Origin of the sequence: Nocardiopsis sp. CNR-923 (genome assembly GCF_001942255.1) — a bacterium.
In the GTDB taxonomy this organism is placed as follows: domain Bacteria; phylum Actinomycetota; class Actinomycetes; order Streptosporangiales; family Streptosporangiaceae; genus Nocardiopsis.
In genome coordinates this window covers 1-50,206 of record NZ_MKKC01000085.1, presented here as the reverse complement: position 1 = coordinate 50,206, position 50,206 = coordinate 1, and the positions used below count along the sequence as shown (strand labels likewise).

Annotated in this window: 40 protein-coding genes and 4 pseudogenes; 34 read left to right on the top strand and 10 right to left on the bottom strand. The window is 71.1% G+C overall.

The genetic code is table 11. The annotated features are described in order from the left end of the window. A partial coding sequence (locus BJF83_RS13695) for a GNAT family N-acetyltransferase (protein WP_262391534.1) occupies positions 1 to 319 on the top strand: 319 nt, incomplete at its 5' end. A gap of 122 nt (positions 320 to 441) precedes the next feature. Here the strand turns inward: BJF83_RS13695 and BJF83_RS26775 are convergent. Then, entirely contained in the window at positions 442 to 672 is a 231-nt protein-coding gene (locus tag BJF83_RS26775; protein ID WP_158070369.1) for a hypothetical protein, read from the bottom strand. Positions 673 to 771: 99 nt separating this feature from the next. Further along, positions 772 to 1,567, bottom strand: a protein-coding gene (locus BJF83_RS13690) for an IS5 family transposase (RefSeq protein ID WP_143831884.1) whose coding sequence is annotated in 2 segments (ribosomal slippage) — positions 772 to 1,237 and positions 1,236 to 1,567 — 798 coding nt in all. Because the reading frame shifts where the segments join, the coding sequence is not laid out codon by codon here. A 75-nt stretch (positions 1,568 to 1,642) separates the two neighbouring features. On the opposite strand from BJF83_RS13690, the pseudogene BJF83_RS29145 reads away from it, so the two are divergent. The 5 genes and pseudogenes from BJF83_RS29145 to BJF83_RS13665 all read left to right on the top strand — a co-directional run. Continuing rightward, positions 1,643 to 4,216 (top strand): annotated as a pseudogene (locus tag BJF83_RS29145) (type I polyketide synthase); the annotation flags it as partial. A gap of 731 nt (positions 4,217 to 4,947) precedes the next feature. After that, on the top strand, positions 4,948 to 7,599 hold the full coding sequence (locus BJF83_RS29140) for an SDR family oxidoreductase (protein ID WP_262391533.1): 2,652 nt from the start codon (positions 4,948 to 4,950) through the stop codon (positions 7,597 to 7,599). Next, positions 7,599 to 8,075, top strand: coding sequence for a thioesterase family protein (locus BJF83_RS13675; RefSeq protein ID WP_075926605.1), 477 nt, complete (start codon positions 7,599 to 7,601; stop codon positions 8,073 to 8,075). The genes BJF83_RS29140 and BJF83_RS13675 overlap by 1 nt, the downstream gene beginning before the upstream one ends. A gap of 1 nt (position 8,076) precedes the next feature. After that, on the top strand, positions 8,077 to 8,595 hold the full coding sequence (locus BJF83_RS13670; RefSeq protein ID WP_075926604.1) for a flavin reductase family protein: 519 nt from the start codon (positions 8,077 to 8,079) through the stop codon (positions 8,593 to 8,595). A 20-nt stretch (positions 8,596 to 8,615) separates the two neighbouring features. After that, on the top strand, positions 8,616 to 10,214 hold the full coding sequence (locus tag BJF83_RS13665; protein WP_394329338.1) for an acyl-CoA carboxylase subunit beta: 1,599 nt from the start codon (positions 8,616 to 8,618) through the stop codon (positions 10,212 to 10,214). Here BJF83_RS13665 and BJF83_RS13660 read toward each other — a convergent pair. Then, complete coding sequence (locus tag BJF83_RS13660) at positions 10,211 to 10,825, bottom strand: TetR/AcrR family transcriptional regulator (RefSeq protein WP_262391535.1); 615 nt, start codon at positions 10,823 to 10,825, stop codon at positions 10,211 to 10,213. The genes BJF83_RS13665 and BJF83_RS13660 overlap by 4 nt on opposite strands. 809 nt (positions 10,826 to 11,634) lie before the next feature. Between BJF83_RS13660 and BJF83_RS13655 the strand changes: the two genes are divergently transcribed. The 11 genes and pseudogenes from BJF83_RS13655 to BJF83_RS13615 all read left to right on the top strand — a co-directional run bounded on the left by BJF83_RS13655 (position 11,635) and on the right by BJF83_RS13615 (position 21,408). Continuing rightward, complete coding sequence (locus BJF83_RS13655) at positions 11,635 to 12,459, top strand: helix-turn-helix transcriptional regulator (RefSeq protein ID WP_187347144.1); 825 nt, start codon at positions 11,635 to 11,637, stop codon at positions 12,457 to 12,459. Between the two features lie 3 nt (positions 12,460 to 12,462). Further along, the gene (locus BJF83_RS13650) at positions 12,463 to 13,434 is read left to right on the top strand and encodes a DUF1702 family protein (protein ID WP_262391532.1); all 972 of its coding nucleotides are present in this window, start codon (positions 12,463 to 12,465) and stop codon (positions 13,432 to 13,434) included. 57 nt (positions 13,435 to 13,491) lie between these two features. Continuing rightward, positions 13,492 to 13,830: pseudogene (locus BJF83_RS29135) on the top strand (DUF1702 family protein); the annotation flags it as partial. A gap of 65 nt (positions 13,831 to 13,895) precedes the next feature. After that, the gene (locus BJF83_RS29130; RefSeq protein WP_262391531.1) at positions 13,896 to 14,525 is read left to right on the top strand and encodes a DUF1702 family protein; all 630 of its coding nucleotides are present in this window, start codon (positions 13,896 to 13,898) and stop codon (positions 14,523 to 14,525) included. Beyond that, a complete protein-coding gene (locus tag BJF83_RS13640) occupies positions 14,512 to 15,867 on the top strand; it encodes a cytochrome P450 (RefSeq protein WP_075926601.1) in 1,356 nt (451 codons plus the stop codon). The genes BJF83_RS29130 and BJF83_RS13640 overlap by 14 nt, the downstream gene beginning before the upstream one ends. Positions 15,868 to 15,918: 51 nt before the next feature. After that, complete coding sequence (locus tag BJF83_RS13635; RefSeq protein WP_075926600.1) at positions 15,919 to 16,488, top strand: DUF5987 family protein; 570 nt, start codon at positions 15,919 to 15,921, stop codon at positions 16,486 to 16,488. Next, positions 16,485 to 18,137, top strand: a complete 1,653-nt coding sequence (locus tag BJF83_RS13630; RefSeq protein WP_075926599.1) for an FAD-dependent oxidoreductase — start codon at positions 16,485 to 16,487, stop codon at positions 18,135 to 18,137. The genes BJF83_RS13635 and BJF83_RS13630 overlap by 4 nt, the downstream gene beginning before the upstream one ends. 52 nt (positions 18,138 to 18,189) lie before the next feature. Beyond that, positions 18,190 to 19,218: a carboxymuconolactone decarboxylase family protein gene (locus BJF83_RS13625; RefSeq protein ID WP_075926598.1), complete on the top strand. Its 1,029-nt coding sequence runs from the start codon at positions 18,190 to 18,192 to the stop codon at positions 19,216 to 19,218. Continuing rightward, the gene (locus BJF83_RS31100) at positions 19,215 to 19,487 is read left to right on the top strand and encodes a maleylpyruvate isomerase N-terminal domain-containing protein (protein ID WP_394329336.1); all 273 of its coding nucleotides are present in this window, start codon (positions 19,215 to 19,217) and stop codon (positions 19,485 to 19,487) included. Before BJF83_RS13625 ends, BJF83_RS31100 begins: the two co-directional genes overlap by 4 nt. Further along, the gene (locus BJF83_RS13620) at positions 19,484 to 20,026 is read left to right on the top strand and encodes a maleylpyruvate isomerase family mycothiol-dependent enzyme (RefSeq protein ID WP_394329337.1); all 543 of its coding nucleotides are present in this window, start codon (positions 19,484 to 19,486) and stop codon (positions 20,024 to 20,026) included. Before BJF83_RS31100 ends, BJF83_RS13620 begins: the two co-directional genes overlap by 4 nt. 272 nt (positions 20,027 to 20,298) lie before the next feature. Continuing rightward, positions 20,299 to 21,408, top strand: a complete 1,110-nt coding sequence (locus BJF83_RS13615) for an IS630 family transposase (RefSeq protein ID WP_143831886.1) — start codon at positions 20,299 to 20,301, stop codon at positions 21,406 to 21,408. A 315-nt stretch (positions 21,409 to 21,723) separates the two neighbouring features. Here the strand turns inward: BJF83_RS13615 and BJF83_RS29125 are convergent, their stop codons facing one another. Then, positions 21,724 to 22,827: an AMP-binding protein gene (locus BJF83_RS29125; RefSeq protein ID WP_262391530.1), complete on the bottom strand. Its 1,104-nt coding sequence runs from the start codon at positions 22,825 to 22,827 to the stop codon at positions 21,724 to 21,726. Then, positions 22,752 to 23,441, bottom strand: a complete 690-nt coding sequence (locus tag BJF83_RS29120; RefSeq protein ID WP_262391529.1) for an AMP-binding protein — start codon at positions 23,439 to 23,441, stop codon at positions 22,752 to 22,754. Before BJF83_RS29120 ends, BJF83_RS29125 begins: the two co-directional genes overlap by 76 nt. Before the next feature lie 309 nt (positions 23,442 to 23,750). Here BJF83_RS29120 and BJF83_RS29115 point away from each other — a divergent pair, with 309 nt between their 5' ends. The 3 genes from BJF83_RS29115 to BJF83_RS13600 are packed head-to-tail and all read left to right on the top strand — an operon-like array spanning position 23,751 to position 30,294. Beyond that, entirely contained in the window at positions 23,751 to 26,435 is a 2,685-nt protein-coding gene (locus BJF83_RS29115; RefSeq protein ID WP_394329335.1) for a type I polyketide synthase, read from the top strand. Then, positions 26,318 to 29,035 carry a KR domain-containing protein gene (locus tag BJF83_RS29110; RefSeq protein ID WP_262391527.1) on the top strand — a complete coding sequence of 906 codons (2,718 nt, stop codon included), beginning with the start codon at positions 26,318 to 26,320 and terminating at the stop codon, positions 29,033 to 29,035. The genes BJF83_RS29115 and BJF83_RS29110 overlap by 118 nt, the downstream gene beginning before the upstream one ends. Continuing rightward, on the top strand, positions 29,032 to 30,294 hold the full coding sequence (locus tag BJF83_RS13600; RefSeq protein WP_075926597.1) for an FAD-binding protein: 1,263 nt from the start codon (positions 29,032 to 29,034) through the stop codon (positions 30,292 to 30,294). Before BJF83_RS29110 ends, BJF83_RS13600 begins: the two co-directional genes overlap by 4 nt. 291 nt (positions 30,295 to 30,585) lie before the next feature. Here BJF83_RS13600 and BJF83_RS13595 read toward each other — a convergent pair whose 3' ends face one another. After that, positions 30,586 to 31,209: a TetR/AcrR family transcriptional regulator gene (locus BJF83_RS13595; protein ID WP_075926596.1), complete on the bottom strand. Its 624-nt coding sequence runs from the start codon at positions 31,207 to 31,209 to the stop codon at positions 30,586 to 30,588. Between the two features lie 201 nt (positions 31,210 to 31,410). Between BJF83_RS13595 and BJF83_RS13590 the strand changes: the two genes are divergently transcribed. The 6 genes from BJF83_RS13590 (at position 31,411) to BJF83_RS13565 (ending at position 37,441) form a co-directional block, all read left to right on the top strand. Continuing rightward, positions 31,411 to 32,358 carry a PDR/VanB family oxidoreductase gene (locus tag BJF83_RS13590; RefSeq protein WP_075926595.1) on the top strand — a complete coding sequence of 316 codons (948 nt, stop codon included), beginning with the start codon at positions 31,411 to 31,413 and terminating at the stop codon, positions 32,356 to 32,358. Between the two features lie 52 nt (positions 32,359 to 32,410). Continuing rightward, complete coding sequence (locus BJF83_RS13585) at positions 32,411 to 33,631, top strand: cytochrome P450 (protein WP_075926594.1); 1,221 nt, start codon at positions 32,411 to 32,413, stop codon at positions 33,629 to 33,631. Positions 33,632 to 33,717: 86 nt separating this feature from the next. After that, positions 33,718 to 35,358 carry an MFS transporter gene (locus BJF83_RS13580; RefSeq protein ID WP_394329334.1) on the top strand — a complete coding sequence of 547 codons (1,641 nt, stop codon included), beginning with the start codon at positions 33,718 to 33,720 and terminating at the stop codon, positions 35,356 to 35,358. 79 nt (positions 35,359 to 35,437) lie between these two features. Then, a complete protein-coding gene (locus BJF83_RS13575; RefSeq protein ID WP_262391526.1) occupies positions 35,438 to 36,652 on the top strand; it encodes an aspartate aminotransferase family protein in 1,215 nt (404 codons plus the stop codon). Between the two features lie 82 nt (positions 36,653 to 36,734). After that, positions 36,735 to 37,028: a DUF1905 domain-containing protein gene (locus BJF83_RS13570; RefSeq protein WP_075926592.1), complete on the top strand. Its 294-nt coding sequence runs from the start codon at positions 36,735 to 36,737 to the stop codon at positions 37,026 to 37,028. Positions 37,029 to 37,057: 29 nt separating this feature from the next. Beyond that, positions 37,058 to 37,441, top strand: a complete 384-nt coding sequence (locus BJF83_RS13565; RefSeq protein WP_075926591.1) for a VOC family protein — start codon at positions 37,058 to 37,060, stop codon at positions 37,439 to 37,441. A 175-nt stretch (positions 37,442 to 37,616) separates the two neighbouring features. Here the strand turns inward: BJF83_RS13565 and BJF83_RS13560 are convergent, their stop codons facing one another. Further along, positions 37,617 to 39,719: a cytochrome P450 gene (locus tag BJF83_RS13560; RefSeq protein WP_075926590.1), complete on the bottom strand. Its 2,103-nt coding sequence runs from the start codon at positions 39,717 to 39,719 to the stop codon at positions 37,617 to 37,619. Between the two features lie 283 nt (positions 39,720 to 40,002). On the opposite strand from BJF83_RS13560, the gene BJF83_RS13555 reads away from it, so the two are divergent. Both BJF83_RS13555 and BJF83_RS13550 read left to right on the top strand, forming a co-directional pair. Continuing rightward, positions 40,003 to 40,452, top strand: a complete 450-nt coding sequence (locus BJF83_RS13555; protein WP_075926589.1) for a VOC family protein — start codon at positions 40,003 to 40,005, stop codon at positions 40,450 to 40,452. A 55-nt stretch (positions 40,453 to 40,507) separates the two neighbouring features. After that, positions 40,508 to 41,269: an SDR family oxidoreductase gene (locus BJF83_RS13550; RefSeq protein WP_075926608.1), complete on the top strand. Its 762-nt coding sequence runs from the start codon at positions 40,508 to 40,510 to the stop codon at positions 41,267 to 41,269. Positions 41,270 to 41,379: 110 nt separating this feature from the next. Here BJF83_RS13550 and BJF83_RS30525 read toward each other — a convergent pair whose 3' ends face one another. Then, a complete protein-coding gene (locus BJF83_RS30525) occupies positions 41,380 to 41,955 on the bottom strand; it encodes a hypothetical protein (protein WP_316042271.1) in 576 nt (191 codons plus the stop codon). Beyond that, the gene (locus tag BJF83_RS30520; protein ID WP_316042270.1) at positions 41,952 to 42,542 is read right to left on the bottom strand and encodes an epoxide hydrolase; all 591 of its coding nucleotides are present in this window, start codon (positions 42,540 to 42,542) and stop codon (positions 41,952 to 41,954) included. The genes BJF83_RS30525 and BJF83_RS30520 overlap by 4 nt, the downstream gene beginning before the upstream one ends. Before the next feature lie 245 nt (positions 42,543 to 42,787). Here BJF83_RS30520 and BJF83_RS13540 point away from each other — a divergent pair, with 245 nt between their 5' ends. The 3 genes from BJF83_RS13540 (at position 42,788) to BJF83_RS29105 (ending at position 45,221) form a co-directional block, all read left to right on the top strand. Further along, the gene (locus BJF83_RS13540; RefSeq protein WP_262391525.1) at positions 42,788 to 44,137 is read left to right on the top strand and encodes an NAD(P)/FAD-dependent oxidoreductase; all 1,350 of its coding nucleotides are present in this window, start codon (positions 42,788 to 42,790) and stop codon (positions 44,135 to 44,137) included. 74 nt (positions 44,138 to 44,211) lie between these two features. After that, complete coding sequence (locus tag BJF83_RS13535) at positions 44,212 to 44,985, top strand: methyltransferase (protein ID WP_262391524.1); 774 nt, start codon at positions 44,212 to 44,214, stop codon at positions 44,983 to 44,985. After that, positions 44,883 to 45,221: a methyltransferase gene (locus BJF83_RS29105; protein WP_262391523.1), complete on the top strand. Its 339-nt coding sequence runs from the start codon at positions 44,883 to 44,885 to the stop codon at positions 45,219 to 45,221. The genes BJF83_RS13535 and BJF83_RS29105 overlap by 103 nt, the downstream gene beginning before the upstream one ends. Positions 45,222 to 45,299: 78 nt before the next feature. Here BJF83_RS29105 and BJF83_RS13530 read toward each other — a convergent pair. Next, a pseudogene (locus tag BJF83_RS13530) lies at positions 45,300 to 45,709 on the bottom strand (SgcJ/EcaC family oxidoreductase). 224 nt (positions 45,710 to 45,933) lie between these two features. Between BJF83_RS13530 and BJF83_RS13525 the strand changes: the two are divergent. The 3 genes and pseudogenes from BJF83_RS13525 (at position 45,934) to BJF83_RS13515 (ending at position 50,062) form a co-directional block, all read left to right on the top strand. Continuing rightward, positions 45,934 to 47,835, top strand: a complete 1,902-nt coding sequence (locus tag BJF83_RS13525) for a VCBS repeat-containing protein (protein ID WP_075926588.1) — start codon at positions 45,934 to 45,936, stop codon at positions 47,833 to 47,835. A 92-nt stretch (positions 47,836 to 47,927) separates the two neighbouring features. After that, a complete protein-coding gene (locus BJF83_RS13520) occupies positions 47,928 to 48,830 on the top strand; it encodes an enediyne biosynthesis protein UnbU (RefSeq protein WP_262391522.1) in 903 nt (300 codons plus the stop codon). 141 nt (positions 48,831 to 48,971) lie between these two features. Beyond that, positions 48,972 to 50,062, top strand: a pseudogene (locus BJF83_RS13515) (IS630 family transposase). Positions 50,063 to 50,206 lie beyond the last annotated feature (144 nt).

The window sequence follows — 50,206 nt, the reverse complement described above, 5'->3', positions numbered from 1 at the left end:
CGGCCGCGATCTGGCGCAACTTCCAGACCGGCCAGGCGGTCAGCCGTTCACTGACCGCCTACGACCACTGAACGTGTTCGGAAAGACTCGTCTAGGGTTCAAACGGATCTGGGGTGCGCGATCGCCGGACAACCGGGCCTCCGAGCGCGTCATGCTCAGGGCCGGGATGGTGGAGGAAGGACGGATCCGTCGGCACCTGTGGACCCGGGACGCCTGGCGCGACTCCATCGTCCACTCGATCCTGGACGATGAGTGGTCTCCGAGCGCACCGACACGCAAGGTAGAGGTCGCCCCGGAGCCACTGCCCCGGACCGAGTGACGGGAGGCGCGATCCAGGCACACACGACAGCCTCCACCACACCCGGCACCTGGTGCGGAATTCCCTGAAGAGTGATCAGTATGGGGCTTTCGGCCAAGAGCCTGGCGGAACACGTCACGATGTCACTGAGGCGTGTCTCTGTCCACCAAGGGCGGGATGAACTCTGCATGTTTGCTCTGAAGGTAGTCTCGGCTGGTCTGCTCGGTCGAAACCAATTCGAGCGCAGAACGGAAAGCCTGCACACGACGTTCAGCCTGATCGAGCAGTTGCCCCCAGGTCACCACCCAGATCCGGTAACGCGCGCTGTTAGTGGTCAATCCAGGGCGGGCGGGATCGCTGTACAGATTGCGCACAGCGTCATTGATATCGGTACCCACGAGCCAGAAGTCCCAGTCATGTGGTGTGCCCACAACCTCGGAATGCCCAGTGATCGCGGACGCATAGAGCTCATCTCAAAAGCCATCAGCGTGCTTGGCCAGGTGCTTGTAGCAGATGAGGATGCAGGCGATACCGAGCATGGCCAGGAAGTTGGAGGCCTTGCGCTCCCAACGCACGTTCAACCTGCGGTAGGAGCCCAGCCAGGCGATGGAGCGCTCGATCTTGTACCGGTGTCGGCCCAGGCGTCGGGAGGACTCGATGCCAGGGCGGGCCAGGCGCACTCCGATGCCGCGTTCGCGCAGCCAGCGACGCTGTTCCCGGGAGTGGTAGGCCTTGTCGCCGTGGAGCTTGGCCGGACGCCGCCGCCGGGGACCTCGCCGCGATCGCACCGCGGGGATACCTCGGACCAGGGGCTTGAGTGCTTCGATGTCGTTGACGTTGGCCGCGGAGATCGCGCAGGTCAGCGGCAGGCCCTGGTTGTCGCACAGCAGGTGGAGCTTGGAGCCGGACTTGCCCCTATCGGTGGGGTTTGGCCCCGTGTTCTCCCCCTCTCTTGGCGCGGATCGACTGGGAGTCGACGGTGGCGCGGGACCAGTCCAGCAGGGCGCGTCTGCCCAGCTCATCCAGGACTGCTTGGTGGATGCGGGGCCACAGGCCGGTCTCGGTCCAGGTCTGGAACCAGCGGTGGGCGGTGGCTCGGGTGACGCCGAACAGGCCGTCGGCCTTCTCCCAGGAGCACCCTGATGCCTGGACGAACAGCACTGTGGTCAACACGGCTCTTTGGTCCACACGGGGGCGGCCGGTCCTCGGCGCGGGAGGCAGTAGCGGCTGGACGATCTCCCAGAACCCCTCGGGCAACACATCGCTCACAACAGGTGATCATGCCAGGTTCAGGAGCACCTCGCAGGGCTTTTGAGATGATCTCATAGCAATAATCACGCTGTTATGGAATACCCGTTCTCCCGGGGCGCACAAAGGGAGAAGACATACCACCCCGTCCAACGCATGATTGGTCTGTGTTCCCTGGCGTGTGGGTCATCTTCTGAAAGCGTCTGCGGGTGGGTTATGGAAAGCACCAGAGTTGCTGTTGTAGGAATCGGTCTCTGTTATCCCGATGCGAATTCTCCAGCGGATCTGTGGGACAACGTACTGGCGGGGCGAAGGGCTTTTCGGCGCCTGCCCAGCGAACGGATGAACCTGGATGACTACTGGTCAAGGGATCCGTCCGCAGAGGACCGGTTCTACTCTGAAAAAGCCGCTGTTCTTCGCGGGTTCACGTTCGACAGGGCGCGGTATCGGGTATCCGGAAGTTCCTTCCGGGCCACGGACATGACGCACTGGCTCGCCCTCGAAACGATGTCCCGCGCCCTGGAGGACGCCGGATTCCCGGAGGGTGAGGGGCTTCCCCGAAGGTCCACGGGCGTGGTCATCGGAAACAGTCTGACCGGTGAGTTCTCGCGTGCGAACACGATGCGGCTGCGCTGGCCCTATGTGCGTCGGACGGTGGCCTCCGCCCTGCTCGACCGCGGATGGGCGGAGGAGGAGGCGGACGCCTTCCTCACCGACCTCGAGAAGTCCTACAAGTCCCCGTTCCCGCGTATCGACGAGGACACGCTCGCCGGAGGGCTGTCCAACACCATCGCGGGCCGGGTCTGCAACCACTTCGACCTCGGCGGCGGCGGGTACACGGTCGACGGAGCCTGCTCGTCGTCCCTGCTGTCGGTCTCCACGGCGGCGAACGCTCTGGCCTCGGGAGACCTGGACGCGGCCCTCGCGGGCGGAGTGGACCTGTCCATCGACCCCTTCGAGGTGATCGGGTTCGCCAAGACCGGAGCACTCGCCACCGGCGAGATGAAGGTCTATGACAAGGACTCCAACGGCTTCTGGCCCGGGGAGGGCTCCGGGGCGCTCGTGCTGATGCGCGAGGAGGACGCGATCGCCCAGGGCAAGCGTGTCTACGCCGTCATCACGGGCTGGGCGGTCTCCTCCGACGGCAGCGGCGGCATCACCCGGCCGGAGGAGAGCGGACACCGCCGGGCCCTGGAACGCGCCTACGACCGCGCCGGATACGGGATCGAGACGGTCGGCTACTTCGAGGGGCACGGTACCGGGACCGCTCTGGGCGACGCGACCGAGCTGGCCGCGCTCGGCGGGAGCAGGGCGGCGGCCGCTCCCGCCGGACCTTCGGCGGCGCTCGGCTCGATCAAGGCCAACATCGGCCACACCAAGGCCGCGGCGGGCGTCGCGGGCCTGATCAAGGCGATTCTCGCCGTGTACCACCGGGTCATCCCGCCCGCCACCGGTCACCACGACCCCCACCCGAGCCTGGAGGAGGAGTCGGCGCCCCTGCGGGTACCCGACCGGGCACTGCCCTGGCCGGAGGACCGCCCCGTACGCGCCGGTGTCTCGGCGATGGGCTTTGGCGGGGTCAACACGCACATCACCGTCGAGTCGTCTCCCGGCCGTTCGAGCGCGGGCGTGACGGCCCGTGTCCGCGAGTTGGTGTCCGGGAGGCAGGACGCCGAGCTGTTGGTCGTGGACGCCGGTGACCTCTCCGGAGTACGTCGACGCCTGGCGGAGCTCGCCGACGTCCTGCCCAGACTCTCCTACGCCGAACTCACCGACCTGGCGGCCGCGCTCGCCGCCGAGAGCGCCGGGGGCCTCGCCCGCGCCGCCGTGGTCGCGTCCTCGCCCGAGGCGGCCGCACACGCGGTGACCGCCCTCATCGAACGGATCGACGCAGGAGACGAGGAGGTCGTCGCCCCGGCCAAGGGGATGTTCCTCGCCCACCGCGGCACGCCGCCCAGCATCCGCTACCTCTTTCCCGGCCAGGGGTCGGGAAGCGGCCGTACCGGAGCGTTCCGGCGCCGCTTCGCCCGGGCCGAGGAGGTCCTGGCCTCGGCCGGGCTCCCGGAGGGCGGGGACCAGGTGGCCACCGAGGTCGCCCAGCCGCGCATCGTGGCCGGTTCCCTGGCCGCTCTCGCCGTCCTGGACGATATCGGGGTCGGGGCCGACGGAGCGGTCGGGCACAGCCTCGGCGAGCTGACCGCGCTGCACTGGGCGGGCGCCCTCGACGCCCCCGCCCTTCTCGACCTGGCCGCCGTCCGGGGACGCGCGATGGCGCGGACGGGGCGCGACGACGGTGCCATGGCCGGGCTGTCGGCCCCGCCGGAGCGGGTGGCGGCCCTGATCGACGGCGAGGCCGACGTGGTCGTCGCAGGGTACAACGGCCCCGAGCAGACGGTGGTCTCCGGCACGTCCGAGGCCGTGGAGAGGATCCGCGAGCGGGCGCTCGCCGAGGGGATCACCGCTACCCGAGTGAACGTCTCGCACGCCTTCCACTCCCCGTTCGTCGCGCCCGCGGCCGAGGTGCTGGACCGCAGGCTCGCCGAGACCGACTTCGGGCGCCTGTCCCCGGGCGTGGTCTCCACGGTGACCGGCACGGACCTGTCCACCGACACCGATCCGCGCACGCTCCTGCGGGACCAGGTCGTGCGCCCAGTGCGCTTTCACGAGGCGGTCACCCGGCTGGCGCGCGGGGCGGACCTGCTCATCGAGGCGGGGCCGGGACACATCCTCACCAGCCTGGCGGGCGCGGCCGTCCCGGACGTTCCCGCCGTCTCGGTGGACACCGACTCCGCGTCGCTGAGGCCCTTCCTCAACGCGGTGGCCGCGGCCTACGCGCTCGGTGCCCCCGTCGACGTCCGCGCGCTCTTCTCCGGGCGGCTGGTCCGCGAGTTCCCTGAGGAGTTCGAGTTCCTGGCCAGCCCGTGCGAGACCGCACCCGGCACCGGCGTCGGACGCACCGAGGGCACAACGCCCGTGGGAACCGAGACGGCCGACGCGGCCCCCTCGGGCGTCGAGACCCCCGAGGGGGCCGACACACTGGGGCTCCTGCGCGCACTCGTGGCCGAGCGGGTCGAACTCCCCGAGTCCATGGTGGGCGACGACACGCGCCCGCTGGACGACCTCCACCTGAGCTCCATCACGGTCGGACAGATCGTCAACGAGGTCACCCAGCGTCTGGGTATGCCCCCGATGGGGGCGACCTCGGGGTACGCCACGTCGAGTCTGCGTGAGCTGGCCGACACCGTCGACGCGCTGTCCCGGACCGACGACGGCAGGGCGGCGACGGGTCAGGCGCCGGGCGTGGCCCCCTGGGTCCGCGCCTTCGAGGTCGCCCACGTCGCGCCGCCGTTCCCACGGGCGCGACACCCGCCGAGCCCGACCCGGACGGCGCGGGATGGAGTGTGTACGCCTCCGCGGACCACCCCCTGGCCGAGCCGCTGCGCGAGGCGCTCTCCGGGTTCGGCGGCGGTGTCCTGCTGTGCCTGCCCTCCGACGGCGGCGCCCACCTTGCCGGGACGTTCCTCGACGCCGCCCGTGCGGTGCTGGCGGCCGGGGAGCGGACGAGGTTCGTCGTCGTCCAGGGCCGACGCGGCGCGTCGGGGGTGGCCAGGACACTGCACCAGGAGCTGCCGGGGGTGACCACCACCGTGGTCACCCTCCACGACCCCGCCCCCGACTCCCCGGAGGCGCGCGAGGAGGCGGTACGCCGGGTGGTCGCCGAGACCGCCGCCACCCCCACCTCGGCGTACGCGGAGTCCCGCCACGACACCGAGGGCCGACGCACCGTGCCGGTCCTGCGCGCCACGCTCCCCGCGGAGGCCTCCGCAGAGGAGGGCGCCGCCCCGCTCGGCCCGGACGACGTGCTGCTGGTCACCGGAGGGGGCAAGGGCATCACCGCCGAGTGCGCTCTCTCCCTGGCCACCGAGTACGGGGTCCGACTCGCTCTCCTGGGGCGCGCGGACCCGGACCAGGACGCCGAACTGGCCGCGAACCTGGAGCGCATGGTGGCAGCCGGTGTCCGCCACCGCTACGCCCGGGCCGACGTCACCCGGCAGGAGGAGGTCCAGAGCGCGGTGCGGTCCCTCCAGGAGGACCTGGGGACCGTGAGCGCGGTGCTGCACGGGGCGGGGCGCAACGAGCCCACCGCCGTGGGCGGCCTCACCGAACCGGCCTTCCTGCGCACGCTCGCGCCCAAGATCGACGGCCTCGCCGCCGTCCTCGACGCCCTCGACCCGGAGCGCCTGCGGCTGCTCGTCACGTTCGGCAGCATCATCGGCCGGGCCGGACTGCGCGGTGAGGCGCACTATTCCACCGCCAACGACTGGCTCAGCGAGATGACGGTCGAGTACGGGCGGGCGCACCCGCACACGCGGGTTCTGGCCCTGGAGTGGTCGGTGTGGTCCGGCGCGGGGATGGGGGAGCGCCTCGGCGTGGTCGAGGCCCTGATGCGGGACGGCATCACGCCCGTGTCCGCGGAGGAGGGGATCTCCGTCCTTCACCGGGTGCTGGCCGACCCCTCCGCGGGCCCCGTCCTGGTCGTCAGCGGCCGTACCGGTGGACTGCCGACACTGGCCACGGAGGAGCGCGAACTGCCCCTCGGCCGCTTCGTGGAACGGGTCCTGGTGCACTACCCGGGAGTCGAACTGGTCACCGAGGCCGAACTGTCCTCGACCGACGACCCCTACCTGGACGACCACCTGCTCGACGGCGACATGCTCTTCCCCGCCGTAATCGGCATGGAGGCGATGACCCAGGTGGCCACCGCCGTCAGCGGGCACGAGGGCCCGCCCGTGATGGAGGGGGCGCGGTTCCTGCGGCCGGCGGCCGTCCGCCCCGGGGGCAGGACCACGCTGAGGGTGGCCGCCCTGGTGCGCGACGCCCACACGGTGGAGGTCGTCATCCGCAGTGAGGAGACCGGCTACGACGCCGACCACTTCCGCGCGCTCCTGCGCTGGCCGCGCCCGGAACCGGGAGACGGTGAGGCCCGGACGGGGGAGACGGCGGCTCCGCTGCCCGCGGTACCGATCGACCCCGCCGAAATGTACGGGGACGTGCTCTTCCAGGGCAAGAGGTTCCAGCGGCTGCTCTCCTACCGCAGGGTGAGCGCCCGGCACGTGGTCGCGGAACTGTCCACGGCCACGCAGGGCGACTGGTTCGGTTCGTTCCTGCCCCAGGAACGGCTCCTGGCCGACCCGGGTGTGCGCGACGCCGCCATGCACGTCCTCCAGGCGTGCGTGCCCGACGGCACCCTCCTGCCCGAGGGCGTGGACCGGATCCTCCTGGCGCGGCCGAAGGACCAGGAGTCCGAACGCGTTCTCCTGGAGGCCCGCGAACGGTTCCAGGAGGGGGACTCCTACGTCTACGACGTGGACGTGCGGGACCCCTCAGGACGTGTGGTCGAACGCTGGGAGGGCCTGCGGCTGCGCGCCGTGCGCAGGAGCGGCGGCCCCGGTCCGTGGGTGCCCTCCCTGCTCGGGTCCCACCTGGAGAGGGAGCTGGAGGGGGCGCTCGGCGGCACCAGGGCCGTGGTCGTCGATCCCGACCCCGACTTCCGTCCAGGAGGTGGGAGCGAGGAGCGCGGGGGCAGGACCGAACTGGCGGTCGGCCGTGCGCTGAACCGTCCTGTGCGGGTGCGCCGCAGGCCGGACGGCCGACCGGAGATCCCCGGAGCGCGGGTCTCCGCCTCCCACGGTGCCGGGGTCACCCTGGCCGTCGTGGGCCAGGGGCGCCTGGCCTGCGACGTGGAGACCGTCGTCGAACGCCCCGACCAGGACTGGGAAGGGCTGCTCGGCCGGGACTCCGCGTCGGTACGGGACCTGGTCGCCAAGGAGGCGGAGGAGTCGGTCCACGTCTCGGCGACCCGGGTGTGGAGCGCCCTGGAGTGCCTGCGCAAGACGGACGACACCGGACGGGCGCTGACGTTGGAGGCGGTCCTGGAGCACGGATGGGTGGTCCTGGCGTCCGGCGGCCTGCGCGTCGCCACCTGGGTGACCACCCTCAACGGCGAACCCGACCCGGTGGTCTTCGCCGTCCTGGCCGGAGAGGAGAGCTGATGTCCGACTACTACGAGATCCGCCACACCGTCGGCTTCGAGGAGACCAACCTGGTGGGCAACGTCTACTACGTCAACTACCTGCGGTGGCAGGGGCGCTGCCGGGAGATGTTCCTCAAGGAGCGGGCCCCCGGAGTCCTGGCCGATCTGCGTGACGACCTGAAGCTGTTCACGCTGCGGGTGGACTGCGAGTTCTTCGCGGAGATCACCGCCTTCGACGAGTTGTCCGTTCGGATGAGGCTGGGGGAGCTGACCCAGACCCAGGTGGGCTTCTCCTTCGACTACATGCGGTTGGCCCCGGAGGGGGAGACGCTGGTGGCCCGCGGATCCCAGCGGATCGCCTGTATGAGGGGACCGAACACGGCCACCGTTCCCACCCGCGTCCCCGAGGAGCTGCGCACGGCCCTCGCGCCGTACGCCTCGGCCGGGGCCGGAGCGGCGGTCGGCCGGGTGCCCGAGCGAGGGGCGGTGGCCTGACGTGGTGGACCTGCGCCGGGTGATGTCCACGTTCGCGACCGGGGTCACGGTGATCACGGTCGGCGGGGACACCCCCCACGGCATGACGGCCAACGCCTTCTGCTCGGTCTCCCTCGACCCCCCGCTGGTCCTGTGCTGTGTCTCGGGGACCGCACGGCTGCACAAGGCGGTCGTCTCGCAGGGGCACTTCGCGGTGTCGGTGCTGTGCGCCGAACAGGAGGACACGGCCCGGTACTTCGCGAGCCGCACCCGGCCGGAGGGCCTGGAGCAGTTCACCTGCGTGGAGTGGTTCCCCGGGCCGAGCACGAGGGCGCCCCTGATCGCAGAGGCCCTGGGATGGATGGAGTGCGAGGTGGCGGAGGAGGTCGAGGCGGGCGACCACTCGGTGTTCGTCGGCCGCGTTCTGCACACCGCTGTGGGGACCGACCGGTCGGCGCTGCTCTTCCACGGGGGCGCCTTCCAGGGGCTGGGGCGCGGGCTGCCGACCGGTGGCCTGAACGGTCGGGTGGGATCGCGATGAGTACCTCCGAGGCCGACCTCATGCCCGTGAGCGTGCCCCGGCCCGTGCGGCCGGGGCCACCCCCGGCGCGGACGATGGCGCAGTTGCGCGCCGAACGCGACGCCCTGCGCGGGCTGACGGAGGCGGGCGATCCGACCGGGGTCGAACGTCAGCACGCCCTCGGCAAACGTACGGCGCGGGAGCGGTTGGACCTGCTCCTGGACGAGGGGTCCTTCGTGGAGCTGGGGGTGTTCCGCCGTCGCCGCGACGAGGGATCCGCCACGGAGGGCAGACGGCCGCGCACCGACGGCGTCGTCACGGGTTCGGGGACCATCGGCGGGCGGCGTGTGTTCGTCTACGCCCAGGACTTCACGATCCTGGGCGGGTCCCTGGGCGCCGAGCACGCCAGGAAGATCCACCGGGTGATGGACCTGGCCCTGGACAACGGAGCGCCGCTCATCGGGCTCAACGACAGCGGCGGGGCCCGCATCCAGGAGGGCGTGGCCTCGCTGGACGGATACGGGGGGATCTTCCGCAGGCATGTGGCCGCCTCGGGGATCATCCCCCAGATCAGTGTGATCCTTGGCCCCTGCGCCGGCGGGGCGGCCTACTCGCCCGCCTTAGCGGACTTCACCTTCATGGTCCGCGGCACGGCCAGGATGTTCCTGACCGGACCGGACGTGATCGCCGCGGTGAGCGGTGAGCGGGTGGGACCCGAGGATCTGGGCGGCGCCGACGTCCACGGACTGCGCACCGGTGTGGCGGCCGTCGTCCACGACGACGAGGAGGAGTGCCTGGAGGACGTGCGCCACCTCGTCTCCCTCCTGCCCGACAACAACCTCTCCTCCCCGCCCGACGAACCCCGTCAGGGGGACCCGGAGGAGGACCGGCGGCCCCGCCTGGCCGAGATCGTCCCGGCCGAGCCGAACCGCCCCTACGACATGCGCGAGGTCGTCGCCGAGATCGTGGACGATGGCGACCTCTTCGAGATCCACGAGGGGTGGGCACCCAACGTGCTGTGCGCCCTGGCTCGGATGGACGGAGCCGTGGTCGGGGTCGTCGGCAACCAGCCGATGGTCCTGGCGGGGGTCCTCGACAGCGACGCCGCGCAGAAGGCCGCACGCTTCGTCCGCTTCTGCGACGCCTTCAACATCCCCCTCGTGACGCTGGTGGACGTCCCCGGCTTCCTGCCGGGAACCGACCAGGAGCACGCGGGGGTGATCAGGCACGGGGCGAAGCTGCTCTACGCCTACTGCGAGGCGACGGTGCCGCGCGTCCAGGTGATCGTGCGCAAGGCCTACGGGGGCGCCTACATCGTGATGGACTCGCGGTCCATCGGCACGGACCTGTCGCTGGCCTGGCCCGGTAACGAGATCGCGGTGATGGGGGCCGAGGGCGCGGTGAACGTGGTCCACCGCAGGGAATTGCGGGCGGCGGTCGACCCGGACGCGCTTCGGACGGAGCTGGTCGCCGACTACAAGGAGCGCCTGATGCACCCCTACCGGGCCCCGGAGGAGGGTTTCGTCGACGACGTGATCGACCCCGCCGACACCCGGGTGGCGGTGCTGCGGGGGCTCGCCGTGCTGAGGGACAAGAGAAGGGAGCAGCCCAGGCGCAAACACGGCAACGTGCCGCTCTAGGTGTCGGATAGGGACGGAAGGAACCCGGAGGACGCGGTGACCGACGTGCGCGCGGCCTCCGGGCTGTCACCGCATCCCACCATCAGGGAGACGAGTTGGTCCTCGAAACAGCGGTCGGCGTCGTAGGGCGGGATGAGGTAGGAGCCGAGGTGCAGGGCGGTGAGTCCGTGCATCGCGATCCAGAGCCGGTGCGCGACCAGCTCCGGATCGGCGGGGCCGAACCGCCCGGATCCGATGCAGCGGTCCACGCACGCGGTCACGTGACGGAGCGTGTACCGGCCGTGCTGACGGTCCTCCTCCGAGAGGCTGAAGCCGGCGATCGAGCAGCCGCCGAACATGACCGGGTACAGGTGCTGGTTCCTGGACGCGTTGTCGAGGAAGGACCGGCCCATGAGGGCCAGGTCGCGGACGGGGTCGTCAGTGGCGTGGACGCTGGAGAGGCTCTCCTCCAGGCGGGCGAAGCCCTCGCGAACCATCGCGTGCACCAGTCCGCCGATGCCCGAGAAGTGGGTGTAGACGGTCATGGTGGAGCTGCCGGACTCGCGGGCGATCCTTCGGGTGGACAAGGCCTGGGGGCCCTCCGCGGAGAGGAGCCGGGCGGCCGTGTCGATCAGGGAGGTACGTAGCCGCGGATCTGCTTTGCGTGGCTCATGGAACCAATATCGGACTTCGGGAGGCCTCCAGCTACTCGTGATCAGCTTTCCTCGTCCGTACCTGGATCACGTCGCCGTGCCGGATCAGGCGCGAGAGGCACCGACGAACCGGTCATCCCGGTGTGGGATGACCGCTCCGGGCCGCGGGTGGACCCGGCGGCCACCTTTCTTGCCCTCGATTTTATCTGACTGAGAAACCAATAGTCAAACCTCGATGGGGAAGGTTGATCTTTCCCGTTTTCCTGGTGGTCTAATCTTCCTTGCCCCATGCTAGGCGAGGTTTGCCGGGATGGCTTATGTCATTTCTGTGGGGGGTGTATCGCTATCCTGCGCGTCTCACGGATCGTGGGTGGGGCGTGACTTTGTGTGTCGGATTCTTTCTCTCGCGCGGTGTCCCGGTCGAGGATACTTTTGTGTGGATTCAGTGTGTGCGTCGCAATTTTGGAGATGAGGTGCGGCGGTCATGGTGTGACGATGGGTCGGTGCCTGTTTCGAAGGGTGAGGGTGTGGTGGCGATGCGGAAACGATGGCGTGTTCGCCTGATTCCTGGGGGAGTGCGGTCCGTGACTTCCCGCACCCTTGCAGTGAATGAGGTTTTCGTGTGTTCGCCGCCACTCCCTGTTCGCCTTTTCCGGAAGTCGGATTCCGGGTTCGGTGGTGCAGAGTATTGAGATCTGATACCGCCGTGCCCTCTGGCTTGTCCCGCCACGCTGTGAGGGCTTCTGGTTGCCGATGCCCGAAGGCTGACCTCGAGTTGGGAGATAGCAGTGGAGAGTTCTGTTCGTCAAGCTGTCGCATTCATTCGTAGCCGCTATTACGAGCCCATTACCCTCAACGAGGTCGCGGCTGAGGTGTTCGTCAGCCCCTACCACTTCTCCAGGATCTTCTCGCGTGCCGTCGGCCTCACCCCGGGCCGCTACCTGACGGCGGTTCGACTGTTCGCCGCCAAACGGATGCTGCTGACCACGGACCTGACCGTCTCCGACATCGTGTGCAGCGTCGGATACAACAGTGTCGGCACCTTCACCAGCAGGTTCACCCGTGCAGTCGGTATGTCTCCGACCCAGTACCGCTCCCCCGCCGTCGCCAGACTGACGGTCGCCGCCTCCGACGACTTCGCCCGTATGCCCGACCTCGGGGACATGATCGAGGCCAATCGCGGCCGGTCCCGGACGGAGGGGCCGACCAACACCCTGCGCGGCGCCCTGGAGATCCCCTCGCAGGTGTGCGGCGCGAACGCCGTGGTGGGGGTGTTCCGCGACGCGGCCCCCCAGGGGGCACCGGTGGCCTTCGAGGCCTTCACCGCCCACGGGCGGACCGAGTTCGAGGTGGCCGGTGTGCCGAACGGCTCCTACCGCGTCATCGCCGTGGCCATGCCCCACGAGACCGAAGCGGAGAGCGGCCGGGTCCTGACGGCCAACACCCGCAGACACGTCACGATCTCCTCCGGGCTCAACACCTACGTGTCCCTGTCGGCGCGGCCGGCCGAGGAGACGGCCACCCCCATGGCCGTGACGCTCGCCGACGTCTCGTCGGTCGGCGCCGACCCCCGGCGGGCCGGCGACCTCTGCCTCCAGCCGACGGTGGCCTGAGCCGTGGCCGGCCGGATCCCGCGCGCGGTGGCGCGCGCGCTGCTCGCACCTCCCCTGGCCGACGTCGGATTCGCTCGTCGGGGCTTCCCCGGTCGCGACTCGCCGGCGGCACGGAACCTGGAGCGGATTCCCGAAGCCGTGGTCTGCGGTTTCGAGTGGGGGATGGAGACACGACACCTCGGGGAGGCCGAACACCGCCTCGAGACGGTGGACGTCGCGCTGCGCGGGTTCGCCTACGAGGGGACGACCATGGCCTTCACCGTGCGCGACGCCCTCCCCGTCGGCGAGTCCGACCGCACCCGCGACCTCATGGACGGCCCGGCCAGACCGCACACCTTCCTCGCCTACATCGGGATCGGGTTCGCCATGGCCCGGCTCCCCCGGCGCCTGTGGCGAAGCGTCCTACCCGAACTGACGGACAACCCCTACCACCCAACCATGAGCTGGTTGGCCGTGGACGGTTACGGGTTCGACCTCGCCTACTTCGACACGCGGCGCTGGGTGGACCGCCAGGATACGCCCCACACGTATCCGTGGCTCGGCGCACCCGACTACTTCCCCCGGGCCTTCGACCAGGGGGTCGGGCGGGCGCTGTGGTTCATCCACGGCGCGCGGTGCGCGGCGGTCGCCGACGCCGTGCGCGCCTTTCCGGAACACCGCCGGTCCGACCTGTGGAGCGGGGTGGGACTCGCCGCCGCCTTCGCGGGCGGCGCCGAGTCCGGCCCGCTGACCGAACTGCTCGGCTCGGCCGGGCCGGACGCGCCCCACGTCGCGCAGGGGGCGGTGTTCGCGGCGAAGCGCGGGTGTACTCCGGATGCGTGCCCGACCACACCGCATCGTGGTCGTGCGCTCACCGGTCTGGGCACGGTCGCGGCGGCCGCGCTGGCCGACGACCACGCGGTGGAGCCGGGGGAGCGCGGCGGTGTGCCCGCCTACGAGGTATTGCGATCCGGAATTCGCGAACATTTCAGCTGACGTACCTCCGGGGCGTAGCAATCGCGAAGTAGCTCCGCACCAGCCGGTATCGGCAGCATGGAAAACGAAATCGACCGTGTCCGTCGCACGTGGCGGGAGGACGAAATGGCCAGTGTGATCGGTGTGCTCAGGCGCCGGATCATCACTCCGAAAACGATCGAGACCACGTTGGAGAAGCGTGGTTTCCACGACAAGGGTCCCGCTGGCCGTGACGTTCTGGAGACGGTGGGAAAATCGTTTCTGACCGGCCTCGGCGACGCTTTGGAGACGGGGGCGGCGGAACGGACCGATGAACGCCTGGCCTCGCTTCCGACCCGTTACAAGGGATTCGCCTACGAGGGCGCCGCGATGGGGCTCGCCCTGGTGGACGCGATGTCACTGGGGGGTGGGCGGACGCGGCGCTTCCTGGAGGGGCCGGGCGCACCCCACGTCTACATGGCCTACGTCGCATCGGGTGGGCCATGGCCCGCCTGCCCCGGCCGCTGTGGCCCGGCACCGGACACCTCGACCCCGTGCTCCGGTGGCTGGTCCACGACGGCTACGGCTTCCACCAGGCCTACTTCCACACCGGCACGCACGTCCACCGCCGCGTGCGGGACGGGCGCGCGGCGCGGTACACCGGGGACGGCCCCTACGCCCTCCGAGCCGCCGACCAGGGGATGGGCCGGGCACTGTGGTTCGTCGGGGGGACGGACCCCGACCGGGTCGCGGCCCTGATCGAGTCCTTCCCCGAAGGACGCCGGGCCGACCTCTACGCCGGAGTGGGGCTGGCCGCCACCTACGCGGGCGGCGCCGACACCGACGAACTGCGCCGGCTCCGCGACCGCGCGGGCCGCCACGGGCCCCACCTCGCCCAGGGCAGCGCCTTCGGCGCCGAGGCCAGGATCCGCGCGGGGCTCCTCGTCCCCCACACGGAGACCGCCACCGGGGTGCTGTGCGGCACGGACGCCGAGACGGCCGCCCGCGCCTCCCGCGACCTGCGCCCCGAAACCCTGGGGGCCGAGGACCCCGAACGTCCGTGGTACGAGGTGTGGCGCGCCCGGCTGGCCGACGAGTTCGCGCGCCGCGAGGGCGGGGGTGCGTACTCGTGACCGCGACGGACCGGCGACACCCCCCGCGCACCCCGCTCCGGGCGCGCCCGGCATGCTGCGCGACCTGCTCACCGACCGGCTGGCCATGATGTCCACCGCGGTCGAACGACACGGGGACGCCGTGCGCATGGCGGCCGGTCCCAAGACCCTCTACCTTTTCAACCACCCCGACCACGCCAAACACGTGTTGGCCGAGAACTGGGACAACTACCGCAAGGGCATCGGGCAGAGCCACGCCAGGCGGGCCCTCGGCGACGGGCTGCTCACCAGCGAGGGCGAGCGGTGGCGCGCCCAGCGCCGGACCATCCGTCCGGTGTTCCAGCAGCGCAGGATCGCCGGCCGGGCCGACGCGGTGGCCAAGGAGGCCGTCGCGCTGGCGGACCGGTTGCGGGCCAGGGCCGGGCGCGGGCCCGTGGACATGGTGGAGGAGACGACCGCCCTGACCCTGGGCGTCCTGGGCCTAACCCTCCTGGACACCGACCTGCACGGCTTCGACACCATCGGCTCGGCGTTCGCGGCGGTCCAGGACCAGGCCATGCTCGACATGATCACGATGAACGCGCTGCCGGTGTGGCTGCCGACGCGCACGCAGACCAGGTTCCGCCGGGCCCGGGCGGAACTCGCGCGGATCGTCGACCGGCTCGTCCAGGGGCGCACCGCCGCGGACGACGCGGACGACGCGCTCTCGCGGGTGCTGGCCGACGCCTCCGTGGAGCCGGACCCGCGGGTGCGTTCCCAACGGGTGCGCGACGAGCTGGTCACCCTCCTCCTGGCCGGTCACGAGACCACGGCCAGCACGCTGAGCTGGGCGCTCTACCTCGTGGACCGCAACCCGGGGACCGCCGAACGGCTCAGGGACGAGGCCAGGAGCGTACTCGGTGACCGGGCGCCGACCCACGAGGACCTGCCCAGGCTGACCTACACCTCGATGGTGGTCCAGGAGACCATGCGGCTGTACCCCGCGGTGTGGGTCCTGCCGCGCGTGGCGCTGGACGACGACGAGGTGGGCGGATACCACGTTCCCGCCGGGTCCGACGTCCTGATCTGCCCCTACACCCTGCACCGGCGCCCCGACGCGTGGCCGGACCCCGACCGCTTCGACCCTGAACGGTTCGCTCCGGGCCGCCGCGACGAGCGCCACCGCTACTCCTACATCCCCTTCGGGGCCGGACCGAGAGTCTGCGTGGGCAGCAACCTCGGGATGCTGGAGGCCGTCTTCGTGCTCGCGGTCATCGCGCGCGACCTGCGTCTCACCCTTCCGCCGGGCCGCCGGGTGGTACCCGAGGCCATGCTCTCGCTGCGTGTGCGCGGCGGTTTGCGGATGAACGTCCACACGCTCTAGGACGCCGACCCACGGCGCGCCCGGCCCCACCCACGACGACAGGAGACGACCATGACGGGCACCCCCGACGCGGACAGCGTCGAGACACGAACGCTGGAGGCGTTCGCCGACACCATCCTGCCCGGTGCGAAACGCGGTCCGGACGACGTGACCGTCGCAGGGCGCTCGCACGACGCCGGAGCGGTCGAGGCGGGTGCGCTGGAGTTGCTGCGGACCCCGGCCACGGGGCTGACCTCCGGGCTGGTCGGCCTCGTCGACCTCCTCAACGAGCACGCCGAACGCCACGAACGCGAGCACGGACTGGACCCGGGCTGCGACGACCAGCCCCCCTTCGTCCGGCTTCCCTTCGAACACCGCACCGCCCTCGTCCGCGCGCTCACCTCGCCCGGCCACCCGGAGAAGGAGTTCTGGGTGATGCTCGCGCTCTTTTGCAACATGGCCTACGACAGCGCCGCCCACACCAGCACCCCCGACGCCATCGCGGCCGGGCACCCCGGACTGACGGCCATGGGTTTCGCCGCTCCGGACGCGGACGGACTGCTGCGGTTCAAGGAGTACTCCTACGGCAGGCCCCTGGCCCGCCTCCACCCGGACACCACGCCCTCGGGGAGCCCCGCATGACCACCACGGAGAAGACCGACGTCCTCGTCGTCGGCAGCGGCTTCGGCGGCGCCATCACCGCCTACCACCTCGCGGCGGGGGGAGCGCGGGTCACCGTCCTCGAACGCGGCCCCTGGCTGGCGACCGAGGAGCTCCAACACGACTTCCTCCTCGGCTCCTCCTACACACGCGCCTTCGACTTCACCGTCGGGGACGGGATGAGCGTGCTCGGCGGCAACTGCGTGGGCGGGGGGAGCATGGTGTACTTCGCCGCGCTGCCCCGGGCACCGCGGTTCGTCTTCGAACGCCGGGGCTCCGTCGGGCGCCGCATGTGGCCCGCCTCGATCACCCGCGCCGCCCTCGACCCCTGGTACGACCGGGTCGCCGAGGCGCTGGGCGTGCGGACCCAGGACTGGTCCGACGTCAGCTACGCGGGCGGACTCTGGGGCGCGGCCTGCGACCACTCCGGGCGCACGGCCAACCCGGTGCCCGTCGCCATCGACAAGGACGCCTGCGTCAACTGCAACTGGATGATGGCGGGCTGCCGGTTCGAGGCCAAGAAGTCCCTGATATTCAACTACCTGCCCGCCGCCCTCGCCCACGGGGCGCGGATCCGCCCCCTGCACGAGGTACAGCGGATCGACCGCCTCGACGACGGCGGGTACCGGGTGCACTACAACGTCATCGACGACAGCGACTACCGGATCGTCGACGGCTCGGGCGCCATCGACGCCAAGATCGTGATCCTCGCGGCCGGAGCCGGGGCCACCCCCGTCATCCTCAAACGCTCCGAGGAGCGCCTGGGCGCCATGCCGCACGCGGTGGGACGGTACTTCTCCGGCAATGGGGAACGCCTCAACACCGCCGTCATCAACGAGGACCGGGTCTGCGACGTCCTGGGGCTGGCCCGCGACGACGAACGCGCCTACGAGGCGTTCCAGATCGGCAAGGGCCCGTGCGTGGCCAACTGGGACCGGCTGGACGCGTCGCTACCGGAGTACTCCCGGTACTCGCTCGAACAGCTCTACTTCCCCCCGGCCCTGGGCACCATCCTCGCCCAGGTCCCCGGAGCCCCGGCGCCGTCGTGGTTCGGCGCGGACAAGAAGGAGATGCTGCGCCGCTGGAAGTCGTGGCTGATCGTCTTCACCATGAGCGAGGACGACAACGAGGGCGTCTTCGGCGCGCCGCCCCCCACGGGCAACGCCGTGCGCCTGTCCCAGCAGATGCTGGGCCGCGGTCCGCTCACCTACCGGCCCACCCTCAACACCCAGCGCGGCTGGGACGCCTCGGACGCCGAGGTCAAGGAGATCCTGGAGAAGGACGGGATCGCCAGCGTCGCCCCGTGGACCAACGACCTCGTGGGGGCCTACACCGTGCACCCGCTCGCCTCGTGCCGCATCGGCGACGACCCGCACACCTCGGCCCTGGACGACCGCCACGAACTGCGGGGCCACCCCGGGATCTTCGTCACCGACGGCTCCTCCGTGCCGGGAGCCCTCACCGTCAACCCCGCGATGACCATCGCGGCCCTCGCCGAGCGCTCCGTTCCGGGCATCGTCGAGGCCGTCCGAGCACGCGGAGTCGACGTCACCTACGGCGCCCCCGCCCCCGACGGCGCCACGTCGGGGAGCGGGGACGTCCACCACCTGGTCGGTCGCCCGTACGCCTAGGGCGCGTCCGCCCACACCCGACCGCCGACGATCCGAGAAGGGGAGGAGGACCGTGCTCCGTACGATCCTGCGGGCGGCCGTGCGCCGGTCGCTGAACGAGGTGCGCCACATCCGCCCGGACCCGCCGGGCCGTGCGCGTGGTGAGGTCGCCGACCTCTACGGGCGGGTGGAACGTGACTTCGGGGTACTCACCCCGCCCGTGGCCATGCTCTCGCCCGCGCCCGAGTGCGCCGCGGCGACCTGGACGGCGTTGCGCGAGTCCCTCCTCGTCCCGGGGCGCACCGGGCGTGCCGAACGGGAGGCCCTCGCCACCGACGTGTCGCGCCGCAACGCCTGCCCCTACTGCGTGGAGGTGCACGGAGCCACCCTCGGTTCGCTCGGCGAGGGCGCGGCACCAGCCGGGACGTCCCCGAGACCGCCCGGGTCGTCCCCGCCCGCCGAGCGCGCCGAACTGGGCGCGGTCGAGCTGACCTTCCAGTACATCAACCGCATGGTCAACGTCTTCTTGCCGGACTCGCCCCTGCCCGACCTCGCGCCCGGGCCCGTGCGGGGGCCACTGCGCCGGGCCACCGGAGCGGTGATCGCCTCCGGGCACAGGCGGCCCCTCGCCCCCGACACCGCGTTGGAACTGCTGCCCGAGCGCGCGCGCCTCGCCCCCGCCCCCGACGACCTGCGCTGGGCCTGCGGGAACCCCCGGATCCTGCGCGTCCTGACCGGGGTCTGCGCCGCGGTCGACGCGGCCGGGGCCCGCACGCTCCCGGACACCGTGCGTGCCCTGACCACCCGCCACATCAGCGAACACGGGACCGAGCCCGCCGGGATCAGCCGAGCCTGGTCGGCAAAGCCCCTTGCCGCGCTGCCCGAGGCACACCGGCCCCTGGGGCGCCTGGCCCTGCTCACCGCACGCGCCTCGTTCCAGGTCGGCGACGACACCGTGGCCGAGTGCCGAAGGGCCGGAGCCGATGACGCCGACCTGGTCAGGGCCGTCTCCTGGGCGGCGATGACCGCCGCCCGCCACGCCACCGCCCGCGACCTCGCATCCGCACCCCACACCGCACCGAACCAAGGGAGACAGACGTGAACAACCTGCCCAACGTCATCACGGAACTGCCCGCCGTGATCGACGACCTGACCGCGGAGGCGGCCCGGATCGACGACCTCGTGGCCGACCTGGGGCCCGACGGCTGGGCACGGGAGACCCCGGCGGCGGGGTGGACCGTCGCCCACCAGGTCGCCCACCTGAGCTTCGTCTTCGCGCTCGCCGGGACCGCGGCCTCCGACGCCGAGGCGTTCGCGGCGATGACGGCCGAGGCGAGCCGGGACTCGACGGAGCGGTCAACGCCGTCCTGAAGACCTATCCGCTCGACGACCCCGAGCGCCTGCTCGCCCGCTGGCGGAAGGAACGCGACTTCGCGATCAAGGCGCTCGCGGCGGCCCCGGCCGATCAGCCGGTACCCTGGCTCGTGCGTCCGATCCCGCCGGGCGTCCTCGCCTGCGCGGGCATGATGGAGCTCTACGCCCACGGCCAGGACATCGCCGACGCGCTGGGCGTCACCCCCGAGCGCACCGACCGGATCGGCAACGTCGTGGGGTTCGCCGTGCTGACCTGGGAGTTCGGCTATCAGTCCCGTGGGCTCACCCCGCCGGACACCGAGTTCCGATTCGAACTGACCTCGCCCTCCGGCGCCAAGTGGAACTTCGGCCCGGCCGAGGCCGAACAGCGGATCACGGGCGACGCCGCCGACTTGTGCCTGTTGGTCACGCGCCGACGCCACCGCGACGACCTCTCCGTGACGGCGGAGGGGCCCGACGCCGACCGCTGGCTCGACATCGCCCAGGCCTACCGAGGCCCGGCCGGTCCGGGGCGCCGCCCCGGCCAGTTCGCCTAGTGTCCTGCGTCTGAAATCCCTAGGCTAAGTTGCTAGCCTGTTGTCATGTCGCCGGGTCCTCGTGCTGTTGAAGTCGCCCTGTCCCCTGAAGAACGCGCGGAGTTGTCCCGTTGGGCAAGCGGAGCGGTGGCGCCCCGGTTCGCGGAACGAGCGCGCATCGTGCTGGCGTGTGCGGACGGGGCGCGAACGCGCGTGTGGCCACGCAGGTCGGCGTCACGGTAGCCACGGTGAGAAAGTGGCGCGGGAAGTTCGCTGTCGAGCGCCTGGCCGGGCTGGCCGATGCCGCCCGCATCGGTCGGCCCAAGGCCGACCTGGTCCTGAGCGAGGCCGAACGGGGCCAACTGGAGCGCTGGGCCAGGCGGCCCAAGACCGCGCAGTACCTGGCGTTGCGCTCCAAGATCGTGCTGCGCTGCGCCCAGGGCGGGACCAACAAGCAGGCCGCGGCCGACCTGGGGGTGGACGCATCGACCGTGGACCGTTGGCGGGCCCGATTCGTCGCCAAACGCCTGGACGGCCTGCAGGACGAACCCCGCCCCGGTCGGCCGCCCTCCATACTGCTCGACCAGGTCGAGGACGTGGTGATCGCGACCCTGGAGTCCACACCGGGCCAGGACACGCACTGGTCGCGGGCGGCGATGGCCGAGCGCACCGGGCTGTCGAAGTCGACCATCGGGCGGATCTGGAAACGCTTCGACCTCAAACCGCACCTGCAGGATTCCTTCAAGCTCTCCACCGACCCGCAGTTCGTCGCCAGGGTTGTCGATGTCGTGGGCCTGTACCACAACCCGCCCGAGCGGGCGGTGGTGCTGTGCGTGGACGAGAAGTCCCAGATCCAGGCGCTGGACCGCTCACAGCCGGTGTTGCCGATGATGCCGGGCATGCCGGAGCGGCGCACCCATGACTACCTGCGGCACGGCATCACCAGCCTGTTCGCCGCCTTCAACATCGCCGATGGCACGGTCATCAGTGCCCTGCACCGCCGCCACCGGGCCATCGAGTTCAAGAAGTTCCTGGTCACGATCGACAAGGCGGTGCCCGCTGACCTGGACGTCCACCTGGTGTGCGACAACTACGCCACGCACAACACCGCCGAGATCAAGACGTGGCTGGGCAGGCACCCCCGCTTCCACGTTCACTTCACCCCCACGGGTTCCTCCTGGCTCAACCAGGTCGAGCGGTGGTTCGGCCTGTTGACCGACAAGCTCCTCCGCCGGGGCGTGCACACGTCCGTGCGGGCCCTGGAGAGGGACATCACCGCGTGGATCGACACCTGGAACGAGAGCCCACTTCCCTTCACGTGGGCCAAGACCGCCGAGGAGATCCTCAGCTCCCTGGCCGACTACCTCGCCAAGATCGGAACGGAACGCCAAGAATCCGAGTAAAAACACCCTGCCGTATTTCGGACGCAGGACACTAGGCAGTGCTTTTTGGGGCCTCCGCTCCGCTTCGGCCCGTGTTCGGCCGCCCGAAAGACAGGGATTCTTCATCCTCGGCCGCGCCTATCGCTCGTTCCTCGCTACGCGGCTTGCCTCGCCCGCCCGTCACCCTCCACCACCCTCAACGGACGCCTGCGGCGCAGACCTATCCATAAGAACCCTGTCGGCGCCCGAACGACACCCCCTTGAGTGTCCGTTCCGAGAACAGGCCCCAGGCGGCACCTATTGGGGCCTGCCGCTCCGCTTCGGCCGCCACCGCCCTCACCCGCCGCCCGGGGCCGACGGACCGTCGGCCCCGGGCGGCGTGGTCTCAGGCGGGCGGTGCGGCGGCCTGGGACGCAGTGCGCTCTTGTCAATCTTGCCCAGCGCCGTCACCGGGAGGGAGCCCACGGCGAGGAGGCGTTCGGGGAGTTTGAAGGCCGCGGCCCCGGCCGCGGACATCGCCTGGCGCACGTCCTCCAGCACCACCCGGTGGCCGGGGGAGGGCACGACGAACAGACAGATCCGCTCACCGAGCTCGTCGTCGGGGAAGGCCACCGCGGCCGCCCGCTGGACGCCCGCCGTGCGCAGGGCCAGGTCCTCCACCTCCTCCGCGCTGACCTTCTCGCCGCCGCGGTTGATGACGTCCTTCTCCCTACCGACGACGACCAGGTTTCCGTCGGGGCACAGGCGCACGATGTCGCCGGTCCGGTACCACCCGTCCCCGGTGAAGTGCCGCGCGTCGAGCTCCGGTGACCGGTAGTAGCCCCGGACGGTGTAGGGGCCCCGGGTGAGCAGTGCTCCCGGCACCCCCGTCTCCACGGGCTTTCCCCGCGGGTCGACGACCATGGTCTCGTCGTCGGGGCAGATGGGCCTGCCCTGGGTGTGGTGCACGACGTCGTCCGGGTCGTCGAGGCGGGTGAGGCAGAGCAGCCCCTCCGACATGCCGAACACCTGCTGGAGCGCGCAGCCGAGCTCGGGGCGGATTCGGCGGGCCGTGGCCGGGGCCAGACGGGAGGCGCCGACCTGGAGTAGCCGCAGCGAGTCCAGGCCGGCCGCAGGGCCGGACTCCCGGTACTCCAGCCAACGGGAGACGATCGCCGGAACCGCGGAGGTCGCCGTGACCCGCTCCCGTTCGATCAGTGTGAACACCGTCTCGGGGGTCGGCGACGGCGCGACCACCACCCGGCCGCCCGCCGCCAGGGCGCCCAGAACGCCCGGTCCGGTGTTGGGGAAACCGTGGGCGAGCGGAAGGACCGCGAGATAGGCCGTGTCCGGGCCGAACCCGCACAAGCTCCCCGCTCTCATGATCATGTAGGACAGGTCGTCGTGCGTGCGGGCGACGACCTTGGGCAGCCCGGTGGTCCCGCCCGAGAGTTTGAGCACCGCCACCGACCCCGGGTCCGGCGCGAACGGTCCATCGACGCGGAGGCCCGTTCGGGGTCCGGCGCGGGCGCGCACAGCTCCGCCAGGTCCAGGCCGCCGGAGAGCGGTGCCGAGGCACCGCCCACCACGACGTGTTCCACCCCCTCCACGGACCGGGCCGCCTCGTGCGCCGCGCCCTGGTGGTCGAAGCCGCGGAAAACGTCCGGCACGACGATCATCCTCGGCCCGGTGTGCGCGACCACCTCCGTGAGCTCGCGCAGCCGGTACTGGGGCAGGACCCATACCGGAGGCGCGCCGAGCCGCAGGCAGGCCACCGTCATGACGACGTGCTCCCACCGGTTCGGCAACTGGACGACGACCCGGTCCGCGGCGCGGACCCCCAGGTCGCGCATCCGCAGCGCGGCCCCGTCCGCGCGTGCCATCAGCTCGCGGAAGGTCATGCGCACGTCGCCGTCGACCAGGCACACGGCGTCGGGCCTGGCGCGCGCGGCCTCCGCGATCCGGGAGCCGAGCGGCCGCCCCTCCCAGTACCCCCTGGCCCTGTAGACCCCCGCCGCCTCCGTCGGCCACGGCACGAAGCCGTCCACGGGCGGAACCACTCTTGGGTTGGGCATGTCGTCTCCCGGTGTCCTGAGGGTTCGGTGCCCGGACGCCGCTCACCGGCGGGTCCCCGGGCGCGCTTCCCCGGCAGCCTAGGAAGGCCGACGTCCCACGATCCTCTCGATCATTGCTCGATCACCGCTTTCGGACAGCCCCTGTCCGTACAGCGCACGTGACAAGTAGTCATTTCGATTCTGGGTGCCCGAATCTGACTGCGAGGGGGACGCACGGCCGCCGCGGCGGCCCGTCCGCTCGGCGATTTGAATGGGAGCGAGGAGCCGATGCAAACAGCAGCAGCTGACGAGGCGGTCGCCATTGTCGGAATGGCGTGCAGATTCGCCCCCGACCTTCTCTCCGCGGAGGACTTCTGGCGCTTCCTCGTTGAGGGCGACAGCACCGTCTCGGACATGCCCGACAAACGGTGGAAGGCCTACGCGTCGAGTCACCCGAAGGCGACCACCGCCCTGCGCGAGACCGTTCTGAAGGGGTCCTTCCTCGACGACATCGAGGGCTTCGACGCGGACTTCTTCGGCATCTCGCCCAGGGAGGCCGACTTCCTCGACCCGCAACAGAGGTTCATGCTCGAACTCACTTGGGAGGCGCTGGCCGACGCGGGTATCCCCCCGCTGTCCCTGCGCGGCGGTCAGACGGGCGTGTACGCGGCCGCGAACTCCAACGACTACGGCCGCAGGCTGCTGGAGGACATCCCGCTCACGGGTGCCTACGCGGTCAACGGCACCACGTTCTACGGCATCGCGAACCGGGTCTCCTACTTCCTCGACCTGCGCGGGCCGAGCATGGCCGTGGACACCGCCTGCGCCGGTTCCCTGACCGCGCTGCACCTGGCGCGCGGGGGCCTGCTGTCGGGGGAGATCCCCCTGGCGGTCGTCGGCGGTCTCAACATCATGTCGACCCCGGCGCTCAACGTCGCCCTCAACGGCGCCGGAGCGATGTCCCCGGACGGCAGGAGCAAGGCCTTCGACCGCGACGCCGACGGCTATGGCCGCGGTGAGGGGGCGGGTGTGGTGGTGCTCAAGCGCCTCTCCGACGCCCGGCGCGACGGCAACCCCGTCCTGGCGGTCGTGCGCGGCAGCGGGGTCTTCCAGGACGGCCGCTCCGACGGGATGATGGCCCCCAACGGGAGCGCCCAGGAACACATGCTCCGCGAGGTCTACGAACGGGCGGGCATCGCGCCCGCCACGGTCGACTACGTGGAGGCGCACGGGACCGGAACGCCCTCCGGCGACGGTGAGGAGCTCACGGCGCTCGCCCGGGTCCTCGGTACGGGCCGCCCGGACGACAGGCCGTGCCTGATCGGCTCGGTCAAGCCCAACATCGGCCACATCGAGGGCGGCTCGGGGGTCGCCGGCGTGATCAAGACCGTGCTCGCCATGCGGCACGGCCGAATCCCCCGGAGCCTGCACGGTGCGCCCCACGACGGGATCGACTGGGACGGGAGCGGCCTGCGGCTGGTCGACGAGGTCGTGCCGTGGCCGTCCACCGGGAGCGCGCGACCGCGTAGGGCGGGTGTGTCCAGTTACGGCGTCGGTGGCACGATCTCGCACGTCCTCCTGGAACAGGACGTCGACGCCGGCTCCGGGGCGGCGCGGAGCGCGGACCGTCCGGCTCCCGGGAGGGCGACAGTCTTCCCCCTCTCCGCTGCCTCGGCGGCAGGGCTGCGCGGTCTGGCCGCGAAGGTCGCCGACTGGGTGGAGGAGCACCCCGACGCCTCCCTGGCCTCGGTCGGCCACACGCTGGCCCTGCGCCGTTCGCACCTGGCCCAGCGCGGCGCCGTCGCCGCAGACTCCCCCGAAGCGCTGGTGGAGGGCCTGCGCGATCTCGCGGAGGAACGAACCGGCCAGAGCGCGGTGTCGGACCGGGCCGCGGCCGACGACAGCGGCGTCACCTGGGTCTTCTCCGGACACGGCGCCCAGTGGACCGGTATGGGCAGGCGGCTCCTGACCGAGGAGCCGGTGTTCGCCCGTGCCGTCGACGCGCTGGCGGAGCCGTTCCGGGAGGTACTCGGCTGGACACCCCGCGAGGTGCTGACGGACGGGCGCACGTGGTCCGCGTCGCACGTCCAGGCGCTGACCTTCGCCGTCCAGGCCGGTCTCATCGAGGTGTGGCGCGACCGGGGGCTCACCCCGAGCGCGGTCATCGGGCACTCGGTCGGCGAGATCGCGGCTTGTGTGGCCGCGGGCGTGCTCGACCGCGACGACGCGGCCAGGTTCGCCTGTCGGCGGGCCTCGGCGCTCACCCGGCTGGAGGGCCGCGGGGCCATGGCCATGGTGGGCCTGGCGTTCGAGGAGGCCCGGACGCGGCTGGAGGGCGTCGTCGGCGTGGAGGCCGCGATCTCCGCGGCTCCGGAGTCGACCGTCGTCTCCGGGGGTGCGGCCGAGGTGGAACGGGTCACCGCCGCCTGGCGGGAGGAGGGGATCTGGGTCCGGGAGGTGGACTCCGACATCGCCTTCCACAGCGCCCAGACCGAGGAGGTGGTCGCCGAGGTCGAGGTGGCCGCGCGCCAGCTCACGCCCCGGCCCGCCTCCGTCCCCCTCTACAGCACCGCCATGGCCGACCCGCGCTCCGACGCGTCCCGGGACGGCGCCTACTGGGCGGCCAACCTGCGGCGCCCGGTCCGCTTCTCCGAGGCGGTGGCGGCCGCGCTGGAGGACGGCCACCGTCTGTTCCTCGAGCTCTCCTCGCACCCGGTCGTGGCCCACTCGATCAGGGAGGTCGTGCTCAAGCTCGGGATCGAGGACGCCGTCGTCGTCGGTAGCCTGCGCCGGGACACCGACGACCGGGCGGAACTGCTGACCAACCTCGCGCGGTTGTACTGCGCGGGCGCCGGGATCGACTGGTCGCGGGATCACGCGCCGGGGAGGCGCTGCCCGTGCCCGCGGCGGCGTGGCAGCACCGTCCGTTCTGGATCTTCCCCGAGGACCGCGCCGACGGTGGCACCGGCGGCGGCCACGACCCCCTCAGCCACAGTCTCCTCGGTGGACGGATGACCGTCAGCGGGTCGCCGACCCGCCGCGTCTGGCAGACCCGCCTGGACATGGACAGCCGCCCCTACCCCCAGAGCCACGGCCTGGTGGGGGTGGAGGTCACCCCGGCGGCATCCATCATCAACACCTTCGTGGCGGCCGCGGGTGAGGAGGGGACCTCGGCGCTCAGCGACATCGTCCTTCGCACGCCCCTGGCCGTCGACCCGCCCCGGGTGGTGCAGGTGGTCCGGGAGGGCCGGTCCCTCTCCCTCTCCACACGCGTCGCCGACACGACCGCCGACGACGAGGGAGATGCGTGGATCACGCACACCATGGCGGTCTCCGTGCCCGACGCCCGGCTCCCCGGGGGGACGATGGACGTGGACCCGCTCCGGTCCCGTCTGCCGGAGGGTCCCCTGGACCGCGCCGACCAGATGTTCGGCCGGATGGGTGTCGAGGGCTACGCCTTCCCCTGGGAGATGAGGGAACTGCGGTTCGACGCCGATGAGCAGTTCGCCCTCCTGGAGATGGAGCCCGCTCCCGCCACCCGGGCGAGCAGCTGGGCGCACGTCATCGACGGCGCCCTGACCGTCAGTGCGATGGTCGTGTCACCCGGGGACGCGTCCGTGCTGTGGATGTCGCGCTCGATCGACGAGGTCCGCTGGCGGGGCGAGCCCCCGGCCCGTATCCACGTGCACAGCACGCGCTCGCCGCGCTCACCACACGACACGGTCGACGTGCGCGTCGCCGACGAACACGGTGAGATCGTCTGCGAGGTCGCCGGGCTCCGCTTCGCCGCCGTCGACCACCTCGGCTCCACGGCCACTCCGAGGGACCTGGTGTACGAGGTGGTGTGGCGGCCCCTGGAGGAGGCCCTGACCGGCCAGACGGGACAGGAGGCCCTGGACCAGGTGGTCCTGGTCGGCGTGCCCGAACTGACCGCGCCCCTGGAGGAGGGGCTCACGGCGGCCGGGGTGCCGTGCGTCCGCGTGGCCGGGGCGGACGAGCTGGGAGCGGACACACTCACCAGGCCCGGAGCGGTCGTGGTGCTTCCCCCGCCGCCCCGGGAGGACGAGGCCCTGGAGGAGACCACTGAGCGGACGGTCATGACGCTGGTCCGCGCTGTGCAGCGGGTGGCGCGACTCCAGGCGGACACCTCGCGTCCGATCGCGACGCAGCGGGTGTGGTGCCTGACCAGGGGGGTGCGCTCCGCGCACGCGGAGGAGTCCCTCGCCCAGGGGCCGCTGTGGGGTCTGGCCCGCGTCGTCGCCGGGGAGCACCCCGACCTCTGGGGCGGGGTGGTCGACGTTCCGGAGCTGAACGGGAACATCGCCAAGCGGCTCCCCGGTGTGCTGCGCGACGTCTCCGGCGGGCTGGAGGACGTGGTCTCCCTCACTGAGGAGGGCGCCCACGCGGCACGGCTGTCCAGGATCGAGCGCAGCGCGGACCGGTCTCCGCTGCGCTGCTCGCCCGCGGGAACGGTGCTGGTCACCGGAGGCCTCGGCGCACTCGGACTGGAGACCGCCCGATGGTTGGTCGAACGGGGCGCGCGCCGGCTCCTCCTGGTCGGACGGCAGGCCCTGCCGGCCCGTGCGGAGTGGGCGTCGGTGAGCGACCCCGAGACTCGACGCAGGATCGACGGGGTGCTCGCGCTGGAGGCCCTGGGCGTGACGGTCAAGTTCCTCGGCCTCGACATCACCGACCACGCCGCCGTCGCCGCCGCCCTGGATCCCGACGTTTTGGACATGCCGCCGGTGACCGGTGTGGTGCACGCGGCGGGCGTGGTCAACGACGCGCTGGTGCACAACGTCGAGCCCGACGGGCTGCGTGAGGTGCTCGCGCCGAAGGTCGGGGGAGCGCTGGTGCTCCACCGCCTCTTCCCGCCCGGGAGCCTCGACTTCTTCGTCATGTTCTCCTCGTGCGGCCAGTTCGCCCGCCTGTCCGGGCAGGCGGCCTACGCCTCCGCCAACTCCTTCCTCGACGCCCTGGCGGCGCACCGCAACTCCGGCGGCGGCAAGGAGACGGTCAGCCTGGGGTGGACGGCCTGGCGCGGCGTGGGTCTGTCCTCGGACATCGGGACCGTGATGCTGGAGGCCAACTCGCGCGGACTGGAGGCGGTCTCGACCGCAGAGGCCTTGCGGGCGTGGGACTTCGGCACGCGCTTCCAGTCCGGCTACCAGGCCGTGCTGCGCGCGCTCCCCGCACCCTCGGGCGCGCTCCGGCCGCCGATGCTGCGCGACCTGGAGATCGCGGCCGAGGCGGCGGACTCCTCCGGCGAGTGGCTCGCGCACATCGCCGACCTGTCCGAGGAGGAGGCGCGCGAGCGCGTCTTCGCCGACGTGTGCGAGCAGGTGGCGGCCGAGCTCAACCTCGACCCCTCCGAGATCGAGCCGCGGCGCCCGCTGGTCGAGATGGGCGTCGACTCCGTCATGACCGTCGCCCTGCGCGTCCGCGTGCGCGCCAGGTACGGGACGGACCTGCCCCCGACCATCCTGTGGGCCAAACCGTCGGTGGAGGCCCTGGCCGACCACCTGTCCGGCGTCCTGCACCAGGGAGCCGAGGGCGGCGGGGAACCGGAGACCGACGGCTCCGCTCCCTCGGAGCCGGTCGGGGAACCGGCGTGACCATCGGCGGGGTCCCGTCCGCGTCCAGTATCGGCCTGCGCGGCGTGCTCAGCACGCGGGAGGACGATCTGGACGCGGCGGCCCGGGACTTCGGCAACATGGTCAGCCGCCGTCCGCTCGCCGTCCTGTACCCGGCCGACGCGGCCGACGTCGCCGCGGTGGCCCGGTTCGGGCGGAGCACGGGCACGACCGTCGTCGCGCGCGGCACGGGGCACTCGGTCGACGGCCAGGCCCAGGCCGAGAACGGGATCGTGGTCGACCTGAGGCCACTGTCCCGCGTCCGGGACCCCGCCGCCGACCGGGTCTCGGTGGACGCCGGGGCCCGCTGGAGCGACGTGGTGCGGACCACGCTGCGGCGGGGCCTGGTCCCGCCGGTCCTGCCGGACCTGCTCGACCTGTCCGTCGGGGGAACCCTGTCGGTGGGAGGGTTCGGCGGCGCGAGCCACCGGTACGGCTACGTCGCCGACAACGTCGCTGAGCTCGAGGTCGTCACCCCGGACGGGCGCGTGGTCGTCTGCTCGCCCGACCGGGCCCCCGACCTCTTCGACGCCGTGCGCGGGACCCAGGGAAGGTACGGCACCGTCACGCGTGCCACGGTCGGGCTGGTCCGGGCCGGGAGCACGGTGCATCGCCACCGGTTCGTGTACTCGGGGCTCGGCGCGTTCCTCGCGGACCAGAGGAGGATCGCGTTCGACGGTCGGTTCGACCACGTGGAGGGCCGACTCACCCTGGACCGGGCGGGGGTGTGGACCCACACCCTGGACGCCGCGGTGGTCGGGGACGGAGACGGCGCTCCGGGCGGTCGTGTCCCGCTCGACGGACTGCGTTGCCGGCGGAGCCCCGAGACGTGGTCCACGGCCCACGGCGACTTCCTCCACCGGTACGCGCCGCTCGTGGCGCAGGCCCGTCGGCTCGGGGGTTGGGAACGGGACCCGCATCCGCGCTACAACGTCCTGCTGCCAGGAAAGGTCGCCGAGACGGTTATTGCCGAGACCCTGGAGGGTCTGACCGCCGACGGCCTCGGCGAGGGCGGCAGCGTCCTCGTCCTGAGCTTCCCGACCGAGCGTCTGCGTGCCCCGGGCCTGCCCCGTGTACGCGACCCCCTCACCGTGCTCCTCGGGGTTCAGCGCACCGCCCCGCGCGACGACCCGGCCGTCCTGGAACGCATGCGGCGCTTCAACGACGCTCTGCGGGCGCGGGCGCTCGGGGTGGGCGGGTTCGACTACGCGGGCGGCGCCCGTCCGGCCCCCACCGGGTGACCGTTTCCCTCCGGGCGGCGGCCCGGAGGGAAACGTCCCTGGGCGTCGGGTGCCAGGCGGTGTTTTTCGGGGCCTGCCGCTGCGCTTCGGCCCGTGTTCGGGCGCCCTCAGGGCAGGGATGCTTCGTCCTCGGCTGCGCCTGTCGCTCGTTCCTCGCTCGCGGCTGGCCTCGCCCGACCGTCGCCCACTACCAACCTCAACGGACGCCTGCGGCGCGCAGACCTATCCATCAGCACCCTGTCGGCGCTCGGACGGCAATCCCCTCGGGTGACCGTTCCGAGAAAGCAGGTGCTAGGCGGTGAGCGAGTCGACGACCTGGACGACCACGTGGTGCCCGAGCGCGTCCATGGTGGCGCGGTCGTGGCCCCGCAGCGGCCCCCGAGTGGCCAGGTCCGCGAAACCGTGGACGGAGGACCAGCAGACCCACTCCGCGTTCGGCCGCCGTTCGGGTTTCAGCGCGCCCGCGGTGACCATGTCGTCGAGAGCCTGAAGCAGCAGCCGGAAGGGCGGGGGTACGCGCTCCTCGACCGGTTCGCGCCCCGACGCGGAGTCGTCGGTGAGGATGGCCAGTTCGAACCAACCGGGCTCGGACAGGGCGAACCGGATGTAGCCGAGACCCACCCCGCGGAGGTTGTGCACGGCCCGGTCGACGGGGTCGGCGTCGGTCGCGCCGGTGTCCATGTGGTCGAGCATCGACCGGGCGAGCTTGTCCTGGGCCCGCTCGGCGATGGCGAGCACGAGCGTCTCGCGGTCGGCGAAATGGCGGTAGGCGGCGTTGGGCGTCACCCCGACGGCGCGGGTGACCACGCGAAGCCCCAACGCGTCCGCCCCGCCCTCGCGCGCGAGTTCCAGGCCGACGTCGATCAGCGCCGTCCGCAGGTCCCCGTGGTGATAGGGGCGCTCGCCTCTGGCCATCGTCCAGGTCACCTCCGCGCCCAGTGTACAGCGTGAACTTTGCTGGTGGCGTGCGTGGTGGGCCGATGGGAGCGTTTCCCGGGGCCATACCGCAGCCACGAAGAAGACAGCCCGGCGGCCGCGGTGGAAGCGTGACGTCGGACCGGTCATTCGGGTGGGGCCCGTCCGAACCGCCGCGCGAGAGTGTCGAGGAGGTGGGACATGCCGGCACACGGGCTGACCCTGCGTGTGGTGTCCAAGGAATCAGCGGCGGAGGGGGTGGTCGTGCTCGTGCTCGAACACGCGAACCGCGCCCGGCTCAGGGACTGGACCCCCGGAGCGCACATCGACCTGGTGCTGCCCGACGGCACCGTTCGCCCGTACTCCCTGTGCGGGGACCGCTGGGACCCCTACCAGTACCGGATCGCCGTCCTGCGCGAGCCCGACGGCAGGGGCGGTTCGGCCTACGTCCACGACCGGCTCCGGGTCGGAGACGTGGTCGGTGTGGGCGGGCCGCGCAACAACTTCCCCATGGTGCCCTCGGAGCACTACCTGTTCCTCGCCGGGGGCATCGGGATCACCCCCCTCCTGCCCATGATCCACCAGGCGGACCTGATCGGAGCGGACTGGCGCCTGGTCTACGGCGGGCGCCGCCGCGCGTCGATGGCCTTCCTCGACGAACTCGCCCGTCACGGCGACCGCGTCGACGTCGTCCCTGAGGACGAGAGGGGCCGCCCCGACCTCGGGCGCCGGCTGGGAGAACCGCGCGAGGGCCTGCGGGTCTACTGCTGCGGTCCCGCCGGAATGATCCGGGCCGCGGAACGGGTGTGCGGGCCCTGGCCCGCCCCGACCCTGCGCACCGAGCGCTTCACCGCCCGGACCCCGAGGGCGGCGGCGCAGGACACGCCCTTCGAGCTGGTCCTGGCGCGCACGGGCAGGCGGGTGACCGTCACACCGTCCCAGACGGTGGTGGACGCCCTGCGGTCGGTCGGCGTGGACCGGCTGACGTCGTGTGAGTCGGGCACCTGCGGGACGTGCGAGGCGGCCGTGGTCTCCGGTGAGGTGGACCACCGCGACTCCCTGTTCTCCGAGGAGGAGCGCCAGGCCGGGGACCGCATGCTTCCGTGCGTCTCCCGCTCGTTCGGCGACCGGCTTGTCCTGGACATCTGAGACGACCGGCCCGGCCGCCCCGGCGTCCGGCCCGCCAGGGAGGAGACCCACCGTGACCCAGATCCGCGCCGAGGAGGCACCGCCGACCCTCGGGACCGACCCCTTCGCCCCCGACGTGCTCGAGGACCCGCACCCGTTCGAGTCGACGCTGCGCGAGGCGGGACCACTGGTGTACCTTAGTGCCCACGACGTCTACGGGATGGCCAGGTACGAGCAGGTGTACGAGGCCCTGCGCGACTGGCAGGGCCTGGAGTCCGGAGCCGGGGTCGGCCTGTCGAATTTCCGCGTCGTGCGGCCCTGGCGCGCGCGAAGCGTCCTGTTGGAGGCGGATCCCCCCTGGCACGACGCGCCCCGACGCGTCCTGGCCGACCTGCTCGGTCCCCGTACCCAGCGGAGTCTGCGCGCGCGCTGGACGGACCAGGCCGCGGAGCTGGTCGACCGTCTGCTGCCGAGGGGGACCGTCGTCGAGTTCGACGCCGTCCCCCGCCTGGCGGAGGCGTTCCCGCTGCGGGTGGTCCCCGACGCGCTCGGCATCCCCGAGGCGGGCCGGGAGAACATGCTGCCCTTCAGCGACTTCCTGCTCAACGCCTTCGGTCCGCGCAACGACCTGGTCCGGGCGCAGGCGCACCGGGCCAGGGAACTGTCCGAGTGGGTGGACGCCCGCTGCGCCCGGGAGGTCCTCGCCGAGGGCGGGTTCGGCGCGCGGATCTGGGCGGCCGCCGACCGGGGCGACATCACCCCGGAGCAGGCGCCGCTGGTGGTGCGCTCGCTCTTCGCCGCCGGTGTCAACAGCACCGTGCACGCGCTCGCCTCCCTGCTGTACGCGCTCGCGACCCACCCCGCGCAGTGGGAGCGCCTGCGCGCCGAACCGGACCTGGTGCGCGTGGCGTTCGACGAGGCCGTGCGCTGGGCCGCGCCCGTGCAGACGTTCTTCCGGACGGCCACGCGCGGTGTCCGGCTCGGCGGTCACGTGATCCCCGACGGTTCCAAGGTGCTGCTGTTCCTCGGCGCCGCCAACCGCGACCCGCGCCGTTGGGCCGATCCCGACGCGTTCGACCTGGGCCGCGACCCGTCCGGCCACCTCGGTTTCGGTTTCGGCCTGCACCAGTGCGTGGGCCAGAACCTCGCGCGTCTGGAGGCGGAGTGCCTACTCCGGGCGCTGGTGGACCGGGTGGAGACGATCGGGATCGCCGATACGCCGCGCCGCCGCCCCAACAACACCCTGCGCGCGTGGGAGTCGGTTCCGGTGCGCATGCGCACGTCCCGTGCGTGAGAAACCGGTGTACTTCGAACATGTGATTGCTTCGCCGAACAGCTAGGTATACGCTGTGAACATCCGAAAAGGGGGAGCGTCCAGAAGTGTGTCGAGCCCATGGCTCGACCAATACAAGGCGCATTTCGGGCATTTCTGGAACAGGCGACGAACAAGGGAGTAATCGCGTGGTAACGGCAGATCCGCAGCAGGGATCGTCGAGAGACGACGGTCCACGGCAGCAGGCGGACCCCCGACGATGGTGGATCCTCGCCCTCCTGTCGAGTCTGCAACTCATGATCCTGTTGGACATGACCGTCGTTAACGTCGCCCTCCCGAGGATTCAGGAGGGACTCGGCTTCTCACCCTCGGGTCTGACCTGGGTCGTCAACGGATACGTCCTCGCGGCCGGCGGCCTGCTGATGCTGGGCGGCCGCCTGGCCGACTTCTTCGGCCGACGGCGCGTCCTGCTCATCGGTGTGGTCGTCTTCGGCCTCGCCTCGGCCCTGTCGGGCGCCGCGACCGCCCCGTGGATGATGATCGTCGGCCGCTTCGGCCAGGGGACCGCCGAGGCGCTCGTCGCCCCCGCCTCCCTCGCTCTGATCGCCCTGCTGTTCACCGACCCCAAGGAGCGCACCAAGGCGCTGGGACTGTGGGGCGGGCTCGCAGGGATCGGCGGCGCGCTCGGCTACGTCCTCTCCGGCGTCCTGACCGACCTCGCCTCCTGGCGTTGGATCTTCTTCATCAACCTGCCCGTCGCCCTCGTCGTCCTGTTCCTGGTCCCCCGCTTCGTCGCGGAGAGCCGTATGGCGCGGGGCAAGGACGACAGCCTCGACGTCGTCGGCGCGGCGACCCTGACCCTGGGACTGGTCGGCGTGGTCTACGGGCTCCTCCAGGCCGCCGAGCGCTCCTGGGGCTCGCTCCAGGTGCTGGCGCCCCTCGTCGTCGGCGCCGCTCTGCTGGCGCTGATGGTGGTGGTCGAGCGCAGGTCGCGCAACCCCCTCATCCCGCTCGACTTCTTCGCCAACCGGACGAGGTCGACCATCAACCTCGTCTCCCTGCTCTTCATGGCGGCGTTCATCTCCTACACGTTCATGATGAGCCTGTTCAACCAGCAGATCCTGGGGCTCTCCCCGCTGATGGCCGGTCTGGCCTGGCTCCCGCTGACCGTCGGTATCCCGGTCGGCCTCGGGGTGAGCACCGCGCTGGTCCCGCGCCTGGGCGTCAAGGTGGTGGCCGCGCTCGGCTACGCCGGAGCCGGGGGCGGTCTGATCCTGACGAGCATGGTCACGCCGGACAGCTCCTACTTCCTGGGCGTCGTACCGGGGATGCTGGTCTTCGGACTGTTCGCCGGGCTCAGCATGCCGGCCTCGCTCAACGCCGCGCTGCACGGGGTCACCGGCCAGGACTCCGGTCTGGCCTCCGGGGTGCTCACCACCATGCAGCAGGTCGGCAGCGCGACCGGTGTGGCCGTCCTGGTGACCCTCGCGATCCGCCACGCCGAGACCGCGATCGAAGCCGGCGCCTCCGCCCCGGTGGCGGCGGCCCAGGGATACTCGCTCGCCTTCCTCATCGGGGGCGTGCTCATGATCATCGGGGGACTCGTCATCCTCGCCCTGTTCGAGAGGGTCGACACCGAACTGAGCGACCCCATGGTGGCGAAGGCCGCGGCGTACGAGTCCACCGAGGACGAGCCGGATCAGCCGGGCGGGGCCGCGGAGCCGAGCACGCGGGAGGGATCGTCGTGACCGAGGCCCTGGGGACCGACCCGTCCGCGGTGACGGAGGCGGACCGGGAGGCGCTGCTCGCCCTCGACGCGGAACATCTGTGGCACCCCTGGTCGCGACCCGCGTCAACCCGGACACCGTCGTCGCCGTCGCCGGCCAGGGGTGCGAGGTCGAGGACGCGGACGGACGCCGCTACCTCGACGCCAAGTCCTCGGGGTTCAACGCGACCCTGGGCTACGGGCGCCGCGAGGTGGTCGACGCGGTCGGCGCGCAGCTGTCCCGGTTGATGACCTACGACCTGGGCGAGGGCTCCACCGCCCCGGCAATCCGACTGGCGCGGCGCATCGCGGAGCTGGCCGGCCCGCCGCTGACCCGCACCTTCTTCTGCAACAGCGGTTCCGAGGGCGTCGAGGCGGCGATCCGCATCGTGCGCTTCTACCACGCCGCCCTCGGGCACCCGGAGCGGAGCACGGTCGTCTCGCTGCGCGGCGCCTACCACGGTTCGACTCTGGGAGCCGCCGCGTGCGCCCCCGCGCCGTCGCCCGTCTCCGAGGAGGTGGGGCCGCCCGGCTTCGCGTCCGTACCCGAACCGGAGGGCGACAGCGGGCCGGAGGGCGTGGCACCGCTACGCGCCCACCTGGAGGCCCACGGGGACCGCACCGCGGCCGTGCTGATCGAACCGGTGCAGGCGCGCGGCGTGCGCGTGCTGCCCGACGACTACCTCCGGGCGGTGCGCGAGCTGTGCGACCGCCACGGCGTCCTGCTGGTCCTGGACGAGGTGACCACGGGGTTCGGCCGGACCGGGGCGATGTTCGGCCACCAGCACTCGGGGGTCCGCCCGGACGTGCTCGTGACCGGCAAGGGCCTGACAGCCGGATACATGTCCCTGGCGGCCGTCACCACCACCGAGCACGTCTTCGGCGTCTTCGACCGGAACAAGGCCAGGGCCGGGTTCGTCCACGGCCACACCCACTCCGGGCACGCCGCCGCGTGCGCGGCCGGACTCGCGGTTCTGGACGTCCTGGAGGAGCGGCGGTTGGTGTCCAACGCCCGTGAACGCGGTGCGCAACTGCTCGCGGAGCTGGACAGGGCCAGATCGGCGGCGTCGGTCCTCGACGTCAGGGGACGGGGACTGCTGGTCGCCGTCGAGATGGACGACCCCCGTCAGGCCTCGGCCGTGCGCCGGTCCATGCGGGAGGCCGGCGTCCTGGCCAGGCGCACCGGGGCGAGCATCGTCCTGGCGCCACCGCTGATCGTCACGGCCGCTGAGACGGAGCGGATATCGACGGCACTGACGACCGCCGTGCGGTCATAGGACACGCCCTGTGCCGGGCCGCCCGACTACGGGCGGCCCGGCACGGCACGGCGGCACGAATCCACGGAACAAGGGAGGCGACATGCCCGCGGAACCACGACCCGCGCAGGAGATCGACAACACCTTCACCCAGAAGATCATCAAGGAGGACAACAGCGGCTGGGCCTGCGTGATCGTCCCCGACTCGGGAGAGTTCTTCGGGACGAGGAAGGCCGTCAAGGTGGCGGGAACCATGGACGACCAGGAGTTTCAGGCCACCATGCTCCCCATGGGCGACGGCACCCACATGCTTCCGGTCAAGGCCGCCCTGCGCAAGAAACTCGGCAAGGACCTCGGTGACGAGATCACCGTCCGTCTGCGCCAACGCCTCAACTGACCCGCCGCGAAAGGAACAGGAGACCGAGCATGGCCGACAACGACGCCGCCGAGAACGCGAAGAACCCCACGCCCGCCACCCCGGGATGGTTCGACATCTCCACCCCGGACTCCGCCCGGACCAAGGAGTTCTACCGGGAGATGTTCGGCTGGCAGATCAACTCCCTGGACGAGACCTACGCCCTGGTGAGCTCCGACGGCGGGGCGCCCGCCGGGGGCATCGGCCAGGCGGGGCCCGACAGCCCCTACCTGGGCTTCGTCGCCTTCTTCCCGGTGGAGGACGTGGAGACCGCCCTGGCCCGGGCGGAGAAGCTCGGCGGGACCACGGCGCTGGCTCCCACGGGCACGCCCGACGGGCGCATCGCCGCCTTCACCGACCCGGACGGGAACACCATCGGCCTCATGAGTCCGTGACCCCACGGGACTGAACGGATCCGTCCCCGGGCCCGGCCACGACCCCGGTCGTGACGGGCCCGGGTGCGTTCCGCAGGGAACGCACCCGGGCCCCGAAGGTGGTCACCGGGAGAAGAACTCCATCAGGTGCGGCGCCCCCGCCTTCTGGTCGAAGAGGTGGTCGTAGCCTCCATCGTCAGGAGTTCCGAGTCCGGGACCTCCTCCGCGCGCGGGCGCAGGCGTCGTGGATCACCTTCTGGCCGTCGTCACCGCGCATCACCAGCGTGGGGACCGTGATCCTGTGCAACTCCTCCAGGGGGACCTCCAGGTGGTCCCGGTTGATCAGGGCGTCGTAGTAGGTGGACTTGATCATCGTCTGGAACGCGCTCCAGGCCGGGTGGCTCCGAAAGTGGACGATCGACTCGTCGTCGACGAAGCCGACGACGTCCTTGGCGAAGAGCGTGACCGCCTCCTCCGCCCGGCCCTCGGCGATGAACCTCCTCAGATCGGCGAGTTGCTTCTCGGTGGTGGCGGTGGACCAGTAGGGCGGTTCGTACAGGCCCAGCCGGACCATCGGGACCCCGTTCGCCGCGGCGACGATGGCCACCATCCCACCGGTGCAGTTCGCGAAGACGTGGCTCGGCTCGCCCACGACCTCCAGCACCGCCGCCAGGTCCTCGACCTCGCGCTGGATCGTCCACGTGTCGGGGTCGCCCCACTCGCTGTCGCCGCGCCCGCGCCGGTCGTAGTTGTAGACCGTGAAGCGCTCCGACATGATCGTCGCCAGCGGGGTGAACATGGCCCTGTCGTTGAGCCCGCCGCCCACCACCACGACCGGTGGGCCGCTCCCGAACTTGGAGTAGGCGATCGAGGTGCCGTCGGCGGACCGCACCTGCTCCAGGGGGAGGTCACTTATGTCCGCGTAGTCGTCGTCGAGGTCGCCGAGGATGCCCCCGCCGGTCTCGTCGGGGCTCACGTCCTCGGTGTCGGGTGGAGTGCCGTCGCCGCGCACTGCCTCTGGCATCGTGTGACCCTTCGTGTTCGCCGCTGACCTAGGCCTTGCGCTCGGGGGCGCGTACGGGTGGACGGGGATGGTCGCGTGGCCGTTGACCACGAAGCTGCCCTGGCCGACCAGCTCGTCGCGCTCGATCGCGAGCTCGATGTCGGGGAAGCGTTCGAACAGGGTGGGGATACCGCTCATCCACGCGCTCTTGGCCAGACGGGAGCCGAGGCAGAAGTGCACGCCGTGCCCGAAGGACAGGTGGGTCTTCTCCTCGCGGAGCGCGTCGAAGCCGTCGGCCGTCTCACCGTGCATGGCCGGGTCGCGGCCGACACCGGCGAAGTCGATGAGGATGACGTCGCCCTTGGCGATCTTCACCCCGCCGATCTCCACGTCGTCGGTGGCGAACCGGAACGGCAGGTGGGCCACCGGGGACTCCACCCGGAGCGTCTCCTCGAAGACGTCCTCCCAGGAGATCTCACCCGCCTTGACCTTGGCCAGCAGCTCGCGGTTGCACATCAGCTCCACCGAGGCGTGGGCCAGGGCGTTGACCAGGGTCTCGGAGCCGGCGCCGAGCAGCAGGTGCAGGGTGCCGATCATCTCGCTGTCGCTCAGGCGCGACCCGTCCTCGTCCATGGCGGCGATCATCCCGGTGGTCAGGTCGTCACCGGGGTTCTCACGCTTGTACTGGACGAGTTCGGAGATGGCGATCTGCCACTGTTCGAGGTTGTTCTCGGCGACCTCGGCGGAGATCCGCGTGTCGATGTTCTTGTGGCCGCCCTCCAGGACCTTCTCGCGCCGGTCCTCGGGCACGCCGAACAGGTCGCACATCAACCGGGTGGGCAGCTCCATGTGGAAGTGGCCCTTGAGGTCGATGGGCTCACCGGAATAGTTGGCCTCCAGCTTGTCGAGGAGTTCGGTGACCGTCGCCTCGATATAGGGCTTCATGGAATCCACGCGGCGCTGCGTGAACGCCTTCAGGAGCAGCTTTCGCAGGCGGGCGTGGTCGGTGCCGTCCTGGGTGGCCATGGTGTCCATGGCGGCCCAGGTGATCAGCGGCCAACCGTTGGAGATCTTCCCGTTGATGTAGTCGGGCCAGTTGCGGCGCGGGTTCTTGGAGAACAGTTCCTGGTTCCCCATCATCTCCCTGGCGACCTCGTAGTCGTGGACCGACCAGGCGAGAACTCCGTCGGGCAGTTCGACACGGGCGATCGGCCCCTGTTCCCGCAGCTGCTTCGTCTCTCCGTGCGTGTCGGTTCCCTGGGGGTCGAGGGTGTAGGGGCACACGGCTTCGGACATGGAAAATGACCTCCAACGGAGTGTGTCATCAGGTGGATTCCCGGCGTGGCCGGTGTCGCTTCTCGATTTCGGTTGTCCTCACGGCACCGAACGCGGGTCCGGTGGAAACGCATCCGATGGTTCAGACTAACTTTCGAAAAAAGCGGGCGCCTTCTCCCTGTTTGCTGTTCCCGCCGATCGTTCAGAGGCGTTCTCCCCGTGCTTTTCGGCACGCGGGAAGAAGCGTCTCCGCGTCCGGTCGTCGTACTTTCGAGGCTCCGACGCTTTAGAGGAGGTCCTGACCATGGAAATCGTCCTGACCCAGCCGAACGGACCGGTCGCCCCGACCCCGCAGGGGCTCGCCGCGCTGCACCACGTCGGTGTCTCGGTGACCGACCTGGAACGCAGTGTCCGCTGGTACGAGGAGAAGCTCGGCATGGTCCAGTGGATGAGCGAGCGCTTCGAGGGCGGGCGCACGGCGGGTCTGATGCGGCCGGGCACCCACGTCTATCTCGGGATCACCGAGCACGAGGCCAACGCGGAGGAGGGGTTCGGCCCCCAGCGCACCGGCCTGGACCACCTGACCTTCGCCGCCGCCAGCCTCCAGGAGCTCCGTGAGTGGCGTGAGCACCTGGTCGCGCTGAAGGTGGAGTGCAGCCAGGTCCGCGAGTACACGGAGCCGCTCCCCTTCGCGCTCTTCACCTTCACCGATCCCGACGGTGTCGCGCTGGAGATCATGCACATCGCCGCCTGACCGGTACCGACCCTCCCCTCCGTCCCGGGTGGCGGCGCCTCAGTTTGGAGTGACCATGTCCACAGCACCCCTGGCCGTCGTGACCGGAGCCTCCTCCGGTATCGGCGCGGAGTACACCCGTGCCCTGTACCGGCGCGGTTACCGTGTCCTGGCCGTGGCGCGCAGAGCCGACCGAATCGCGAAACTGGAAGCCGACTCGGGTGGCCTGGTGGTTCCGGAGATCCGGGACATGACCGCCGACGGCTCCGCCAGCGCCGTGGCCGAGCGAGCGGAGGAGCTCGGCGGCGCCGATCTGCTCGTCTGCAACGCCGGCCGCGGCGTCCACGGGAGGTTCGTGGGGAGCGACCGCGCGGACACGCTGGCGATGCTCGACCTCAACGTGATGTCCACGGTGGAGCTGACCTCCTACGTCGTGCCCCGCATGGTCGAGCGGGGAAGGGGAGGGGTCGTCGTGGTGGCCTCCAACCTCGGGTTCGTCCCGACGCCCTACATGGCCGCCTACAGCGCGAGCAAGGCCTTCCTGCTGTCGTTCGCCCAGTCCCTGGCCACGGAGCTGCGCGGAACCGGTGTCAGGGCCATGGCCCTGTGCCCCGGGCCCACGGTCACGGAGTTCAGCGACGTCGCCGGTCTCGGCGACAAGGTGGAGAAGACCCCGGGCCACACCACCTCTGCTGAGGTGGTGTCCGGAGCGCTGCGCGCGTGGGACGCGGGTCGCACGGTCGCCGTGCCCGGCACCGTCACCCGTCTGATGACCACCGCGCTGGACCTCGCGCCCCGCGCGGTCTCCCGGAGGATCATGGAGCGGATCTTCCGCTGACCGCTCCGCCCGCCACAACGCGGTGGCCCGCCCCGGGAACTCGTCCCCGGGGCGGGCCACCGCCTGCGTCAGGCGGAGCGGGCGTCACCGACCTCTGTGGCCGGCACGCCTCAGGCCGACCTCACCGCCCGGAGGAATGTCCGTAGGTCGTCGACGAACAGGTCCGGAGCCTCGAGCGGGGCGAAGTGTCCGCCCCGGTCGTGCTCACTCCAGTGGACGAGGGCCGGGAACTCGCGCTCGGCCAGGGACCGGATGGGCTGTGCCAGGTCGTGGGGGTAGACGGCCACACCGAACGGGCCGGGGACCGGCGGCAGGGGAGGGGGCGGCGTCGCCGCGGTGGGCATCCCCGCCGCGTTGTCGTAATAGATGTAGGAGGAGGAGATCGCGGTCCTGGTCAGCCAGTACAGCGTGACGTCGGCCAGGAGCGCGTTCCGGTCGATCGCCTCCTCGGGGAGGTCGCGGGCCCCGCTCCACTCCTGGAACTTCTCGGCGGTCCACGCCAGCTGCCCGACCGGTGAGTCGGTCATGCCAAAGCCCACCGAGCGCGGTCGGGTCGACAGGAGCTTCATGTAGCCCGACCCCCGGTCCGCGAAGACGCCCAGGCGCTCCAGCCTCGCCAGGTCGGAAGGCGGCAGGTCCGCCAACGCGGAGGGATCGTCCGGGGGCGGGGTGAACAGGAAGTTCACGTGGGTGCCGAGGACGTGGTCACTGTCCTGGAGGCCGAGCAGCCGGGCGACGGTGGCGCCGATGTCGCCCCCCTGGGCGATGTAGCGTCGTAACCCAGGAAGGACATGAGCTGGGCCCAGGCCTCGGCCACCCGCGGCAGCGTCCAACCGTGCTCCGTGAGCGGACCGGAGAAGCCGAACCCCGGGAGCGAGGGGAGGACCACGTGGAAGGCGGTCGACGGGTCGCCCCCGTGGGAACGGGGATCCGACAGGGGGCCCACGACGTCGAGGAAGTCCAGGAACGACCCCGGCCACCCGTGGGTGATCAGCAGGGGGACCGCGTCGGGCTCGGGGGAGCGGGCGTGCAGGAAGTGGATGGGGGCGCCGTCGATCGTGGTGACGAACTCCGGGAAGGCGTTGACACGCTTCTCCACCGCGCGCCAGGAGAAGTCGTCACGCCAGGAGGCGGCCAGCTCCCGGAGGTAGGGGAGGGGTACTCCGCTGTCCCATCCGGCCGTTCCGGCCTGCTCGGGCCACCTGGTGGAGGAGAGCCGTGTGCGGAGGTCGTCCAGTTCCTCCTGGGGGAAGTCAACTCGAAACGAGCGCATCAGTCCTCATTTCACGCCTAGTCCGGGTGCTGGCGAACCGAACGAGAAAACGACGGTCCCCGTCCGTTGGTCGCCTGGCGAAGGTACCGGTCAGAAAGTCGCGGTTGTAGCCCCCGGCGCGAAGTGAGCACCTTTGAAGAATCGTGAATTCTGGAGTTCCCCAAGCAATGCGTGAGAAGAATTTCCGTGGTCGCGGGACTAGCGTTTCCCGCAGCAGTCCAGACCGAAAGGGAAGGCGCACGTCCATGGGAACCAGGAGCCTCGGCCACGCCGTCGTGCTCGGCGGCAGTATGGGTGGTCTGCTCGCGGCACGTGTCCTCTCCGACACGTACGAGCGCGTCACCGTCATCGAGCGCGACACCCTCAGCCAGGTGGGTCGCGAACCCCGCACGGCCGTTCCCTGGGCCGTGCACATCCACGCCCTGCTGGAGCGCGGCCGGCGGATCCTGGAGGAGCTGTTCCCAGGCTTCCTCGACGACCTTGTCGAGCTCGGAGTGCCGGTGGGCGACTACGGGACCACCTGCCACTACTACTTCAACGGCCGAATGCTCGCCGAGGTGGAGACGGGCATGTCCTGCGTCGGCGCCAACCGGCCTGTGATCGAGGAGCGCGTCCGCGCCCGGGTCACGGCCCTGCCCGGCGTCGTCCTGCGGGAGAACACCGACATCGTCGGCCTGCGGTCCACCCCCGACCGGACGCGGATCGACGGCGTACGGGTACAGGAGCGGGGCGCGGACGGTCAGCGCGGCCCCGGTGACGAGGAGGTCGTCGAGGCGGACCTGGTCGTGGACGCCACCGGCCGCGGTTCACGTTCACCCCGCTGGCTGGAGGAGTTCGGCTACGGCCGCGTCCCCGAGGAGAAGGTCCACATCGACCTCACCTACACGACCATGGACTTCGTGGGGCCGCTGCCGAACGACCCGCTCGGCGACGACATCGCCCTGGTCCCCACAGCCACGCCCGACAACCCGCGCGGCGCCATCTTCGCCCGCCTGGCCGACCGCTACGCGCTCACCCTGAACGGGATCCGGGGCGATCGGGCCCCGACCGACCGCGAGGGCTTCCTCGCCTTCGCCAAGTCCCTGTCGATCCCGCAGATCTACGAGGCGGTCCGCGACGCGGAACGGCGGGGCCCCGCCTCGAGCTTCCGCTTCCCTGCCAGCGTTCGGCGACGCTACGAGCGGCTTCGGAGCCTGCCCTCCGGCTACCTGGTCCTCGGTGACGCGGCCTGTGTCTTCAACCCCGTCTACGCCCAGGGCATGACCGTCGCCGCGATGGGCGCGGACGTCCTGCGCGCCACCTCGAACGGGGGCGGGAGCCCGACCCGCGGGCCTTCTTCCGCGACCTGGCCAAGCGACCGACGCGCCCTGGAGCATGTCCGCCGCGGCCGACCTGGGCTATCCCGGTGTGCGCGGGCGACGCACGATCGCCACGCACATGGCCAACCGCTACGTCACCAGGGTCCAGGCCGCGGCCGCCTCGGACCCCGAGGTGGCCCGGGGCTTCATCCGCGCCATCTCCCTGGTCGATCCGCCCCAGAAGCTCATGGGCCCGTCGATCATGGGCCGCGTGCTCCTGGGCGGACGGTCGGGTGACCCGGCCAGCGGCCCCGTGCGGCCGACGGACCGAGGGCTGACGCGTTGAGGCACCGTCCGATCGGGGAGAGCACATGAGTGAGAACGGAGCGCGGCGTCCGGGGCTGAGGGCGCTGGCCGACCTGGCCACACCCATGGCCGTGCGGGTGGCGGCCACCCTGCGCCTGGCGGACCGTGTCGAACAGGGGTTGTGCACGGCGCCCCTCCTGGCCGAGGCCACCGGGACGCACCCGGACGCGCTGGAGCGCCTCCTGCGGCACCTGGTCACCGTCGGCCTGTTCACCGAGAAGCCCAGGGGGCACTTCGCGCTGACCGAGTACGGGCGGCAGCTGTGCGAGGGGCACGAGGGCGGCCGGCGGCAGTGGCTGGACACCACCACCGCGGTCGGCCGGGGCGACCTCAGTTTCGTCGACCTGGAACACAGCGTGCGCACCGGTGAGGCGGCCTACCACGTGCGCCACGGGGTCCCCTTCTGGGACGACCTCAGCGCTGACCCGCGGTTGTCGGCCTCCTTCGACGCGCTCATGGGCCACCACGTCGGATACGACGGAGACGCCGTCGTGGACGCCTACGACTGGGGCGCCCTGGGGCACGTCGTCGACGTCGGGGGCGGGAGCGGGGCCCTGCTGCGCGCCCTGCTCAAGGCGCACCCGCGGCTGGAGGGGACGCTCGTCGACCTCCAGGGGCCCGCGTCCGCGCCCGGCGGTCGTTCCGGAACGAGGGCCTGTCCGACCGGGCGCGCGCCGTGGTCGGCAGCTTCTTCGACCCCCTGCCCGCCGGAGCCGGAGGGTATGTGCTGTCCTCGATCCTGCACGACTGGGCCGACGACCCCGCGGTGGAGATCCTGAGCCGATGCGCGGAGGCCGCCGGGAGCGGCGGAACCGTCCTGGTCGTCGAACCGGTCGGCGCCGACGGGGAGTCGCCGAGCACGGCTATGGACCTGCGGATGCTGGTCTACAGCGGCGGCAGGGAGCGGGGCCTGTCCGACCTGCGGGCACTCGCGCAACGGGCTGGTCTCTCGCTCCGCGCCGTCCACCCGGCCGGATACATCTTCGTGGTCGAGCTGGCCGTCGAGGGGAACTGACCGGCCGGCGCGGTCGGACATCGCGCACACGACACGGAAAGGGCGGTGTGCCCCGCGCGCGGGGCACACCGCCTGAGTTCACGCAGCGTCGCGGGGGCCGTTCTGGTACGCGGCGAGCCGCCAGCCGTCCCCGGTCCGCACGGCCACCCACGTGGCCCGGACGGCGCGCGCGTCGGAGACCTGCTCCTCACCCGGCGCCAGGACTCCGCCCTGGGTCACCAGGACCGCGGCGTCGGCGCCAGGGCCCTCGCCCTGACGGGCGCCCCCGTCACCCGGGTGCCCTTGAAAAGGCCGGCGAAGGCCTGGGCCATGAAGCCGTGGACCTCCTCGCGACCGCTGCACAGGACCCCGGGCAGGACCATGGTGCACTCCTCGGCGAACACCTCGGAGAACGCCTTCGCGTCCTGGTCGGCCCAGGCCGCGATGATGCGGCCCGGGAGTCCGGCGACGTGCGCGGAATCCTCGGCGGAAAGGCCCGGGATGATCATGGAGTCAGCGGTTGCCATGTGGTCTCCCTTGTATGTCGGAAGGCATTTCATGGCCATCCTCAATGGAAAGGGAGTTCGGCCACGTCCTCTGGATTGCGAATTATTTCCGTGATTTTCGGGGTGTCGCAAGAATGGATATGGAAGGTGCCGTGGAGGCTCGGTGAACCTGAAGAGCGTCCCCAATTCGACGGGTGGCCGGGCCACCCGCCTCCAAGGAGCACCGAATGCGGCTGATGTACCGCGTGGCAACGGTCGCGCTGGCCCTGGTGACGGTGGGTGCCCTCGGGGCCCTCACCATCCGTCCGTCCGTGAGTGAGCAGGAGCGGGCGGAACGGGCGGCGACCTTCGCCTTCGAGGCACTCGCCCTGAACTCCGAACCCGACGACGCGCGCTACGAACGGAACGTGGCGCCTGACCTGGACCACTTCCGAGGATGGATCTCCTCGGTCGGCGCGGGCGGCGCCCTGCTCGACCTGCGGGACCTGGGCACGTCCTCGGACGTCTGCCTGGTCGATCCGCGAGACGACAGCGTCACCCTGCGCAACGCGCCGGGGAGCGGAGCGGCCGACTACCCGGTGATGGAGCTGCTGCCCGACGGCCTTCCCTACGACCACACCATGGCCCCCATGGGCTGCGTCCCCGCCGACATGGATGAGGACGGCGACCAGGACATCATCGTCTACTACTGGGGGCGCTCCCCGGTCCTGTTCCTGAACACGGGAACCCCGGAGGCGGCCCCGACCGCGAAGGACTTCACCGCCCACGAGTTCGTGACGCCGACGCAGGTCTGGAACACGACCGCGCTCAACGTCGCCGACGTCGACGGTGACGGCGCGCTCGACGTCCTGGTCGGCAACTACTTCCCGGACGGCGCCCGGATCCTGGACCCGGAGGCGGACGACGAGACCCGCATGGAGATGCAGCAGAGCATGGGGTTGGCCACCAACGCCGGCCGCAACCACGTCCTGCTCACCGAACCGACCGGCGAGGCCGATACCCCGCCGACCGTCACGGACGCGACCGCCGCTCTCCCGGAGCGGGTGATGACCGCCTGGACCCTGGCGATCGGTTTCCAGGACCTGTCCGGCAACGGCCTGCCCGACATCTACCTGGGCAACGACTTCGGCAACGACAACCTCCTGGTCAACACCTCCACCCCCGGTGACGTGCGGCTGGAGCTGGTCGAGGGCGAACGCGACCTGACCACCCCCAAGTCACAGGTCATGGGCAACGGATCGTTCAAGGGCATGGGGATCGCGTTCACCTACGTGGACGGCCAGGACCTGCCCATGATGGTCGTCAGCAACATCACCAGCCCCTACGCGCTCCATGAGAGCAACTTCGCCTTCGTCCCCGACGGGGAAGGGGCCGATCTCCTGGACGGCTCCGTGCCCTTCGACGAGGCCAGCGAGGAACTGGGCCTGGCGCGCAGCGGATGGTCCTGGGACGTCAAGGCGGGCGACTTCGACAACGACGGCACCGACGAGTTGTTCCAGGCCACGGGCTTCCTCCGGGGCGAGAACACTCGCTGGCCGGAGCTGCAGGAGATCGCGATGGGCAACGACCAGCTGCTCAAGTACCCCTGGGTCTGGCCCACCTTCGCCGAGGGCGACGACCTGTCCGGCCACGAGTCCAACCCCTTCTGGGTGCGCGGCGAGAGCGGGCGCTACGACGACCTGGCCGAACCGCTGGGGATCGCCGAGGAAGACGTCACCCGCGCCTTCGCCTTCGGCGACGTCAACGGTGACGGGCTCCTGGACGCGGTGGTCGCCAACCAGTGGCAGGACTCGCGCCTGCTGCTGAACACCGCGCCCGACGCCGCGCCCGGTGCCGTGCTCCGCCTGGTGCGTCCGGGGGCCGCCGACGGCGCGCCGACGCCGGCGATCGGCGCCTCGGTCGTCGTGGACGGGGAGGGGCACCCCCCGCAGGCCCGTCAGCTCTTCCCGGCCAACGGCCACGTGGGGGCCTCGGACTCCATCGTCCACCTCGCGGCGCCGGAGGGCGACCTGCCGGTCACCCTCTCCTGGCGGGACGGCCGCGGCGGCACGCACACCGCCGACCTGGTGGTCGGCCCCGGAACCCAGACGATCCTCCTCAACGACGACGGAACGGCGGTTGTCCGATGACTGTCACCAGATCCGACGGCGGTCCGGCCACCGGTACGCCCGGGGAGCCGCCAGCGACCCCCACCACCTCCGAACCGACACCGAAACCGCCGGTGGACAGGCGCCTGAAGGCGCTGCGCATGTTCGCCACCTCCATCACCGTGTTCAACATCGTGGGGCACCTGTTCCTGGGCTTCGAGCAGTCGCCCGTGACGCCCATCCTCGCCCTGCTGTTCGGTTACACGCTCGACCTCGTCCTGGAGACCCTGGACGCGCGGTTCTCGAACCGGGCACCGGGGTACGTGGGCGGGTTCGGCAAGCTGGTCGACTACCTCCTGCCGACCCACATCGCGGCGCTGGCCTGCGCGATGCTCCTGTGGGGCAACACCTCGATGTGGCCGTACCTGTTCGCCGTGTCCATCGCTGTGGGCAACAAGTACCTCCTGCGCATCCCCGTCAACGGACGCAGGCGGCACTTCCTCAACCCCTCCAACCTCGGGATCGCGGTGACGCTGCTGCTCTTCCCGTGGGTGGGGATCGCCCCGCCGTACCACTTCACCAACGACGCCTTCGGCGCCGTGGACTGGCTGATCCCGCTCGGGATCCTCATGGCCGGGACCATGCTCAACGTCAACCTCACCAAGCGGTGGCCGCTGATCCTCGCCTGGGTGGGGGGCTTCGCCCTCCAAGCGGTGCTGCGGTGGCTGCTCCTCGACCACATGCTGGTGGCGGCGCTGGCGCCGCTGACCGGGGTGGCCTTCATCCTGTTCACCAACTACATGATCACCGACCCCGGGACGACGCCCAACAAGCCGCGCAACCAGATGGTCTTCGGCCTGACCACGGCCATGGTGTACGGCGTTCTGGTCAGCATGCACGTCGTCTTCGGGCTCTTCTTCGCCCTCGTCATCACCTGCCTCCTGCGGGGCGTGATCCTGGTGTGCGCTCCCTGGTTCTCCCGCCCGACCGTCCCAGTCACCGCCGACGAACGCTCCGGTAGCACGGCGCCGTCGTAGGAGAACCCGTCTGGGCTGGGCGCCGTCCGGTGACTCGCACGAGAGTCGGAAGCCGGACGCGCTCGCGACGGGCGGCATCCACGGAACACGCCCTAGTGTCCTGCGCCTGAAGTTCGTTTCATAAATTGGTAGGCTCGCTTCATGAGTAGGCGCGGGCGGCCTCTGGCCCCGATCACGTTGAGCGACTCCGAGCGCGAGCGGTTGGAACGCTGGGCCCGGCGGCGCAAGTCGTCGCAGGCCCTGGCCCAGCGCTGCAGGATCGTGCTGGCCGCGGCCGAGGGGATGAGCAACACCGAGGTGGCCGCCAGGGTCGGGGTCAGCACGGTCACCGTGGGCAAGTGGAGGTCCCGGTTCCTGGCCGAGCGGATGGACGGGCTCATCGACGAGCCCCGGCCGGGCCGACCGCCCTCGATCACCCTGGACACGGTCGAGGAGGTGGTGGTGGCCACCCTGGAGGAGACCCCCGCCAACGCCACGCACTGGACGCGAGCCAAGATGGCCCGGCGCAGCGGCCTGTCCAAGTCCACGATCGGGCGGATCTGGAAGGCGTTCAACCTGCGCCCGCACCGCACCGAAGGGTTCAAGCTCTCCAACGACCCGCTGTTCGTGGACAAGGTGGTCGATGTTGTGGGGCTGTACCTGAACCCGCCCGAGAACGCGGTGGTCTACTGCGTGGACGAAAAATCGCAGTTCCAGGCCCTGGGCCGGTCCCAGCCCGCGCTGCCGATGATGCCGGGCATGCCTGAGAGGCGCGCCCACGACTACGTGCGGCACGGCACCACGACCCTGTTCGCCGCCCTGAACGTCGCCGACGGGTCGGTGATCGGTAAGACCTACCGCTCCCGCCGCGCGGCCGAGTTCAAGAAGTTTTTGGCCCTGATGGACGAGCAGGTCCCCGAGCACCTTCAGGTGCACGTGGTCTGCGACAACTACTCCACGCACAAACACCCCACCGTGCGGTCCTGGCTGGGGCGCCACGAGCGCTTCCACATGCACTTCACACCGACCTACTCCTCCTGGCTCAACCAGGTCGAGAGGGTGTTCGCCTACGTCACCAGCGACCTGCTGCAACGCTCGGATCACCGGTCGGTGCAGGTGTTGGAGCGCGACCTGCGCGCGTGGGTCAAGGCCTGGAACGCCGATCCCGAGCCGTTCGTGTGGACCAAGTCGCCGAGCAGATCCTGTCCTCCCTCGGCCGACTTCTACAGCGAACTTCAGGCGCAGGACACTAGTGTTGTGATTCATAAGTTCGTTACTTAATTGTGTTGTGGTGCAAAGGGGGTTGGTCCTGGTCGCCGTGGTGGGATGGGGGCATGGCGAGTGCGGGGCGGCCGAGGGTGCCGATTGTTTTGTCCGATGAGGAACGGGCCGAGCTG

Excerpts from the sequence above, each read along its gene's own strand:
- BJF83_RS13675 (WP_075926605.1), top strand. The coding sequence starts at position 7,599 with ATGTCCGACTACTACGAGATCCGCCACACCGTCGGCTTCGAGGAGACC.
- BJF83_RS13665 (WP_394329338.1), top strand. The coding sequence starts at position 8,616 with ATGCCCGTGAGCGTGCCCCGGCCCGTGCGGCCGGGGCCACCCCCGGCG.
- BJF83_RS29130 (WP_262391531.1), top strand. The coding sequence starts at position 13,896 with ATGGCCCGCCTGCCCCGGCCGCTGTGGCCCGGCACCGGACACCTCGAC.
- BJF83_RS13635 (WP_075926600.1), top strand. The coding sequence starts at position 15,919 with ATGACGGGCACCCCCGACGCGGACAGCGTCGAGACACGAACGCTGGAG.
- BJF83_RS13630 (WP_075926599.1), top strand. The coding sequence starts at position 16,485 with ATGACCACCACGGAGAAGACCGACGTCCTCGTCGTCGGCAGCGGCTTC.
- BJF83_RS29120 (WP_262391529.1), bottom strand. The coding sequence starts at position 23,441 with ATGCCCAACCCAAGAGTGGTTCCGCCCGTGGACGGCTTCGTGCCGTGG.
- BJF83_RS29115 (WP_394329335.1), top strand. The coding sequence starts at position 23,751 with ATGGCGTGCAGATTCGCCCCCGACCTTCTCTCCGCGGAGGACTTCTGG.
- BJF83_RS13595 (WP_075926596.1), bottom strand. The coding sequence starts at position 31,209 with ATGGCCAGAGGCGAGCGCCCCTATCACCACGGGGACCTGCGGACGGCG.
- BJF83_RS13590 (WP_075926595.1), top strand. The coding sequence starts at position 31,411 with ATGCCGGCACACGGGCTGACCCTGCGTGTGGTGTCCAAGGAATCAGCG.
- BJF83_RS13570 (WP_075926592.1), top strand. The coding sequence starts at position 36,735 with ATGCCCGCGGAACCACGACCCGCGCAGGAGATCGACAACACCTTCACC.
- BJF83_RS13565 (WP_075926591.1), top strand. The coding sequence starts at position 37,058 with ATGGCCGACAACGACGCCGCCGAGAACGCGAAGAACCCCACGCCCGCC.
- BJF83_RS13560 (WP_075926590.1), bottom strand. The coding sequence starts at position 39,719 with ATGTCCGAAGCCGTGTGCCCCTACACCCTCGACCCCCAGGGAACCGAC.
- BJF83_RS13555 (WP_075926589.1), top strand. The coding sequence starts at position 40,003 with ATGGAAATCGTCCTGACCCAGCCGAACGGACCGGTCGCCCCGACCCCG.
- BJF83_RS13550 (WP_075926608.1), top strand. The coding sequence starts at position 40,508 with ATGTCCACAGCACCCCTGGCCGTCGTGACCGGAGCCTCCTCCGGTATC.
- BJF83_RS30520 (WP_316042270.1), bottom strand. The coding sequence starts at position 42,542 with ATGCGCTCGTTTCGAGTTGACTTCCCCCAGGAGGAACTGGACGACCTC.
- BJF83_RS13540 (WP_262391525.1), top strand. The coding sequence starts at position 42,788 with ATGGGAACCAGGAGCCTCGGCCACGCCGTCGTGCTCGGCGGCAGTATG.
- BJF83_RS13535 (WP_262391524.1), top strand. The coding sequence starts at position 44,212 with ATGAGTGAGAACGGAGCGCGGCGTCCGGGGCTGAGGGCGCTGGCCGAC.
- BJF83_RS13525 (WP_075926588.1), top strand. The coding sequence starts at position 45,934 with ATGCGGCTGATGTACCGCGTGGCAACGGTCGCGCTGGCCCTGGTGACG.